The organism is Lysinibacillus sp. NPDC093197 (genome assembly GCF_044754025.1).
Lineage (GTDB): Bacteria > Bacillota > Bacilli > Bacillales_A > Planococcaceae > Lysinibacillus.
The window spans coordinates 58,663-116,333 of record NZ_JBIVOH010000007.1; the positions used below are offsets into that span (position 1 = coordinate 58,663).

Annotated in this window: 50 protein-coding genes and 2 pseudogenes (1 of these 52 running past the window's edge); 20 read left to right on the top strand and 32 right to left on the bottom strand. The window is 35.6% G+C overall.

Going from position 1 to position 57,671, the window contains the following annotated elements; all coding sequences use genetic code 11:
* The 3 genes from ACIP9G_RS17105 to ACIP9G_RS17115 all read right to left on the bottom strand — a co-directional run.
* The coding region (locus tag ACIP9G_RS17105; RefSeq protein WP_401020937.1) for a LysM peptidoglycan-binding domain-containing protein at positions 1–724 on the bottom strand (724 nt) is incomplete at its 3' end.
* A 350-nt stretch (positions 725–1,074) separates the two neighbouring features.
* Positions 1,075–5,001 (bottom strand): S8 family serine peptidase, encoded by a 3,927-nt coding sequence (locus ACIP9G_RS17110; protein ID WP_401020939.1) that lies wholly within the window; start codon positions 4,999–5,001, stop codon positions 1,075–1,077.
* 373 nt (positions 5,002–5,374) lie between these two features.
* Positions 5,375–6,295, bottom strand: coding sequence for a multicopper oxidase family protein (locus ACIP9G_RS17115; protein ID WP_401020940.1), 921 nt, complete (start codon positions 6,293–6,295; stop codon positions 5,375–5,377).
* Positions 6,296–6,756: 461 nt separating this feature from the next.
* Here ACIP9G_RS17115 and ACIP9G_RS17120 point away from each other — a divergent pair, with 461 nt between their 5' ends.
* A complete protein-coding gene (locus ACIP9G_RS17120) occupies positions 6,757–6,963 on the top strand; it encodes an NINE protein (RefSeq protein WP_340821586.1) in 207 nt (68 codons plus the stop codon).
* Between the two features lie 182 nt (positions 6,964–7,145).
* On the opposite strand, the gene ACIP9G_RS17125 is transcribed toward ACIP9G_RS17120, so the two are convergent.
* The 4 genes from ACIP9G_RS17125 to ACIP9G_RS17140 all read right to left on the bottom strand — a co-directional run bounded on the left by ACIP9G_RS17125 (position 7,146) and on the right by ACIP9G_RS17140 (position 8,992).
* Complete coding sequence (locus ACIP9G_RS17125) at positions 7,146–7,469, bottom strand: zinc-ribbon domain-containing protein (protein ID WP_340821587.1); 324 nt, start codon at positions 7,467–7,469, stop codon at positions 7,146–7,148.
* Between the two features lie 238 nt (positions 7,470–7,707).
* The gene (locus ACIP9G_RS17130) at positions 7,708–7,989 is read right to left on the bottom strand and encodes a zinc ribbon domain-containing protein (RefSeq protein ID WP_401020942.1); all 282 of its coding nucleotides are present in this window, start codon (positions 7,987–7,989) and stop codon (positions 7,708–7,710) included.
* A 21-nt stretch (positions 7,990–8,010) separates the two neighbouring features.
* On the bottom strand, positions 8,011–8,373 hold the full coding sequence (locus tag ACIP9G_RS17135; RefSeq protein WP_401020944.1) for a DUF2085 domain-containing protein: 363 nt from the start codon (positions 8,371–8,373) through the stop codon (positions 8,011–8,013).
* A 304-nt stretch (positions 8,374–8,677) separates the two neighbouring features.
* Entirely contained in the window at positions 8,678–8,992 is a 315-nt protein-coding gene (locus ACIP9G_RS17140; protein ID WP_401020945.1) for a MazG nucleotide pyrophosphohydrolase domain-containing protein, read from the bottom strand.
* Positions 8,993–9,044: 52 nt separating this feature from the next.
* Between ACIP9G_RS17140 and ACIP9G_RS17145 the strand changes: the two genes are divergently transcribed.
* The 7 genes and pseudogenes from ACIP9G_RS17145 to ACIP9G_RS17175 all read left to right on the top strand — a co-directional run bounded on the left by ACIP9G_RS17145 (position 9,045) and on the right by ACIP9G_RS17175 (position 16,160).
* A complete protein-coding gene (locus tag ACIP9G_RS17145) occupies positions 9,045–9,605 on the top strand; it encodes an LOG family protein (protein WP_401020947.1) in 561 nt (186 codons plus the stop codon).
* Positions 9,606–9,666: 61 nt separating this feature from the next.
* On the top strand, positions 9,667–10,194 hold the full coding sequence (locus ACIP9G_RS17150) for a dihydrofolate reductase family protein (protein WP_401020948.1): 528 nt from the start codon (positions 9,667–9,669) through the stop codon (positions 10,192–10,194).
* A gap of 308 nt (positions 10,195–10,502) precedes the next feature.
* Positions 10,503–11,330, top strand: a pseudogene (locus ACIP9G_RS17155) (DUF4822 domain-containing protein); the annotation flags it as partial.
* Between the two features lie 69 nt (positions 11,331–11,399).
* The gene (locus ACIP9G_RS17160; RefSeq protein WP_401020951.1) at positions 11,400–12,851 is read left to right on the top strand and encodes a sensor histidine kinase; all 1,452 of its coding nucleotides are present in this window, start codon (positions 11,400–11,402) and stop codon (positions 12,849–12,851) included.
* A gap of 18 nt (positions 12,852–12,869) precedes the next feature.
* Positions 12,870–13,562, top strand: coding sequence for a response regulator transcription factor (locus tag ACIP9G_RS17165; protein ID WP_340821596.1), 693 nt, complete (start codon positions 12,870–12,872; stop codon positions 13,560–13,562).
* Positions 13,563–13,668: 106 nt separating this feature from the next.
* The gene (locus ACIP9G_RS17170; protein ID WP_401020954.1) at positions 13,669–14,265 is read left to right on the top strand and encodes an ankyrin repeat domain-containing protein; all 597 of its coding nucleotides are present in this window, start codon (positions 13,669–13,671) and stop codon (positions 14,263–14,265) included.
* 629 nt (positions 14,266–14,894) lie between these two features.
* A complete protein-coding gene (locus ACIP9G_RS17175) occupies positions 14,895–16,160 on the top strand; it encodes an MFS transporter (RefSeq protein WP_401020957.1) in 1,266 nt (421 codons plus the stop codon).
* Positions 16,161–16,326: 166 nt separating this feature from the next.
* Here the strand turns inward: ACIP9G_RS17175 and ACIP9G_RS17180 are convergent, their stop codons facing one another.
* Both ACIP9G_RS17180 and ACIP9G_RS17185 read right to left on the bottom strand, forming a co-directional pair.
* The gene (locus ACIP9G_RS17180; protein WP_401020960.1) at positions 16,327–16,644 is read right to left on the bottom strand and encodes an MGMT family protein; all 318 of its coding nucleotides are present in this window, start codon (positions 16,642–16,644) and stop codon (positions 16,327–16,329) included.
* A gap of 86 nt (positions 16,645–16,730) precedes the next feature.
* Positions 16,731–18,200: a LuxR C-terminal-related transcriptional regulator gene (locus tag ACIP9G_RS17185; protein WP_401020962.1), complete on the bottom strand. Its 1,470-nt coding sequence runs from the start codon at positions 18,198–18,200 to the stop codon at positions 16,731–16,733.
* A 457-nt stretch (positions 18,201–18,657) separates the two neighbouring features.
* On the opposite strand from ACIP9G_RS17185, the gene ACIP9G_RS17190 reads away from it, so the two are divergent.
* On the top strand, positions 18,658–19,941 hold the full coding sequence (locus tag ACIP9G_RS17190) for an MFS transporter (protein WP_401020964.1): 1,284 nt from the start codon (positions 18,658–18,660) through the stop codon (positions 19,939–19,941).
* Between the two features lie 47 nt (positions 19,942–19,988).
* Positions 19,989–20,741 (top strand): SDR family NAD(P)-dependent oxidoreductase, encoded by a 753-nt coding sequence (locus tag ACIP9G_RS17195; RefSeq protein ID WP_340821604.1) that lies wholly within the window; start codon positions 19,989–19,991, stop codon positions 20,739–20,741.
* Positions 20,742–20,817: 76 nt separating this feature from the next.
* Here ACIP9G_RS17195 and ACIP9G_RS17200 read toward each other — a convergent pair whose 3' ends face one another.
* From ACIP9G_RS17200 to ACIP9G_RS17220, 5 genes are all read right to left on the bottom strand, one after another.
* Positions 20,818–21,585: a sulfite exporter TauE/SafE family protein gene (locus tag ACIP9G_RS17200; RefSeq protein ID WP_401020967.1), complete on the bottom strand. Its 768-nt coding sequence runs from the start codon at positions 21,583–21,585 to the stop codon at positions 20,818–20,820.
* A 275-nt stretch (positions 21,586–21,860) separates the two neighbouring features.
* Positions 21,861–23,861 (bottom strand): catalase, encoded by a 2,001-nt coding sequence (locus ACIP9G_RS17205; RefSeq protein WP_401020969.1) that lies wholly within the window; start codon positions 23,859–23,861, stop codon positions 21,861–21,863.
* A gap of 171 nt (positions 23,862–24,032) precedes the next feature.
* Positions 24,033–24,767, bottom strand: coding sequence for a glucose 1-dehydrogenase (locus ACIP9G_RS17210; protein WP_340821611.1), 735 nt, complete (start codon positions 24,765–24,767; stop codon positions 24,033–24,035).
* 103 nt (positions 24,768–24,870) lie between these two features.
* Positions 24,871–25,503 (bottom strand): TetR/AcrR family transcriptional regulator, encoded by a 633-nt coding sequence (locus tag ACIP9G_RS17215; protein ID WP_340821612.1) that lies wholly within the window; start codon positions 25,501–25,503, stop codon positions 24,871–24,873.
* A 93-nt stretch (positions 25,504–25,596) separates the two neighbouring features.
* The gene (locus tag ACIP9G_RS17220; RefSeq protein WP_340821613.1) at positions 25,597–26,136 is read right to left on the bottom strand and encodes a TetR-like C-terminal domain-containing protein; all 540 of its coding nucleotides are present in this window, start codon (positions 26,134–26,136) and stop codon (positions 25,597–25,599) included.
* A 168-nt stretch (positions 26,137–26,304) separates the two neighbouring features.
* On the opposite strand from ACIP9G_RS17220, the gene ACIP9G_RS17225 reads away from it, so the two are divergent.
* Both ACIP9G_RS17225 and helD read left to right on the top strand, forming a co-directional pair.
* Positions 26,305–27,699, top strand: a complete 1,395-nt coding sequence (locus ACIP9G_RS17225; RefSeq protein WP_401020971.1) for a DHA2 family efflux MFS transporter permease subunit — start codon at positions 26,305–26,307, stop codon at positions 27,697–27,699.
* Between the two features lie 306 nt (positions 27,700–28,005).
* Entirely contained in the window at positions 28,006–30,342 is a 2,337-nt protein-coding gene (helD, locus tag ACIP9G_RS17230; protein WP_401020972.1) for an RNA polymerase recycling motor HelD, read from the top strand.
* Between the two features lie 78 nt (positions 30,343–30,420).
* Here the strand turns inward: helD and ACIP9G_RS17235 are convergent, their stop codons facing one another.
* The 3 genes from ACIP9G_RS17235 to ACIP9G_RS17245 form a co-directional block, all read right to left on the bottom strand.
* Positions 30,421–31,737 (bottom strand): DUF4179 domain-containing protein, encoded by a 1,317-nt coding sequence (locus ACIP9G_RS17235; RefSeq protein WP_401020974.1) that lies wholly within the window; start codon positions 31,735–31,737, stop codon positions 30,421–30,423.
* A complete protein-coding gene (locus ACIP9G_RS17240; protein ID WP_401020975.1) occupies positions 31,734–32,240 on the bottom strand; it encodes a sigma-70 family RNA polymerase sigma factor in 507 nt (168 codons plus the stop codon). The genes ACIP9G_RS17235 and ACIP9G_RS17240 overlap by 4 nt, the downstream gene beginning before the upstream one ends.
* Positions 32,241–32,473: 233 nt before the next feature.
* Positions 32,474–34,477: a YhgE/Pip family protein gene (locus tag ACIP9G_RS17245; protein WP_401020977.1), complete on the bottom strand. Its 2,004-nt coding sequence runs from the start codon at positions 34,475–34,477 to the stop codon at positions 32,474–32,476.
* A gap of 122 nt (positions 34,478–34,599) precedes the next feature.
* Between ACIP9G_RS17245 and ACIP9G_RS17250 the strand changes: the two genes are divergently transcribed.
* Positions 34,600–35,481, top strand: a complete 882-nt coding sequence (locus ACIP9G_RS17250; protein ID WP_401020980.1) for a LysR family transcriptional regulator — start codon at positions 34,600–34,602, stop codon at positions 35,479–35,481.
* Positions 35,482–35,540: 59 nt separating this feature from the next.
* Here the strand turns inward: ACIP9G_RS17250 and ACIP9G_RS17255 are convergent, their stop codons facing one another.
* Entirely contained in the window at positions 35,541–36,416 is an 876-nt protein-coding gene (locus ACIP9G_RS17255; RefSeq protein WP_401020981.1) for a LysR family transcriptional regulator, read from the bottom strand.
* 319 nt (positions 36,417–36,735) lie between these two features.
* Between ACIP9G_RS17255 and ACIP9G_RS17260 the strand changes: the two genes are divergently transcribed.
* On the top strand, positions 36,736–38,163 hold the full coding sequence (locus ACIP9G_RS17260) for a YfcC family protein (protein ID WP_401012377.1): 1,428 nt from the start codon (positions 36,736–36,738) through the stop codon (positions 38,161–38,163).
* 156 nt (positions 38,164–38,319) lie between these two features.
* Complete coding sequence (locus ACIP9G_RS17265) at positions 38,320–39,732, top strand: M20 family metallopeptidase (protein WP_401020983.1); 1,413 nt, start codon at positions 38,320–38,322, stop codon at positions 39,730–39,732.
* A 100-nt stretch (positions 39,733–39,832) separates the two neighbouring features.
* Here the strand turns inward: ACIP9G_RS17265 and ACIP9G_RS17270 are convergent, their stop codons facing one another.
* On the bottom strand, positions 39,833–40,324 hold the full coding sequence (locus tag ACIP9G_RS17270) for a hypothetical protein (RefSeq protein WP_340821629.1): 492 nt from the start codon (positions 40,322–40,324) through the stop codon (positions 39,833–39,835).
* Positions 40,325–40,551: 227 nt separating this feature from the next.
* On the opposite strand from ACIP9G_RS17270, the gene ACIP9G_RS17275 reads away from it, so the two are divergent.
* Together ACIP9G_RS17275 and ACIP9G_RS17280 are read left to right on the top strand one after the other, a co-directional pair.
* Positions 40,552–40,701, top strand: coding sequence for a hypothetical protein (locus ACIP9G_RS17275; protein ID WP_173479196.1), 150 nt, complete (start codon positions 40,552–40,554; stop codon positions 40,699–40,701).
* Between the two features lie 129 nt (positions 40,702–40,830).
* Positions 40,831–41,049, top strand: a complete 219-nt coding sequence (locus tag ACIP9G_RS17280; RefSeq protein WP_340821630.1) for a hypothetical protein — start codon at positions 40,831–40,833, stop codon at positions 41,047–41,049.
* Positions 41,050–41,263: 214 nt separating this feature from the next.
* Here ACIP9G_RS17280 and ACIP9G_RS17285 read toward each other — a convergent pair whose 3' ends face one another.
* The 5 genes and pseudogenes from ACIP9G_RS17285 to ACIP9G_RS17305 form a co-directional block, all read right to left on the bottom strand.
* The gene (locus ACIP9G_RS17285; protein WP_401020988.1) at positions 41,264–42,994 is read right to left on the bottom strand and encodes a cache domain-containing sensor histidine kinase; all 1,731 of its coding nucleotides are present in this window, start codon (positions 42,992–42,994) and stop codon (positions 41,264–41,266) included.
* Between the two features lie 2 nt (positions 42,995–42,996).
* Positions 42,997–43,764, bottom strand: coding sequence for a response regulator transcription factor (locus ACIP9G_RS17290; protein ID WP_401020991.1), 768 nt, complete (start codon positions 43,762–43,764; stop codon positions 42,997–42,999).
* A 278-nt stretch (positions 43,765–44,042) separates the two neighbouring features.
* Positions 44,043–44,999: pseudogene (msrB, locus tag ACIP9G_RS17295) on the bottom strand (peptide-methionine (R)-S-oxide reductase MsrB); the annotation flags it as partial.
* Between the two features lie 177 nt (positions 45,000–45,176).
* Positions 45,177–45,704 (bottom strand): redoxin family protein, encoded by a 528-nt coding sequence (locus tag ACIP9G_RS17300; protein WP_340821635.1) that lies wholly within the window; start codon positions 45,702–45,704, stop codon positions 45,177–45,179.
* A 15-nt stretch (positions 45,705–45,719) separates the two neighbouring features.
* Positions 45,720–46,436: a cytochrome c biogenesis CcdA family protein gene (locus tag ACIP9G_RS17305; protein WP_401020994.1), complete on the bottom strand. Its 717-nt coding sequence runs from the start codon at positions 46,434–46,436 to the stop codon at positions 45,720–45,722.
* A gap of 218 nt (positions 46,437–46,654) precedes the next feature.
* On the opposite strand from ACIP9G_RS17305, the gene ACIP9G_RS17310 reads away from it, so the two are divergent.
* Positions 46,655–47,860: an MFS transporter gene (locus ACIP9G_RS17310; RefSeq protein WP_401021129.1), complete on the top strand. Its 1,206-nt coding sequence runs from the start codon at positions 46,655–46,657 to the stop codon at positions 47,858–47,860.
* An 80-nt stretch (positions 47,861–47,940) separates the two neighbouring features.
* Here the strand turns inward: ACIP9G_RS17310 and ACIP9G_RS17315 are convergent, their stop codons facing one another.
* The 8 genes from ACIP9G_RS17315 to ACIP9G_RS17350 all read right to left on the bottom strand — a co-directional run bounded on the left by ACIP9G_RS17315 (position 47,941) and on the right by ACIP9G_RS17350 (position 53,851).
* Positions 47,941–48,213 (bottom strand): hypothetical protein, encoded by a 273-nt coding sequence (locus ACIP9G_RS17315; protein ID WP_401020997.1) that lies wholly within the window; start codon positions 48,211–48,213, stop codon positions 47,941–47,943.
* A complete protein-coding gene (locus tag ACIP9G_RS17320; RefSeq protein WP_401020999.1) occupies positions 48,210–48,878 on the bottom strand; it encodes a hypothetical protein in 669 nt (222 codons plus the stop codon). The genes ACIP9G_RS17315 and ACIP9G_RS17320 overlap by 4 nt, the downstream gene beginning before the upstream one ends.
* Before the next feature lie 162 nt (positions 48,879–49,040).
* A complete protein-coding gene (locus ACIP9G_RS17325) occupies positions 49,041–49,454 on the bottom strand; it encodes a MarR family winged helix-turn-helix transcriptional regulator (protein ID WP_340821642.1) in 414 nt (137 codons plus the stop codon).
* Between the two features lie 81 nt (positions 49,455–49,535).
* The gene (locus tag ACIP9G_RS17330) at positions 49,536–51,020 is read right to left on the bottom strand and encodes a serine hydrolase domain-containing protein (protein ID WP_401021001.1); all 1,485 of its coding nucleotides are present in this window, start codon (positions 51,018–51,020) and stop codon (positions 49,536–49,538) included.
* A gap of 76 nt (positions 51,021–51,096) precedes the next feature.
* Positions 51,097–51,744 carry a hypothetical protein gene (locus tag ACIP9G_RS17335; protein WP_401021003.1) on the bottom strand — a complete coding sequence of 216 codons (648 nt, stop codon included), beginning with the start codon at positions 51,742–51,744 and terminating at the stop codon, positions 51,097–51,099.
* 1 nt (position 51,745) lies between these two features.
* A complete protein-coding gene (locus ACIP9G_RS17340; RefSeq protein WP_401021006.1) occupies positions 51,746–52,156 on the bottom strand; it encodes a permease prefix domain 1-containing protein in 411 nt (136 codons plus the stop codon).
* The gene (locus tag ACIP9G_RS17345; protein ID WP_401021008.1) at positions 52,153–52,482 is read right to left on the bottom strand and encodes a PadR family transcriptional regulator; all 330 of its coding nucleotides are present in this window, start codon (positions 52,480–52,482) and stop codon (positions 52,153–52,155) included. The genes ACIP9G_RS17340 and ACIP9G_RS17345 overlap by 4 nt, the downstream gene beginning before the upstream one ends.
* Positions 52,483–52,660: 178 nt before the next feature.
* Positions 52,661–53,851, bottom strand: a complete 1,191-nt coding sequence (locus ACIP9G_RS17350) for a M14 family metallopeptidase (RefSeq protein ID WP_401021011.1) — start codon at positions 53,849–53,851, stop codon at positions 52,661–52,663.
* A gap of 285 nt (positions 53,852–54,136) precedes the next feature.
* Between ACIP9G_RS17350 and ACIP9G_RS17355 the strand changes: the two genes are divergently transcribed.
* Together ACIP9G_RS17355 and ACIP9G_RS17360 are read left to right on the top strand one after the other, a co-directional pair.
* Positions 54,137–56,884, top strand: coding sequence for an ATP-binding protein (locus ACIP9G_RS17355; protein WP_401021012.1), 2,748 nt, complete (start codon positions 54,137–54,139; stop codon positions 56,882–56,884).
* Between the two features lie 7 nt (positions 56,885–56,891).
* Positions 56,892–57,671, top strand: partial view of a CheR family methyltransferase gene (locus ACIP9G_RS17360; protein ID WP_340821651.1) — the 5' portion only. Its footprint extends 78 nt past the window's final position; the window shows 780 of its 858 coding nt (coding positions 1–780); it begins with the start codon at positions 56,892–56,894; the stop codon falls past the right edge of the window.

Consider the following 57,671-nt stretch of genomic DNA (forward strand, 5'->3'; position numbering starts at 1 on the left):
TACTCTCCACTGAAGTAGAATTACTTGTTGATGGAGCGGTTGCTTCAGGTGTACTTTCCACTGAAGTAGAATTACTTGTTGATGGAGCGGTTGCTTCAGGTGTACTCTCCACTGAAGTAGAATTACTTGTTGATGGAGCGGTTGCTTCAGGTGTACTTTCCACTGAAGTAGAATTACTTGTTGATGGAGCGGTTGCTTTAGGTGTACTTTCCTCTGAAGCTGAATTACTTGTTGATGGAACAGTTGCTTCAGGTTTATTCTCCGTTGAAGTAGAATTACTTGATGGAGAGGTTACTGAAGTTGTCGTTTCTTTTGCTTCATGAGTTGCAGGCATTATTGGTTTTTCAGTTACAGCCGTGTTAGTTTCCAAACCAACAAAGATAGATAGATTTAAACCTGGATGAATGAGATCAGTTTGTAATTGGTTCCATTCTTTAATTTGTGAAACGGTTACTTGATGATTTAGAGCTATGTCCCATAATGTATCACCTTGCTTAACGATATATTGTTTTTGCTGTGCAATGGTAAGAACATCCCCAGGGTGAATAAGGTTAGTATTAATATGATTTAACTTTTGGATATTTTCTACAGATGTATTATTTGCACGTGATAAATCCCAAAGGGTATCACCTTTTTGTACTGTAATCGTTGCAGCTTGAGCATTAGCACCTAAAGTAGCAGAGAGCATTGCAACTGGTACAATTGCTATAATTTTTTTAAGCATTCATGTATCCTCCATGTTCGTTCTTAGTTGTCAATATAAAATAATCGTAACATAGTTTTTTCTGAGAAAAAGAACAAGGAGGTGTTAATTTGTTTACGTACATGGCATTTATATTGCAATAATATTTCTAATATTAAACGATACCATCTCCTTGGAAATTTAATGTGAAAACAAGCAGAAGATTTCTTTTTTGAGTTCCTTTATTTGTATAGATCGTGTTTAGTGAGATTAACGAGGAATTATACATTTTGGCGATATAATAAGAGATTAATTGCAAGTCATTACTTTATAATAAATAGCAAAAAGAGAAATTGCGCTGTGCAATTTCTCTTTTTGCTTGAACTGAAATATTATAACTGTACCTCGGTAACTTCATTATTATTTTTATTGCCGTTACCGTTACCATTACCATTACCGTTGCCATTACCATTACCATTACCGTTGCCATTGCCATTACCATTGCCATTACCATTACCATTACCATTACCGTTGCCATTACCATTACCGTTGCCATTACCATTGCCGTTACCATTGCCATTACCATTGCCGTTACCATTGCCGTTACCATTACCATTACCATTGCCATTGCCATTGCCATTGCCATTGCCATTGCCATTGCCATTGCCATTGCCGTTACCGTTACCGTTGCCATTACCATTACCATTGCCAGGCTTTACAACCACCACGTCAAATGTTAGTGTGTGCTCACCATACGTTACCGTAATTGTAGTATTACCTTGACCTTTTCCTTTTACAACCCCTGCTTTTACAGTAGCTATTTTATCATTCGCTACTTCGTAGGTTGCAAGTCGTGTAACATCTTTTTCTGTTGTTTTACCATCAAAAGTAGTTACTTCAGTAATCTTAACTGTAACTTCTTTACCTATTCTAGTTTCAACTTGAGCTTGGTCGATTTCTAGTGTTACTATTGGTTCTTCTATAACAGGTGCTTTAACTGTAACATTTATAGTAACCTTATTATCACCATATGAAATAGTAATAGTAGTCGTGCCTGCACCTACAGCAGTTACTAATCCATTTACGACTGTTGCAACATTTTCATCTCCAACAACATAAGTAGCTTTTGAAGTTACGTCTTCCTCTGTTACATCACCTTCTGCAGGTGTTGACGTTTCGGTTACCGTAAGTTGTGCAGTTTCTCCAGCTGTTAGGTTCAACTCAGTTGGATTTACAGAAAGTGTTACTTCTGGTTCTACTACATCTTTTTCATATATTATTGCTTCACCAACATTACCGGCAGCGTCATTAATTATTACAGATACAGCATTCGTTTCTGCTGTTACTGGGAATGTGAAGCTACCGTCTTGATTTAATTCAAAAGCAACTGGTGTTTGTACTTCGCCATTTACCGTCGAAATATAGGAAGCTTTTAATTTATCATTTAAATTATAATTTAAACCGTATAAATATAACTCTTCATTGTAGTCGATATACTTATCTGTTACCTGTCCTGTAGCGACACCTTCAGCTACTGAACCAGTAATTTCGGGTTTAGTCGTTTTCACGATAATTGGTCCAACATAATCGGAAACTACCCCTGATGCTGCGAGACCAGTGAAGTCAATTGTATACAGACCGTCAGGAATCGTTGTTGCAGGTGCTGATCCCCATGGTTTGTACTGCCCGCCAACGTTCAGCGTATAAGAGCCTTTTCCTAGCGCAGTCCCTGCATGCAGATAACCAATGTAGCCGTCTCCGTATTCTCCACCTTCAGGGTTCATAATATCCCAAAGCTCGATATAGTTAGTTGTGACATCTCCAGTTAATGTGAATGAAAGTACAGCCGAATCTTTCACGCCATCTCCATTAAAGGATAGGTCTGTTTCTGTAATCTTATAATCTTTAATTTCAGTTACTGCCGCGCCGCTAAAGTCAGCTGCGAATGGCAATGAAATTTTTGTAGCTCCATCACTGATGTAAATATACCCTAGTATTTCAGAGCCGTTTGGTGCTGTAGCTTGTGAAGCAGTTAATGTAATATTTAAAACTTGCTCACCAACTAGATTAAATGTCGGTTGATCGACTGTAACAGTTGCATCACCAAATGTTTTTGTCACATCAATAGATACATTGTAATTGCCGCCGTTTCCATTAATATCTTTTACTAAAACTTGTTTTGTTACAGAGATATCCCGATCTTTAAGCGATTGTGGACCGAAAGTGACTGTACCCTTCAAGTTTTCTGCAACTGCACCAGTTCCATCTATAATTGCGCTATCAAGTGCATAGGCAAGGATTTCAGGATGAGCTGCTGCATAAGCATTTACACGCCCTGCCCCCTGAGAAAACACATCGTATTTTGTTGTATCTAAAACCTGTGCTGTATTAGAAATTGCTACTTTTACATCGAACGCGTTCCAATCAGGATTTGCTTGTTTAACTAATGCAACAATACCCGCAATATGCGGTGTTGCCATAGAAGTTCCTGTTTTACGAGCATATGCTTCCGCATAATCAGCATCAGGGAAATCTTTTTTATACATTGGAATCGATGACATAATGTTTGTTCCAGGTGCACTTACATCTGGTTTAATATCAAAGTTTGGTGTAGATGGTCCACGTGAACTTGAAGTGTTTACATCATCCCCAAGTGTCTTTGTGGAAGCAAATTTACTAAAGCTTACTTTTCCAGTTCCGCCTGCTAATGCAGCGCGAATTGCATCGCCATCTGTTTGGGACATATCAAATGTCGGCAGAAACTCAAATGAATCACCAAGGAATGTGCCTGAAATGTTCGGTGCATTCGTTCCACCAGCGAAGTTATGAATAATTGTTGCGATTGCTCCATTTGCCTTTGCATTCGCAATTTTATCAACGAATGCGATACCGCCACGAGCAATCAATGCCACTTTACCCTCTACATTAATTCCTTCAAAATCTTTTATTTCCCCGTTTCCAGGAACAGCAACTAGATCAAATTCTCCTTGAAGCTGGGTTGATAAATTTTTTCCAAAAGTCGTCCCCATTAATGGAAGCTGCTTTGTTAAGTTGTAGTTGCCAACTGCAACATTCACTTCCCCGTTATACATTGTTTCAGGATATGATGTGTTACCAACAGCAATTCCTAAACGAGCGGTTGCAGGCGTGCCCATTGTTCCGCGATTTGGACCAGAGTTCCCTGTTGCTATTACGCCAATTGTTCCAGCCATCATTGCATTATTAATAGCGAATGAACCAGCATCCGTTTCAGAGTTAGCTCCACCGCCAAGTGAAAGGTTGATAATGTCCATTTTTTCTATTACAGCAGTTTCAATTGCTTTAACGATACCGGATGTAGCGCCACTTCCGTATGCCCCAAGAACACGATAAGCATAAAGGTCTACTTTTGGAGCAATTCCTTTAATACCGAATTCGTTAGCGCCGATTGCCGCAATTGTTCCTGCAACATGTGTACCGTGGGAAGTATAGAACGAGCTTCCCTTTTCATTAAATTCAGGTGTCCCCGCTGGACGCTCCGAAGGCAAAGTTTCCGATGCATCGTCATCTGCACGAGGTTTCGTGTAAGTTGATGAATTTGGAATGAAATTTTTTCCGCCCTTGTAAACACCAGCAAACTCAGGGTGATCTGCATCAATACCAGTATCTAATACTGCTACTTTTATTCCTTGCCCTTCTAAACCTTCCTGCCAAAGCTGTTCAATGCCAAGGAAAGAATTACTTGTATTCATTTGAGCTTCTAATTGTTCTTCCTTAGTAAGTTCCGATGATTTCATCGAATTATCTTCGGATGCATAAACAATTGCATCAGGTTCGATTAATGTAATTCCTTCTACTGTAAGCAGTTTCGGAAGATCATTTGCTTTCACAGTTGCCGCAAAACCATTTAAAACAGTATCAAAAGTGAATCCTTGAGTCATCTGTACTTTTTTAATAGCTAACTCTTTTTTAACTTTTGTTTGTTGTGCTTTTACATTTGAGCGAACTTCATTTGCACGGGCATTTGAGAATCTTTGACCTTTGACTTGGCTCATTCCTTGCTCTAGTGCTACAGGCAATTCTGATAAATGAATAATGACCGCAACATCTTGATTGCCTGATACATTTTGTAAGCTTTCGTGAAGAGTTGGACCATCTTTAGACAAGCTTTGCTGTTCAGCGATAGCCGCCTTTAGTTGAATAATACTTTCACTTTGGCTATCTTGCTTGAATGGTTTCGACTCTTCAGCACGAGCACTCGATAATGGAACAAATAGAGAAAGCACCATAACGAAAGCTAGAATACTACTTAGAAACTTCGTAAACTTAAACTTTTTCAAATCACATTTCCCCCTTCAGCTTTTATTGTCACACTTTTCAGTTTAGTGTGATATTTCCAATTTATCATAAAGGGAGTAATTAGAATATCTGGATATTAAAATATTGATAATTAGTATTAGTTTATTAATTACAAATTAAATCTATCTTCCTGGTAATTTAATGAAAAAGTAGGACTTTCGAGTGTGAAATGACATACTATAAGTCATTAATTTTTTCATTGCACCTTATCAAGACAGTAGTTGTAGATACATCAGTGGAAAATAAAAATAGCTGGCGTTTATTTAAAAATAACGCCAGCTATCTTATATAGTAGAAACAAAATATCCAATCAATTGATTTTTATAAAAATACTTATTTTCCATGAATTTCACACTAAAAAGAAGGTGAATTATTCATTTCTTCATATTTAACTGTAGTAAACATACCACCTAAGCCAACTACACCGTTGTTTGTAACGTGATGAGGCATGTGGCAGTGCATTGGCCAAATACCTGGGTTATTCGCTTGGAAGCTAATATCCCAAGTTTCACCAGATGCGACGAGTATAGTGTTTTTATAAATTTGTGTATGAGGGACAATTGGAAAACCATCAGCACCAACTACTTTAAACTGATGTCCATGTAAATGGATGGGGTGGTGGTTCATTTGAATATTACCAAATCGTACTTTAACCGTATCTCCGTATTTTACTAGTAAAGGTTCAGTTAATGGGTAGCAACGGCCGTTGATTGTAAAAAAATTAAAATCAGGTTTAATAAATGTTAAATCATACGTACCTTTTGTTAGATCGCCCCATGGTAAAGCATTTATTGCCCATTCTTGAAGTAAACATAGGTAATCTTTATGGTTTGGTATGTTTACCTCTGACGGATTTTCAACAATAAAGCCACCTAATAACCCCGCATTGTCTTGTATAGAAACATCAACATGGGAATGATACATATACGTGCCTGGGGGATTGACTATTGTAAAATGATAATCAAAATAATATCCAGGTTCTATAAATGGGGAGGGCTCAATGGGGGGGACACCATCCATAGAATTGGGTACGATTAATCCATGCCAATGTACGCTTGTATGGACAGGTAATTGATTAATGACCCTAATACATACTTTATCTCCAGGAAAAACTCGAATTGTTGGTCCTGGTGTAGAGCCGTTATATCCCCATGCTTTGATAAAGATACCATCTACCAATTCCCACGTTATTTCCTCAGCAACTAAAGTAAAAAACTTTACCCCACTTTTTTGAAGTACGTAAGGTAGATCCTCAATACCCGGTGTGATAACCATGATAAAACCCCCTATAAATTCACTTCTTAAAAAAATATATGTTTCGAAGGGGGACTTATTCTTTGGTAACGTAATACAAATCTATTCATATATATAATTACTACACTAGAAGAAAGAAAAACATTATTTACAAAGATAGTGGAAATAGCTTTAGGTTTAGTATAAGTAATGAGCACGATTATGAGTTATGAATTATAGAAAGCACATAGACTTTATATTAAAGACGTATTAAGGAAACTAAATGTACTGGATGCTTCTTTCTTTAATTCTAAAAAAGGGACAATACGATTTAGGTGGTTTTGATAATTTTATATATAATCAAATGTCCGTTTTATAGGAAGTAAAATATCAATAATGTAGTATTATATAAAAGGAAATAAATGTTGTAAAATACTTTATTTGTAATATATAATTATTGAGTGATCTAATAAAGTATTTATAAATTTATCGGAGGTATTTACATGTCGGACAAAAATTTCGTAGCAACATTATTACTTTGTTTCTTTTTAGGAGGTCTAGGAATTCACCGTTTTTATGTTGGTAAAATCGGTACAGGTATTTTAATGATTTTCACATTAGGTGGGTTCGGAATTTGGACAATAGTTGATTTAGTTATGATTATCGTTGGTAAATTTACTGATAAAGATGGTCATTTAATAAAATCGTAATTGATCTTAATAAGCAAAATTATTGAAATAAAAAAACGATAGGCTCATACATATTATTTTTTAAGCTTGTTGCTTTTATTTATAGCAATACGATAAAAAGAAGGGGGACTTTTCTAAATGTCTACCCTTCTTTATTGTTTATGATGAAGTGAATGGAAACCAAAGCACTGTAGTCATATTGATTAGTAATAATAGCTATCATCCATCATTTCTGTTGCAATCCCTATTACAAATGTAATAATTGCGAAAATAATTGAAATAGCTAAACCAAACAAAGCAAATATTAAAGCAGACTTTGCAGCTTTTGGTTGAGTGTCTTTCCATACAAAATAGATGATAATGCCAAGCAGAGGGAAACAGCATAAGCTGAGTACATTAACCCAAATATTAGGTTTATCATTTTTAGCTACAGTTATTTGGTTGTTAAATTTTAATACGTTGACACCACAATGTATACAAATTTCGGCATTCTCGTTAATGGTAGAACCACAATTAGGACAATACATAATAAAACCCCCTACATACTAAAAATTTCCCTTTTATCATCTTGTTCACCGTGCTGTTTGTTTAGCAATTAGTAAAAGCGTCCGTAGTTAAACCTTAATTATCGGATTACTATTTATACTAGAGCCACATGTGACAGAAGATTTATGACGTAAGGGCGTACGCCACATTTAGGGCGAATTTTTACTAAATCAGAAATATGTTCAATTCAATTCACAATACATTATGTAATCCTTCGTTTTAGTAACTTGAAAATCCAATAATGAACATTGCAATATAGAATAATACGATAATTGCTATGTTAATAAAGAAGAACATTAAAGCTGATTTAGCCGCAACTGGCTTTTCGTTTTTCCAAACAAAGAACATAATTAATCCAACAAGTGGCACACAGCAAAGTGTAATTATGTTAACGCCCCAGTTTGGTTTGTCTTCACCACCTGCATTTTTTACGCGGACACCACAGTGGATACAAATTTCTGCATGTTCAGAAATATGTTCGCCACAGTTTTTACAATACATAATAGTACCTCCAATATTTTGTTATAGATTTCTCCCAACATATTGACCAAATAAAAAAAATTGGTAACCAATAATGTAGAAAATATAAATAATACCGATTCCACCAGTTAATCCAGTAAGGAACCGTCTACTATTATTACTTGTCCATTTACCAAATAATTGACCTGTACCGTCTATAGCCATTGGTAAAATTAATAAAGCTATAATCCATAAATCAAATATGCCTAAAAGTATGACTAATAGTATGGATAAAAGATAACCTACTGCCATACCAGTGCATCTGGCACATAGAGGGAATTTCTTCCCTTTATAATGGAATGAACGGTCCGGTCTTTGATGGCAAAAGAAAAAAACTCGCAATACAAAATTAAAAGTATTTGCCAAATTTGTAAACTCCCTTTGTTATTCTAGCGTATAGTATATAACATAAATAGATTTTTTGGAATATACTTCATAATTTAGATTTTAATATAAAAATTCAATAAATAGCGATAGTATGAGATTTTAGCTGTTTTTGAGTAATGTGCAGAAGTGCATACAATAGGGGGCTTATAGAACTTTTTTGAGCTAGATGATTTACATTTGAATGCCTTGTAACTTGTTACGGAATAACTGAGGATTATGAGAAAAAACCCCTAATTCGTTAATATGACAACGAATTAGGGGTGGATGTTTAAAACTTTTAATATTATTGATATCTTTTTATTAGTTTATCTTTATGGCTTATCATAATTTCAGTTAAATCAATTTCGTACTTATCAGCTAAAATAAATAAATTATCAAGAACATCGCCTAGTTCTTCTTTTAAATTCTCAATTTGTTGTTCTTTTGGTAGAGCTTTTTCATCTGGACGATCACGCCCAATTTCAATTGTTCGTATGGCCTTTGAAACTTCACCAACCTCTTCCGTTAAAAAATTGACACGAATAAAAGGGTTTAAGTCGTACCAGCCTCGCTTTTTGTAAAATTCAGTTATCCACTTTTGATATTCAAAAATATTCAATGAAAATCACTCCTTATACTTCTATAATGATAGCATAAAGGAGGAATCGAATTTGAATATTTCAGTTTATTGCGGTGCAAGTCTAGGTAACAATGATTTATACGAAGAGGCAGCAAAAGCACTTGGTAAATGGATTGCCGAAAATGGTCATACTCTAGTATATGGCGGAGGAAAAGCTGGTCTAATGGGTGTCATTGCAGATGAAGTTTTATTACATAACGGTAAAGTAATCGGCATTATTCCGACATTTTTAGTTGATCGAGAGCTAAGTCATCCTAATTTAACTCGTTTAGAAGTTGTGCAGTCCATGTCTGAACGAAAAAATAAGATGATTGAATTAGGGAACTGCTATATTGCACTGCCTGGGGGACCTGGAACGTTAGAAGAAATTTCAGAGGTAATTTCATGGGCAAGAATTGGACAACACCAAAATCCATGTGTTTTATTCAATGTAGGTGGCTATTATGATAAATTAAAAGAATTTTATGATGATATGGTAACAAACGGTTTTTTAACTGAAGCAGATAAAAAGGCAATGTTATTTTCCAACTCATTTATCGAAATCGAACAATTTATTGCAAAATATACACCACCATTGGTACGAACATATTAATTTTAGATAACAGTTACTGATATACTTAATGTTATCTTGTGAAACAGGAATGGGGATTTATATGGAAAAAAGACGTAATGTTATTTTGTATATAGGTACTTCTATTGATGGTTTTATTGCAAATGATGATGGTACATTAGAGTGGTTGGAGTCTACGGAAGTAGAAGGCGATTCGGGTTACAATTCCCTTCTAAATAAAATTGATACGGTTGTGATGGGTAAGGGAACATATGATACCATTCGAGGATTTGACATGGCCTATCCTTATAGTGATTATAAAAACTATGTGTTTTCTAAATCTGTCAGCGGTTCAGATGAATATGCTTCATTTATTAATGAAGATGTTGAAGCTTTCATTAACAATTTAAAGCAACAGCCTGGTAGAGATATATGGCTAATTGGTGGGGGGAATTTAGCACGTGAATTTTTTAAAGAAAATTTAATTGATGAATTCCAAATAGCCATTGCCCCAATTATTTTAGGTAAGGGAATCTCTCTTTATAACGGCGATGATATTACCCAAAAATATAGTTTAAGCAAAGTTGAAAAGTTAGGTCAACTTGCGATGCTTCATTATAAAAAAATTTAATAAGTTACAAACAAACTCGCCAATATCTGTGGCGAGTTTTACTTTTTTATAAGATCTTACAACGAATAAGATTTTTTTCTCGAATTTATATTTTGTTTATATTTGCGATATATGCAGTTTAGAACTGGACTTCATAATTAAGCATAAGCAAATGAAAAGGGAGAGAATAATATATGAACAACAAATTAAAATTCGCAACACTCGCTATTTTTAGTTCAGTCACAATATTAACGGCATGTACAGATTCAGGGAAAACTGAGGCAGACAATTCAGTCGTGCAAAATGAACAGGCGGAGGCCAATCAAGCTGAGCAGCAACTGACAAAGGGCCAAACATTAGCGAATATTTTAAGCAGTACAAATTGGCAAGGTACGCGTGTTTACGACAAAGATAACAATGATTTAACTGAGGAGAATGCTGGATTTATCGGTTTAGCAAAATACGATTCTGAAACAGGTCGATATGAATTTTTTGACGCGAAAACAGGGGAGACTCGTGGCGATGAGGGTACATTCTTTATTACGAATGACGGTATGAAGCGTATTTTAATTTCTGATACGATGAAATATCAAGCAGTAGTTGAAATAACTACATTAGATGAAGAAGTCTTTACTTACAAACGTATGGGGAAAGATATGAACGGTAATGATATAGAAGTGTTTGTGGAGCATATACCATATGAAAATGATTTAGCCTTCACTAACGAAGACAAAACGTTAACAACTTCTACAGGAGATATTAATACTAGTGTAGATGGAGATGAAATCCTAGGTAAAACATTATGGCATGGAACAAAGGTACTTGATGAAAAAGGTAATGATGTCTCAGAGTTTAATGGGAATTTTTTAAGTGTTGCAAAGTTTGAAGAGGACACAAATAAATATGAATTCTTTAATAGAGAAACAGGAGAAAGTCGCGGAGATTATGGTTACTTTGATGTCATTCATGACAATAAAATTCGCGCACATGTATCAATAGGCGATAATAAATATGGTGCAGCATTGGAACTTACGGAATTAAATGATGATAAGTTTACTTATAAGCGTGTAGGTAAGGATGCAGATGGCAATGATATCACAATCTTCGTAGAGCATGAGCCGTATAAGGGAGATTTAAAACCAACATTTAGTTTTTAAAATTACCACAAAGTCCATCACTTGAAAAAGTAAGGAATCTCCTTTATAAATTGAGGAAAGGAGATCAATATGACAATCAAGAATAGATTTTTAACTTCTTATATCGGCGGTATTGTAATTGCAAGTGTCTCTATTCTATCAATTTTATGTATTGTTTTTTATGTGACAACAGGGTCTGTTCCGACACCTAAAACATTGTATCAAACTTTTACAAAGCAACGCTCTTTGAGCCCGGAAGAGGAGCTTGCTTATGTAAAGCTACGTAATATTGCCAAAGAGGATCCAGACAGGCTTTTAGTGCAAGATATGCAAAAAAGTTTTCAACAGATTGAGAACAGGTCACTTGGAGTTGTCATTCGTCATGAAGAGGAAATTGTTTATTATTCGCAGGGATTAGTAGAACGGTCACTTGCCGTGCATTTTCCAACTTTCAATACAAATAATATTGAAACGAAGGGCACAATAGATAATGCAGGGGGACTGTACCGTTATATTAAGTTCGACTTTTATTATAGCGACAAATCTAAGGGTAGTGTCTTAGTGCTGAAAAAAGAAAACAGCTTTTTAGATTTCCTTACTAAATGGGGAATTATTATTATTTTCATAATCCTTTTAGTATCGTTTGCCGCAATGCTATTTTTAAATCAATTTTTACACAAGACAATTATTAAACCTCTAGAAAATTTAGGACAGACTATGTCCGAAATACGAGAGGGCGATTTAATGATAGAGGCAACGACATTACCTGCTAATACAGCAAGGGAAGTACAAGAGCTGACAGCTAATTTTGAGAGTATGCGATCAGCACTTTTAGATTCTATTCAGGAGCAACGAAACCTTGAAAAAAACCGTAAAGACCTAATCGCAAGTATTTCTCATGATTTAAAAACACCAATTACAACGATTATTGGATATGTGGAAGGTTTACAGGAGGGAGTTGCCGAAACGCCTGAAAAGCGGGAAAAGTATTTGAAGACCATCCACTCTAAATCACTTGCATTGAACAGATTAATTGAAGAACTTTTTCTTTACTCTAAGTTTGATGCAGAGGCAGTTCAGCTTCATTTTGAGCGTATACAGATCGGCAAGTTCCTTACACATATAGTGGAGGAGTTTCAATTATACAATCGAGATGTACAGCTGGTGTTGAATGTAGTGGAGGATGTCTATGTTCATATTGATCGTATGCAGATGAATCGGGCAATCTCTAATTTAATTGAAAATAGTATGAAGTTTAAAAAGGCAAATGAACCTTTATGTATGATTTTAGAAGTAGTAGTAGTTGAGCAGCTTGTTGAAATTGTTATTAAGGATAACGGACAAGGAATTTCGGAGCTCCAACTCCCATATGTATTCGATCATTTTTATCGTGGTGAGGAAGCGCGTACGTCGACGACAGGTGGTAGCGGCTTGGGGCTTGCAATTGTGAAGCAAATCGTTGAAAAGCATAATGGACAAGTAAAAATTCAAAGTAAGCTACATTTTGGTACAACGGTGACAATAATCTTGGAAAAGGCTTAAAGGAAGTGTCAATGACTGATGCCATCACGAATATTAATCATTGAAGATGATATTAGCATTGCAGAATTACAAAGAGATTATTTAGAAATTCATGATATAGAGGCAGAAATCATAACGGACGGTTCTGAAGGATTGAGTCGAGCATTAAATGAGCCTTTTGATTTAATTGTCGTTGATTTAATGCTCCCTTCAATGAACGGTTTTGAAATTTGTCGACGTATTCGTGAAAAGAAAAATATTCCGCTTATAATTGTTTCTGCAAAAAAAGAGGATATTGATAAGATAAGAGGACTTGGCTTAGGTGCGGATGATTATATAACAAAGCCATTTAGTCCGAGTGAGTTCGTCGCTCGTGTACAAGCGCATAGTAAACGTTACAAGCAGCTGACAGGTACTGAACAAACAAAGGATTATTTAGAGATGAATAATATTATTGTTGATAAAGCCGCACGCAAAGTATTTGTTTTAGGTCAGGAAGTTATTTTTACAACAAAGGAATTTGACCTGCTCGTCTTTTTTATGGAGCATCCAAATCGTGTTTGGACAAAGGAGCAACTTTTCCGTCAACTATGGTATATGGATGACTTAGATGGCGATGTTTTTACAGTTGTTGTTCATGTAGGGCGCATTCGAGATAAATTAAAAAAAGGAAAACTATCAGAGCTGCCAATCGAGACAATTTGGGGCAGTGGATATCGCTTTAATGACTGAAAATCTCCTTGTGAAAGGAAGGTTTTACATGAAATATTTTATAAGCATTGTAGTAAGCGCGTTATTCATACTCACAGGGTGTAATGACAAGGGGGAGGAAAAGCATATGAAGCCACAATCAGGTGATCTTATTCAAGCAGTTGAAAAAAATGATGTAGAAATGGTGCTAGAAATTATACAGGATTCATCATATCCACTTAATGAAACAAATAATAAAGGGGAATCGCCTTTATTAATTGCTACACATGAAAATTATATTGAAGTTGCGAAGCGATTAATTGATGCGGGTGCTGATATTAATCAACAAGATCATATTCAGGATAGCGCCTATTTATATGCAGGCGCACAAGGAAAAACAGAGATTTTAAAGTATATGTTGGAGCATGCGGAACCAAATCAAAAAATTGTGAATCGCTATGGTGGCAATGCCTTAATACCTGCAGCTGAAAAAGGGCATTTAAACAATGTGAAGCTACTATTAGAAGATGGTAAAGTAGATATCGATCATCAAAATAAATTTGGCTATACGGCATTAATTGAAGCGGTAGCATTAACGGACGGTTCAGTGGTGTATCAGCAAATTGTACAAGAATTATTAGCCTACAATGCCAATAAAGAACTTCGTGATAATTCGGGTAAGACTGCGCTTGATTATGCTAAAGAGATGGGCTATTCAAAAATGGTAGAAATGTTAGAAGATTAGTAGGAAGATGAATATAATGTGTTAAAAATGAGCACCTAGAACGTTGTTGATATAACAATGTTTTAGGTGTTTTTAATTGTGCGAAAATTGTTTGAGTGACTGGCACACTTTTCTGCAACTAATTTTAGCTCCTGTAAGTATTGTAAAAATAGAACCACCTAAAGTGTTGGGCAAAGACAACGCTTTAGGTGGTTCTTTTGTAAGGTAATATTTTAAAAATATAAGGATAAAAAACTTGTATTTTGATGGCTCATAAGTTACACGGGAGCCAGTGTAAACAGGCTTGTAGCATGGTGTGTGCGTAAGTTCAACAAATATAGGGCTTATTTTTGGAGTAAAATAACAAAGTTCATATATTTGACACATTATAAATAACGAGTTACTATTGCGAAGGTTGTTTATTATTAAACTAAATTACGTATGTAAAGAACTAGGAGGAAGATGGGAACAAACATAGGCAGTATTCATTAAAGAAATTTTTGATATATCAATATAATAAATTCTATTTAATTAATAGCATATTAATATTTACTTTTTTCTCAAACTGTAACCAAGCCATAAACAGTTATTAAAAATGGAATGATATTTAATATAAAAAATAAAATCAACATGCGAATCGGGGACAACATATGAGTCAGTCAAAGAAAAAAATCCACTACGCTTGGTGGGTATTGTTAGGTTTAGTTGTAATGGTTGGAGCTGCAAAAGGAGGCATTGCGACTACAGGTGGTCTATTTTTAACTCCAGTTACAGAAGATTTGGGTATTGGAATGGGAAGTTTAACATTGTACTTTAGCATAGCATCAATTGTCACAATGCTATCTTTACCAGTTGCAGGTAAGATGATAGCCAAATATAATATTAGAATTCTTTTAGTGGTAGCTGTTATGTTGGAGGCAGGAGCCTATGCAATGTTTGGATTCATGAACTCTGTATGGGGTTGGTATCTGTTTGCTATTCCAATGGCAATGGGATCTGTAATCGTAACACAATTAGCAGGACCTGTGCTTATTAACAATTGGTTTAAAAAGCACAAGGGCTTAGCCTTAGGTATTATGGTTGGAGCTGGTGGTTTAATAGGTGCTTTCCTTCAACCAGTAGCGGGTAACTTAATTGCTAGTGCAGGTTGGAGAAATACGTATATTTTCTTAGGTGTCGGCGTAATGGCGATTGTTATTCCTATTGTGTTATTAACGATTAGAAAAGCCCCACAACAAATAGGGTTACAGCCATATGGTATGGAAGAAGTGAAAGAAGATACAACGGTTAATGCTCAAACGGCAACAAATGGTGGTGTCGCTGCTACTATAGCGAAAAAATCGAGTGCCTTTTATTTTTTAGTATTTTTCTTTTTCTGTGAAACATCAGTAGCTGCTTTTAACCAACATGTTGCACCATTCGCAATGGGATTGGGCTATGATGTTAAGTTTGCAGGTAATGCTATGGGTTCATGGTCTGTAGGTGTTGTTATTGGAGCGTTATTTTTCGGCTTCCTCAGTGATAAAATAGGCGTGAAAAATACAGCAATTACCGCTATGCTTTTAGGATTAGTGCCAGTAGGAATGCTTTTATTAGTACCAGAAAATCCGATGATATTTAAATTAGCTACTGGTCTATATGGATTCGTTGTTGCATCTCTTGGAACACTAGGGCCTCTTTTAACAACAGCACTATTTGGTAATAAAGAGTTCAGTCAAATTTATGGACTTGCTATAACAGGATTAGCAGTTGCAGGTATTGTTGCTTTACCTATTTATGGCTTTATCTTTGAATTTACAGGTAGTTATACTTATGTTCTTTATACTATTTTTATCATGTTGCTTTTAAATGTGGGAGCTATTATCTTAGCATTTAAAGGTAAAAAGAAATTAGAAAAAGCTGGGCATTGGAATTAATTTTGAAAAAAGTATTTTATGTTTAAGCCATACTGTGATTATCTAAGTCATAATACTCGATGATGCAAATACAGGCGACATGCCCCTAAATCGTTAGACATTAAATCTAACAATTTAGGGGTATTTTTTTTATTTGTGCCTATTTATATAAAGGTATTAGAAAGTTTTAAAATTCAAAATCCATAGGGTCTATTTTATATTGATACTCCTCTAAGCTGAGTGTAAGGACTTGTGTGACAATAACCCCTTCACCTTCTAATAATGCTTTTTGGTGCGCCGCATTTTTAATAGTGATTTCTCCCTTGATATTTACAATACGATGCCAAGGGAGATTATATTTTTCACTCATTGTATGAAGTATTCTTACAACCTGTCTGGCTCCTCTAGGACTGCCCGCACATGCTGCAACTTGGCTATAGGTCATTACTTTACCAGTCGGTATATTTTTTATTACAGTTATCACATTTTTAGTAAATGGTTGCATATGTTTCGGCTCCTTTTTGACATAGGTAGTAGTATGCATTGTAGGATAAAAAAATTAGTCGTACGACAAATGATATTGCTTCGACATTAGGTTAATAATCCAAGACGGAAACCAGCAGACACTACTTGGGTACGATTTTTAGCTTTTAATTTTAACATAAGACTACTTATGTAATCCCTAATTGTATGCTCGCTTAGATGGAGAAACTCACCCATTTTTTTGTTATCGTATCCGTCGGCTAGGAGAGTTAATACACTTAACTCGCGATCAGTTAATTCGAAATTATTAGTAGGTGAAACATTGTGATCGAAATTTTTAAGAAATAACCCAATTCTATTGCAAACTTCCTCAATAAGTTGTAAATCCTCTTGCGTACAATCAAACTCTAGTCCTACCTGATCTAAAGTCACCCAACCGAGAACTTCCTCGTAATAACATATTGGTGCAACAATTAGTGAAGATAGACTAAATAACTCAATTGTCTCACGTTTTACAGAATGGATAGGATTTTTAATAAATACTGGCTTTCTAGTAATTAGCATGGAATGAAAAAGCTGATTCGGATATACGTATCCTTGTGTTTTTTGAACCTTTGATAATTCCTCACCTATAACCCCTTTAAACTCGCTTGACCAAGGGATATATGCATAGAACACACATCTTTTAAAATTAAGTAGTTCTTCACAGCCTTTAATTATTTTGATGAAGTCATTTCTTCCAGAGTAGCTTATAAGAACCTTATTAAGCTCATCAAGAACTTTCAGTTTATTTAACTGCGTTTTTTCATATTGAGCATTATAGCTAGCGAAGTCGTTAAAACGTAATAAATAATTTTGGATTGTTGCTTCTTGTTCCATTTCTAATGATGTTTTTGGATAAAGATATAAGCTAGTTTCGCCAACTGTTAAAGATAGTGAATGATTGGCAATCTCGTTGAATTGAGCATTATTAGTTACTTCAAGTGGGTATAAAGGTGTTCTTTGAATCGTTTCTTGATCTGTTCTTCCCCAACCGAATATGACAGGGCTTGTTTTACTGTGATTTTGAACAAGAAAAATTTGTTTAATCGGAAATAATTCTAAATATGAAAGTAACAAACTCTGCGAAGAATGGGAATGAAAATGATCTAAAGTATGAACGGCATTCTTCCAATTAGAAAATAAACTAGAAATTTTAGAAGCGATAGTAGGTAAGTAAAACATATACGCATATGCCTTTGCGTCTGCTAAATTTACTAACAAACTTGCAAAAGCCTTTTCCAAAATAACATGGAATAGGTGTAAGTAATGATAATCCAAAATCATTGAATATGTTTGTATCCAAATAGTTAAAAGAGGGTCGAGGTCGGTTTGAACTTTATTGTCATCCTGTCCAGTTAAAATTTCTAAAAATGAGCTTGCTAGAAACTCAATAATAGATTGTTCCTCTTTTGATAGGCTAGCTTCTAATCTTATTTGCACATTAATATTCATTTGAAGTTTCGTTTTATGTTGTTTTAGAAAGATTTTAAACTCCTCAAATGATATATCACTATAGGGAAGTGAATCAGATTGCATTTTTTAGTCTCTCCTTTTAAATTCCCTATAGATTGAGGGGGTGAAATAAAAATTTACCCTTAATTTATAGGATAGTTCTAGTTGGTTGTGACATTGTAAAATATTATTTGTGAACAAATTGTGACTACTTTTAATTCAAGGAATCACTCTTCGGTATAATTTCAACAATTAGAGACGTTCGTCAAAGTGTTTTTAATATAGAGAATATGGATATCAATCCTAATTATGTTTATAAAATATCACATAACTATTAGTGAGTGGTAAAGATGCACTATTTTCAGTATAGCCAAATCGCTTGGGCATGTAAAAATATGTGATGGTACTAAATTAAAAACGCTTTATTAAACGACTATAAATAGAAGAAATTTATGTCCGAATCCTAATTAAAAGAATTGTTACTGTTTTCTAATATGAGGTTAACTTCATGAATAATGTTTTTGGGGAGATGGACATCTAGATGAACAAAACATTGGAATCGAGCAGGAAATATAACTGGGTTCTTTGGGGTATTATTGCATTTTTATTTTTTGGAAATTTAATTAATTTCTCTGGAAAAAATATTATCGGTCTTTCAGCAGATTTAATTATGAAAGATATTGGTTTGAATTCTAACCAATGGGGCGTAGTGGGAAGTGCTTATTATTGGTTATTTCCGATAGCTGGTATTATCGGTGCAGCAATTTCTGACCGTTTTGGAACAAAAAAGGTACTTTCCGTACTTATATTATCGTGGGGTATTATCCAATTTGGTGCGCTTGCGATTAATGGATTCAGTGCACTGATTTTCTATAGAGTACTACTAGGAATATTCCAAGGGCCATTTGGACCAGTGGCGATGAGCCATATTAATAAGTGGTTCCCAGCTGAAAAACGTGGAGTCGCAAGCTCTTTGTTTACTTTAGGGGCTACAGCAGGAGGACTAGTTTTAGCGCCTGTCATTATTGGACTGACAACATTCGGATGGAAGGTAGCCTTTGCCGTGTTTGGCGGAGTAAGTATATTATGGGTTCTCCTATTTATATTTACTACAAAAGAGAGCCCTTCTAGTACAAATACAGAGCAAAAGGCAGCAGCAAAAAATGTAGTTGAAAAAAGTCTGCAAAAGAAAAGTGGTAAAGAAGTAGTAAAGGCAATTTTCTCACCAACTTCTATTTTTACATTATTTCTAGCATTCTCATCTTTCATATTTGTCGTATGGACTGCAATATGGATGCCAAACTATTTAACTAAAGTAATAGGCATGACTGCTAATCAAATGGGTGTTGCTGTTTCAATAATTGGAATAAGTTCTGCTGCCATAATTTTTTTAGTGTCAATGATTTCAGATAAAGTGTTAGCAAAAACTCAAAATTGGCGTTTCTCTCGCGTATTTGTGACGGGCACTTCAGCTATTATTGGCAGTTTGATGCTTGTTTCAGTGGTATTTATACAAAATCCCGTATGGAGTGTCATAGCATTCGGTACAGCATATGGTTTAACAGGCGCAAACTTCGCAATCGGTCCACAAATTATGATGAAATTAGTTCCGGAGCGAAGCGGGCTTATGGCAAGTATATTAATGTCATTTCAAAATGTAGGTGGAATGATAGCCCCTGTAGCTACTGGATTCCTTATCGGTTTATCAAAAGATAATATTATTCAAGGATATAATAACTCCGTTTTAGTAGTGTCAGGTGCAATCCTATTGTGTGCAATATTATTCTTGCTGTTTGTTAATCCAGATGGAAAAAAGACAGCGTAGTTATAATTTAAATCAATATATTTAATTAAAGAAGGGAAGAGTTTAGTATGAGATTACAAAACAAAGTTGCAATTATTACTGGTGGGGGAACAGGAATTGGTAAGGAAACAGCATTAAAATTTGCGAAAGAAGGGGCAAAGGTAGTCGTTACGGATATTAATAAAGAGGCCGCTATGAGCACTGCTCAAGAAATTCAAGCAATGGGTGCTGAAGCTATTTTCGTGCAACATAACGTAAGCAGCGAAGATGATTGGAAATTGGTTGTTAGTGAAACAAGAAGCCATTTTAATAAAATTGATGTCTTATTTAATAATGCAGGAATCTATATTATTAAACCACTTACTGAAATAGAATTAGATGAATGGAATCGTTTAATGTCTATTAATGTAACAGGTGTTTTTCTAGGCATGAAGCATGTCATCCCTGTGATGGCAGAACAAAATAAAGGTTCTATCATCAATGCTTCATCGATTGCTGGTTTATTTGGAGCTCCAGGACATGCACTTTATGGGGCAAGTAAAGGTGCTGTGCGTATTATGACAAAAGATGCAGCTATTGAATTTGCTAGTAAAGGTATTCGTGTTAACTCTATTCATCCAGGATTTATTGAAACTGCTATGACAGACTACGCTTCAGAAGCGACTGGTCGTACAACAGAAGAATTAAATAACGCATATCCACTTGGTAGAATGGGGAATACGACAGAAGTTGCACATACAGTTGTATTCCTTGCATCTGATGAATCTTCTTTCACAACAGGAACAGAGTTCGTTATTGATGGTGGAGCTACAGCAAGATAATTCAAGACCAATACAAAAAAGTGTTAGATTGACATTTAGTCAATCTAACACTTTTCTTGTTTACTCCAATTTGCGCCTACTTTAACGTAAAGAGCATATAAAGTGAAGACAATATAGTGATAACACCAATCATTATTTTTAACAAGTGCATAGGTACTTTATTGGCAAGGCGGGTACCCGTGAGAATTCCAATCGTTACGCCGATTAAACTAGCAATTACTAAACTATAAATACTTTCTACATTGGCATATGCAAAGTATCCAAATATAGATGGTATAGCGATAAATACGGAATTTAAAAGACTAACACCTACAGCCACACGAATATTGACACCAAGATTAACTAGTAATGGTACTAATAAAATAGGGCCACCAGCGCCTGTTAATGCACAAATAGTTGCTGTTAAAAAACCGATAATCACGACAATAAAAGGATGATTCAAAGCTTTCGATTTTTTTATAAGTGCATTTTCATTGTTTTTCTTAAAAATAATCGACAATCCAGCGACAAGAATAAATAAGTACAGAAGCAGTTTTGCTAGAAAATCAGAAATTAGCACATTGATTTGAACACCTAAAAACGCGCCAGGAAGGCTACCGATGCTTAAAAATAGCGCTAATTTTAAATCCATGTTTTTAGATTCCCAATAGGAATAAGCGCCAAGTACACCTGAAACAGCAAAAGCTAAAAAGCTCAATGCAAGTGCATCATGGACAGGTATTTCTAAAAAACCTACATAGATTAACGGGAGAAGAAATCCTGCAATTCCGGACATCCCTAATAGAATGCCAATCACTAAATTGGAACATAAAACAATACTTAATAGAAGTGTGTTTGTTAACATATTTTAGACCTCAATTATTGTTAACCCTCTAAATAAAGGGTTAAATGTTTGCACGAATAGCAAGTTCCTTCATTGCGAGCTTACTTTCGTATTTTATTTTCTCTTCATCCAACGTCAAAACTTCTCTGTTTTTCATTAATATTTTACCATTAACAATTGAATCTGTTACATCGTTGCTGTTAACCGATTCAATTATCCCAGCTGTTTTCCTTACAAATGAATAAAGCCTATCCAAACTACTGAGTTTTGGATAGGCTTTATTTTGTTTTTTCGTTTTATCGATCCCAGAATCGACCTTGGGCTATGCCTTCAATAAAGGATTCAATTGTAGAGTCTTTTAAATTGTAGACTCCCGATCCCTCAAGTTTTATCCTGCAAGAATTTAATGCTTGAGGATCATTAAGGTCAAAGGCTAAAGGTTTATTATGTTTAAAGGTTGTTTCCATAAACTCTAGCACAGGTGTTTGAATAGGAGATTCACTACTGATGACTAAAACAGCATCAAAAAGGCTTGGGTCTGTTGTGTCATAAGTGTCGGTTACTTTAAGGGAATCGTCGAATTGAGATACCTTTTCATCGACGATACTATAATTTAAATGTTGTTTAGCCAAAGTCTGAACCCATTCTGTTAGAAGGGATTCCTGAGGCTTCCCATTCAATAAAATCGCGACATTTTTCGTATCTGGTTTAAAGATCGTATTAACCATGCTGAGTGCAGGCGATTTTTTATCTGATTGTACTTCAAGATTTGTCTTAGGCAATGCCACTCCAATATTGTTGGCTACTTCTTGAGCTAATTGATGGTCTATATGATTTATAAGGTCGATTGCATTTGTTTTCACTGCATTCGATTTACATTTGCCAAGCTCGAAACTAAATGCATTTTTAATATGTTGTTTCTCAAAAGGAGCCATACTGTTATAGAAGAGCTTCGCTTGTGAATAAAAGTCTAAAAAGCTTTCGCTACGACCTCTAATCTTATTGCCATCAATTTTTTCTTGATAATGTTCGTAGCCACCTTCTTCGGCAGAAACAGGAGCTGGTTGATTGTCATTTAAGCCGTTGCGATGATAGCTTGTTTGTCCTCGAAAAATTGCCATTTGGTGCATACCGTCACGTTGATTGTTTTGATAAGGGCAGACTGGTTGATTAATTGGGATCTGATGGAAGTTAGGCCCACCTAATCGAGAAAGTTGTGTATCGGTATAAGAGAATAATCGTCCTTGTAAAAGAGGGTCATTTGAGAAATCGATACCAGGTACAACATGCCCAGGATGGAAAGCAACTTGTTCTGTTTCAGAAAAGAAATTATCTACATTCCGATTTAGAGTCATTTTGCCGACTATTTTTACAGGAACTTCTTCCTCTGGCCATAATTTAGTTGGATCTAATATATCAAAATCAAATGCATGCTCATCTTCTTCGGGAATTACCTGTAAACCGAGTTCCCATTCTGGAAAGTCTCCTTTTTCAATTGCTTCATACAAATCTAGTCGATGGAAATCAGGGTTTTTCCCTGCAATTTTTTGCGCCTCATCCCAAACTAATGAATGTACACCTAGAGTAGGCTTCCAGTGGAATTTCACAAAATGGGCTTGTCCTTTAGCATTAATAAGTCGGAATGTATGGACGCCGAAACCTTCCATCATTCGTAAGCTACGAGGAATGGCACGATCACTCATATGCCACATAATCATATGAGCCGTTTCAGGATTTTGCCCGATGAAATCCCAAAAAGTATCATGAGCACTAGCACCTTGTGGTATTTCATTGTGTGGCTCTGGTTTAACTGCATGGACGAAATCAGGGAACTTAATGGCATCTTGAATAAAGAAAACAGGCATATTGTTGCCGACTAAATCATAATTACCTTCGTCTGTATAAAATTTAGTGGAAAAGCCGCGCACATCCCTCACTGTGTCATTTGAGCCTCTAGATCCCTGCACTGTCGAAAAGCGTACAAAGACAGGTGTGATTTTAGAGGGATTTGTAAGGAAATCTGCCTTCGTATATACTTCTAACGATTCATAAACTTGAAAAATACCATGTGCGCCAACACCACGTGCGTGAACAATACGTTCAGGAATACGTTCATGGTCGAAATGAGTCATTTTCTCACGGAAATGAAAGTCCTCCATAAGGGTAGGACCCCTTAAACCTGCTTTTAAAGAAAATTCATCCTCTGCCATTTTTAATCCTTGATTCGTCGTTAAGGCATGTTTTCCTTGGTTATCAATGATATGTTTCTTTAATTGTTCAGTTTTTTTATTTTCCATTTGAATCCTCCTCAAAGTCATCTTACTTTAATGATTCCCTTTTAATTGGAATAAAAACATGTGGTGTTATGCCAAAGAAGCTAAATGAGGGGGAAATGGGAGATATACAGCACGCTCATAAAAAAAGCCCAATTTTCTTTAATAGAAAATCGGACTTCTTATTTTCAAGTATTATTGTGCAGTTAAGCCGCCATCGATAATGAATTCAGAACCTGTTGAGTAGCTAGAATCATCAGAAGCTAGGAATAATACCATGTTAGATACTTCTTCTGGTTGAGCTACACGTTTTAATGGAATATGTTTAGAGAATTCTTCTACTGCTGCTTTTGTATCTGCTTGTACAACCATTGGTGTTGCAATAACGCCTGGGTGTACAGAGTTTACGCGAATACCCATTGGTGCTAGATTAATTGCCGCTGCCTTAGTCATACCACGAACAGCGAATTTTGTATCTGTATAACCAATAGCGCCAGCAACTAAGCCGTTCATTGAAGAAATGTTGACGATTGAACCGCCACCAGTTTTCGCCATTGAACCGGCTACAGTTTTCATACCTAAAAATACAGACACTTGGTTAATGTCTACAATGCGTCGGTATTCTTCTAATGTCACTTCTAGCATATTTTTCGCCATAGTAATACCAGCATTGTTTACTAATACGTTTACTGGACCGAAAGTTTCTTCTGCTTTCGCGATAACTGTAGCCCAATCTTCTTCAGAAGTAACGTTTTGTTTAACGAAAATAGCATTTTCACCTAATTCAGCTGCGAATGCATTTCCTTTTTCCTCATTTAAATCTGTTAAAATAACTTTTGCTCCGTTTTCTACGAATAATTTTGCGTGTGCAGCACCCATACCTTGTGCAGCACCTGTAATGATTGCTACTTTACCTGCTAAACGACTCATTTAGAAAGCCCCCTAAAAATTAAAATTTGATAGTTAACTATCACTTTTCTACTTCCTAGTTAACAACTTTCACGATCGAATGTCAATTCAAAACGTTCGTCATTTATTGTGGTCGAATAAAAGATAAAAATACATCTTTCATCAACTCCAGTTGCTTGTCCGTAGATAACAACTCGGAGAGGTTTGGATCGTGGGTTGTTAGGCTTGATTTAAATGTAAATAAACTAAAATTTTGCACCATCGTCATAATAAATAAATCTAAATCAATATCATGTCTTAATGAGCTGTCTTGTTTTCCCTGGTCAGCCAATGTGAATAAAATACTTGCCAATTTGTTTCGTGCAAAAAAATACTCTGCATATTGCTCAGACGATTCTGTAGCAATTTTTTCATGTAAATCAAAGGACTCGAAAAACTTTGCGAGCCGTAGCTTAGGGTCCTTTGTTCCACTTATATAATAATCCAAAATTTGTTTGATTTTTTCATACGCAGGTATTGTCTGCTCAACAATTTGTCCTATATGCGTCGCCATATCATTAGTAATAGTATTTGAGGCTGCAATCACTAAATACTCTTTTTTAGGGAAATAACGAAAAATTGTCGCAATCCCAACACCAGAAGCGTCTGCGACATCTTGCATTTGTATGTTTTGAACGCCATGTTCCAAAAATAAATCCTTTGCAATTTGGATAATATTTTGACGGCGTTGTTGTTTTTGTTGTTCTCGTTTACTCATTTTCGTCACTCCAACTGTTCTTCATATATTAATTGTAGCATGCGTAACACATACCAACTTGTATTCATAATTATTGCTATTTTTGTATATTTATTAAGATTTATACATAAGATGAATTTGTTCTGCTATGTAATCAGAACTTAAATGTAGCCCATTTTTTAACCACCACATTATAACGCCAACTATCGAAGCTGTTTTGATTTGAGAATCGACATAGACTTTTTTAGTTGTTTTTGTATTTTTATTTCTGCGAATTTCGATTAACTTTTTTAATAATTGGAATAAATGATTTTCAAATTGTTCCAGTTGAAAAAGAATGAGTAGATGATGTCTTTGTGTATAAAGATAATCTAGTAATTGAATCAATTGTTTTTTTTCGTCGATGTCCTGAACTTGAATAAGTGCTTCAATTTTTTCAGTTAGTTCCTGTAAAATTTCCTGTGTTAATTGTGTAATTAGGCCATCAATATCTTGATAATGTAAATAAAATGTTGTTCGATTTAACAATGCCTTTTGTGTCACCTTTTGCACAGATAATTGATTAATGGATAGTCCATCATTTAAGAGGGTTAAGGCAGCACTTTTAAGCATTTCCTGTGTTCTTATGGCACGTGGATCCTCTTTTTTAGTCATTTTTCTCATTCCTGTCTATCATAGTAGATTTTATATACAGTTTGTTTCAAATTGTCTAGTAGTCGACAGTGAATCCTATATTGTTCATGGTCAACTTAGCAAATTTCTTGTTAAGATATTTTTTAGACAATGTGTCGATAAAATTATGATAGCGTTAGGAGTTCTATTATGCAAAATGAAATATCTGCTCGAACGAAAAAGCTTTTGCTTTTTGTAATGATTGCAGGTTGCTTCTTTTCTACATTAAATCAAACATTACTAAATGTGGCACTTAGCGATTTAATGGTTATTTTTGATGTAACCCCTACAACCATTCAGTGGTTAGCGACAGGCTTTATGTTAGTGAATGGCGTGCTAGTCCCAATCACTGCCTTTTTAATGAAACGATATTCAACTCGCCAGTTGTTTATCAGTTCTATGCTTTTTTTATTAATAGGTTCTATTGTTGCAGCAAGTGCAATGAACTTCGGAATGTTACTGACAGGACGTATGATCCAGGCAGTTGGGGCAGGAATCATTATTCCATTAATGATGACAGTCATTGTTTTTTTGTATCCAATGGAAGAGCGTGGAGCTGTTATGGGGAAAGTTGGATTCGCCATTATATTCGCTCCAGCAATTGCACCAACTGTTTCAGGCTTTTTTGTTGAATATTTGTCTTGGAGATGGCTATTTATTGGTTTAATTCCATTTGTTTTGCTAATTATTTTGTTTGCTTATAAATATTTATTTAATGTTGTTGAGGGGACAAAAGTAAAATTAGATGGATTAAGTGTTGCGTATTCAACAATCGGGTTTGGATTTTTACTTTTTGGGTTCAGTATTGCAGGAAGTAGAGGTTGGGCTGATTGGCTAGTTATTACATCCCTTCTTTTAGGGATCATTGTGACGTTTTTATTTTGTCAGCGTCAAATGTCTTCAGCTGAACCATTATTAAATTTGACGGTATTTAAATATAAAATGTTTTCAATGACAACGCTTGTTAATATAGCCATTACCATATTAATGTATGCGGATTTAATTTTACTACCAATTTATTTACAAGATGGTCGTGGTTTTACTGCTTTTGAAGCAGGTCTTTTATTGTTACCAGGGGCATTAATAAATGCATGTTTATCTCCGGTAACTGGGAAAATGTATGACAAATATGGTGCAAAGCCATTATTTATAGTGGGCATGAGTTTAATCGTTTTGTCGATGTGGGCAGTGATTGATTTATCTGCCTCTACTTCATATATGTATTTACTTGTCCGCACAATTATATTACGAATTGGGCTAGCCTTTATTACAATGCCTTTAAATACAGCTGCCTTAAATGCACTTCCAAAAGAATTAGCTTCACATGGCTCAGCCGTTAATAATACGATTCGTCAATTAGCAGGAGCAATTGGCACAGCAGTTATTGTGACTATTTATACAATACAATTAACAAAGGTTTCAATTGGTACAAGTGAAGGTTATGCTACCGCAGCTAATACGACTTATTGCACAATGCTTATCGTAGCCATTATTGCATTTATTGTTGTTTGGTTTGTGCCAAAAACTAAAAAAGTGAGTAACTAAACATCGATTGCTTGCAGTGAGCGATACAATAAAGAAAAGCACCGTTCTAGATTATAGATCGGTGCTTTTTTGCAAATAAAAAAACACTCCTAAATACAGATTTCGAAGTGTTGTTACGCTATTTTAAATGTTTATTTATATAGAAATAGATATCATGGTTAATCCATTGATAAAAACAAGAACATGTGTTAAATTTATATAGATAGGCACTTTATTATTAAAAGGATATATTATCCCTATCTTAATTATAAAGCATTGTTTTTTATAAGTCAACCCCTATACTTACATTTTTAAGGAGTGAATGCGATGAAATCGGAGTTTCAGCAGGAGCAAAAACGATTAGACAATGTAATGGAGACTATTTCAGAGCAACTGAATAGGTTGGAGAAAGAAACTTTACAGCGTAAGAACGAAGTTGTAAATATTCGCAAACATTTTTGGGATGAAATAAAGGTCAATATGGATACTTTCGACGATTATCTTGAGACGATTATCGGCTTAAGACAAGAAACGCAAGCACTATCCGTTAGCCAAAGTACCCACAAACATGCGTCTAAAAGATTGTCTACGTTACGCCGTATGCAGAAGGTTCCTTATTTTGGCCGAATTGATTTCTTAGAGGAAGGTATGTCAGCTCAGGAACAGGTCTATATAGGTATCTCTTCTCTTATGGATAAGAGTGGGGAAGATTTCCTTATCTATGACTGGCGATCTCCTATCTCAAGTGTTTACTACGATTACTCGCCTGGTCCAGCCCAGTACACGACACCTGAAGGCATTATCCAAGGGGAGTTGGAGAAAAAGTGGCAATATCTAATTCGCGATGGTGTTCTTCAATCGATGTTTGATACAAGTCTCACTATCGGAGATGAGATTTTACAGCAAGTTTTGGGGCAAGGTACAAATAAACATATGCATAGTATAGTTGCGACGATTCAACAGGAGCAAAACCGAATTATTCGTCATGATCATGGGAGATTGCTTATAGTTCATGGTGCCGCCGGTAGTGGCAAGACATCAGCAGCTTTACAGCGAATAGCTTATTTGCTTTATAAATATCGGGATAGATTAAATGCGGATCAAATTATTTTATTTTCACCTAATGCAATGTTCAATAGCTATGTGTCCAACGTGCTACCTGAACTTGGTGAAGAAAATATGCAGCAAGTTACATTTCAGGAGTACTTGCATCACCGATTGAGTAAGGAGTTTTATGTTGAAAATCCTTACGAGCAATTGGAATATGTTTTAACTGCAGCAAATAGCCCCGCATATAAATCAAGAGTGGCGAGCATCCAATTCAAAGCATCTACTCGTTTTTTTGAAGTCATTAAAGCATACAGAAAGTCGCTGGAGTACTCCGGCATGATATTTAAGGGCATTAACTTCAGAGGGCAGCCGATTATTACCGCGCAACAAATCGCTGAGCAATTTTATAGTAGCGATGCTTCACTTAAGTTCCATAATCGATTGGAAAAGTTAAAGGAATGGATTCTGAAGGAAATAAAAGAAATAGAAAAAGTCGAATGGAAGAAGGAATGGGTACAAGAAGAAATTGAGCTGCTTAGCAACGAGGAATACCATAAGGCACGTGTTTATTTAGCTAAAAGAAAGGGCTTTGCAAGAGAGACAGTAGCCGATTATGAGATGGAGCCTGCTAAACTTGCGCGGTTGATTGTATCCAAGAAATTGAAGACATTGCGGAAACGAATTCGGGCGTTACAGTTTATCGACATTAAGGAAATTTACAAACAATTGTTTATAGATCCTATGCAAATTAAACAGTGGATTGAAGGAGAAACACCAGTGGAGTGGGAGGCCATTTGCCAAGCGACACTGGAAATGCTAGACGAAGATAAACTTTTTTACGAAGACGCTACTCCGTTTTTATTTATAAAAGAGTTAATTCAAGGTTTTCAAACAAATAGCTCGATTAAGCACATACTCGTTGACGAGGCACAGGACTATTCGCCATTCCAATTCGAGTTTTTAAAGCGATTGTTTCCTTTTGCGAAAATGACAGTATTAGGTGATTTTAATCAGGCAATTTTCGCGCATGCGAGTGAAATGATTGATTTTAATATTCTTAGTAACTTATATGGACCAGATGAAACAGAAGTTATCAATATGACTCGTAGCTATCGCTCTACAAAACAGATTGTCGAGTTTACCCGCAAACTAGTACCTAATGGCGAACGGATTATCCCGTTTGAACGCGATGGGGAGCTACCTGCGCTGACACAATTAGCTGATCGCACAGCTTTGCACCACTGTATTACGACTAAAGTCGAAGCTTTGCGAAGTGATGGCTATAACAGTATCGCCATCATATGTAAATCTGCGGAGGAGAGCAAGCGTGCATTTGAAGCTTTGTCTACTATTGAGGGTATTAAGCTTATAAAAAATGGCTCACCCGAGTACGAGCAAGGGGTTGTCATCATACCTTCTTATTTATCCAAAGGAATTGAATTTGAAGCTGTCATTATCTATGATGCATCGGAGCAAATATATGGCGATGAGAGTTTACGCCGAGTTTTCTACACGGCCTGTACGAGAGCAATGCATAATTTACAGCTTTACAGCGTAGGTGAACCAAGTCCACTTCTGCGCACGGCCTTACAGGAAAATGAAATTAAAATTTAAATGAGAGTAATGAACGAGAATAATGTGAAGAGCCGATTCTAGGTATTATTAGAATCGGCTTTTCTTTAGGATGACAATTTATTTAAGTTCCACTTGGATACGTCCAACACCATTTAAATATTGGTCATAACGTGCAATTTCAAGCTTCACAGGATTAACTGGGAGATTTTTAACATTCTCCATATCAAATTTTTGTGTAATTAATAAATAGTTGTCGTGCTCAGAAAACGTTGCACTATTTGAATAGTAAGTTTCACCATTAGCGTCAATTAAATGATTAAACATGCTTCTAAGTTCATTTTTATTGGAGGATAATATTTTATATTGAATTTCAAAGTTATCTTTTATTTCAAGCTCGGTATTAATATTCTTAGGCTGAGTCATAATTTCCTTTTTATCAAAATCAATTACTACTGATTCATCAGCTTTTTCAATAGCCTCGATGTCTCGAAATTCAATCGTCATACTTTTTGGGATACGGAAGAAATTGCTCTCTAGCATGATACTAAATTGCTTATCTTCGTAATTACCAAATCCAGAATAACCGTTTCGAATTTTGCCCCATTCCTCTTGATGTTCATCATAGATGCGAATATCTCCAAAGTTTAATATTTTCTTTGAATTTGATGAATCAATCGACATTGTCAACTCAGATCTAATTGGAGAAATAATAAGCTCATGAATGGTAAAGTCTTGCCCATCGACAGTTATTTGTTTATTAATAGTGTATTTTTTCGATGCTTTAATATCATTTTTTAATGTAAATGGTATGTCAAAGACTATTTCTGGACGATCATGAAGCGATAATGTAATTTCAAAATCTTGTGATGAATAGTTCATACCTTGGCTTGCGGCCACTTCAATTGTATTTTCAACTTCAAATGTTCCTTCTGGCTGTGCTGACAAACTACTCCCTACAGATGCATAGATTTGTTCACCTTGCTGTTTGACCTCTGTAGAGACGCCAGTGAAATTCGCTAAGTCTTCGTCTGATTGAAGCTTATAGGAAATGATCATACCTGATTCATCTGCCACAACACTTGTAATCGTAAGGGTTTTCCCATCAATCGTTTGACTCACATTAATAGGCTCGTAATATTCGTTGTTAATAATATCTTTAATGCCTTTATCTAACGCAATCATTTCCACAAGTGGTTTTAATACTGGAATTTGTGCCATCGTATAAGCAAGAGCAGGCGATACCCTAATGGAACTAATAAGGGCAATCATGATAATAGCAGCAGTAACCGTAAATTGTAAAAGGCGTTTATGGCGAGTTCTCTTTTTTAATTGCTTGTATGCCATGAACTGTTTATTTGACTGCAATGTTTCCATAGGCACTGATTCAAGTAATTCTATATATCTTTGTTGTTGGTCATTGTCCAACTGACTCATGAAATGCCCCCCTCTCCTAATAAATGACGAAGCTTCTTTAATGTTTTATGTAATCTTGATTTAACAGTCCCTTCAGGTATTTTTTGTAACGTGGCAATTTCGCTGTTTTTTAAATCTTTAAAGTACTTCAAATGAATGAGCTCCTGTTGCTCAATAGGTAGCTTTGTAATGACATCATTGAGTTCAAATAGTTCTGCCATTTGCTCGGGCTGATCCACTATATCATCTGTGATGACAATACGTTTTTGCTGTCGTTTCATCATTAAACATGTATTGATAACAATGCGTACGAGCCACGTTTTAAAATACTGAGGCGTCTGCACTTTATGAATATTTTTTAAGCATTGATACGTCATTTCTTGTAGTGCATCATTTGCATCATGTTCATTTTGCATATAGCTATAGGCAACACGATACATAGCTTCTTTATATATTTGTAAAAGCAGTAGCTGTGCCGCTTCATCTCCATTAATCGCTTGTTTGGCAAGTTCGATTTCGTCCATCTCCATGCCTCCTTTAATGATTAGATGCACCGAATAAAACATTCGTTCATATTATTTTATAAAATTTTAAAAGTAATTTATAACTTTTTTAGGAAATTACAGAAGTAGACAGTTCGTTGGATGTAGTGGGAGGTTTAGCTGTTATTTGGTTATATGGAGAACCGTATTCCAATTAAATAAAGGAGCCTTTCTATTGAGGAAGGCTCCTTTTATTTCTATATAGAGGTACCGCTTTAGTTAGCGAGTTCTACAGTAGGTTGTTCTTTATGCTGGATGTGGCTTGAAATCCAAGCGATGATGAAAGCGAGTAAAAGATAGATGAGTAAAAGTGATCCTTGTGTAACTAAGTTTGACCAGCCACCAAGGGTAATTACTTCTTGGAAACCTTTTAGTGAATGCGCCATTGGCAAAAATTCGCCGATTTTAGCTAGTATAGGATTTCCAAGCTCACCAGGGAATGTTCCGCCACATGTTGCTAATTGAAATACTAATAACGTAACAGCTATAAATTTACCGACATTTCCTAATAGAATTATGAGCATTAGGATGAGGGTCATAAATGTAAGTGACACGATCATGCTTGAAAGGAAAAAGAGCGGTACACTAGCTACTTTTAAGTTAAATCCTAACAAGATAACGATATCTACAATAATTGATTGAATTAAACCAACTACGTAAACTAAACCTAATTTATTAATAAAGTGAACGGTACCAGTCACTTTTAGAAGTTCTCTGCGTCCTAGTGGCAGAATATTAGATGCCATAATGCCTCCTACAAATAAAGCGAGTGACAAGAAATAGGGTGCGATACCGACACCATAATTCGGAACGTCAGATAAATCAGATTCTACCAATTCGATTGGTTGGGCAAACATCGATGTCGTTGCATCGTCAAATTGAAGATTAGATGTTTTTGCTGCCGCACTATTTAGTTTTGATGCTAATTCATTTGATCCCACTACTAAAGAGGAAAGCCCATTTTGCAGTTTTGGAAATCCGCCTGATACTTCATTAATTCCACTAGATAGCGCTGTAATTCCAGTATTAAGTGTAGTAAAGCCTGTTGACCATTTAGCAAAGCCACTTGCAAATTCAGTCGCTCCTTGTTGAAGTTGTTTTGCCCCCGCAGTAGCCTGATTCATCTTTGTTTCAAATGTTTTCATGCTAGTTTCTAGCGTAGCTTGACCTGCCGCGATTTTTTTAGCAGCTGCGCCTACTTGTTGTTGACCATTTGTTAAAGTAGTTTCAGTTGCAGATAATGTCTCTGCTAAAGTAATCAGTTGTTGAAATTCCGAATCTTGCTTTACTTCGGGATGATCTTTTATATATTGAGCTAATTGCCCGCTTAAATTACTTGCTGCTTTTGCTGCTTGTTGTTGACCTTGAGCTAGCTCTGTATTTTTAGAGGACCAGTCTGTCATACTTTCGCTCATTTGCCCCATTCCTGATTGAAGGGCTTGTTCAGCTCCAGTTAGTTGCTGTAGTCCACTATATAGAGAGTCAGAACCGTTTATGAGTCCTTGAGCGCCATTTGATAGGCTTTCCTGCCCTGTTGAGAGGCTTGAACTTCCTGTTTGAAGCTTTTGAGCTCCTGCATCTAAACTATGAATGCCATCCGCTAGCTTGTCGGTTCCGCTCTGTATATCAGTCGCTCCCTTAGAAAGCTTTTCCGCCCCAACGCCTGCTGTTGCAAAACCAGTCGAAGCATCCTGGAATTTAGTGAGAATAGATTCAGAGTAAAACTTCGTTATGCTGGCGTTAATTTTTGTTTTCATTTTTTCCACGGCTGTTGTCGTAATTTGTGAAGCTACAAAGTTTTTCCCTGGATTAATTTCATACGAAAGTTTTGCTGTTTTTGGAGTTTCTTCCATTAAAGTCGTTACGTTCTTAGAGAAATCCTTTGGAATTGTGATGACCATATAATAGTCGCCTGCTTTAAGCCCTTTTTGTGCGGTCTTGGCAGAGACGAAATGGAAGTTTAATTCTTTACCTTCCTTTAGTTCGGTAATAAAGTCATCACCAACATGCAAAGATTCTTTATCTATATTTGCTCCCTCGTCGAGATTAACGACAGCTACGGGAAGTTTGTCCAACTGCCCGTATGGATCCCAATATCCTGCTAAAAAGAACCCAACGTAAATTAAAGGAACAAGAATAAGAAAAATAAAGGCCGTTCGCCCATGCTTATGTTTCCAAATAGCTACTAAGTCTTGCAATATTAATTGAAATCCTTTCATGAAATAATCCTACCTTCCTATTTTTAAAAGATTATTTCATAATAATCTATTACATTAATGTTGTATAATACATAAATCGTTATTACATAATAGATTTAAATCTATACAAGAGGGGGACCAATATGGAACTTTTGCAGTTAAAGTATTTTCAAACAGTTGCCCGTCTCGAACATATGACGAAGGCAGCAGAGCAACTTCAAATTGCACAGCCATCGCTTAGTAAAACGATTTCCCGCTTGGAGGAAGATTTGGGCGTGGTGTTGTTTGACAGAGAACATCGGAAAATTAGCTTAAATGAAGCTGGCAGAATTTTTTTAAACCGTGTGGAAAGGGCTTTTGCAGAATTGAATGAAGGACAAAGGGAGCTAGCTCAATTTACTGAGCAAGATCAAAAGAGTATTACATTGGCAGTAACGATTCCAAGAGTATTGCCTGCTTTATTAGGTTCATTTTTATCGAAATATCCAGATGCCCGTTTTCAACAGTTTCTAAAGTCTGTTACATCTATGAAAAAATTGTTGATGGAAGGGGAGTTGGATTATTGTATTTCCTCAGTTCCTATTGAAGGCGAGGGTATTAGATGGGAACCACTTATTACTGAAGAAATATTTTTAATCGTGCCACCTAATCATCGGTTAGCAGACAGGGAGAGTATTCAACTCGCAGAGGTGAAGGATGAAGCGTTTATTAGTATGAATACAGGGTTTGGCTTCCGAAGCTTAACAGATCAATTTTGCCGGGAGGCGGGGTTTGTCCAAAATATTGCCTTTGAGGGGGATGAGCCTTCCGTTATTTCTGATTTAGTTAGACAAGGACTAGGTGTCGCTTTCGTTTCTGAATTATCTTGGGTTCCGAAATCAGAGGAGTTTCCTCATAAACTGCGAATTGTTGAACCATCTTGTCAACGTACAATTGGGCTAGCGTGGTCAGAAAAACGCTATTTTACACCGATGGCTAAGAAATTTCGTCTATTTGTTTTAGATTATTTTTTATCAATTGCTTAATTTAATAGATGACCCATCTAATACGTAGGGTCATCTAATATTAGGCATTTGTTTACGATCTAGTTATTACTTAGCGGACGATACATTTTACTCATTGAGCTATAAAAGTCTTGTAAAATTGGATTGCTTAAATTTTTTGTTAAAGCAATGAGTTTGACCGGAATGTTAGAAGTATAAGTTTCTAAAATAGTAGCCGACCCATCCTCGATTTCCTTTTTTATTCTGCTTGTCCCAATTACTCCGAGATACGGGTGATTGAGGACGGCATTTTTTATGCTCTCATCACTATTGCAGTGAATAGTATTTGGAAAGTGAATTCCTTTGTTCAATATTTCAAATTTTATAAAGGGAGCTCTAAGATCAACCAATACAGGGTATTTTTCTAATTTGCTCTCCATTTGAGAAGTGTCATTAGCAACTTTACTCGAAGCGAACAGCACTAAACTTTCATAGTCAATGCATTGATTGGAAATGTCAGAGTTTAAAGTTCTACCATTTACAATAGCAAAGTCCATCTCATTTTGTATTATCTTTTTTAAAGCCTCATCGCTACTATCTACAGAATAAACTTCTATTAAAATATCTTGGTTCCTTTTCTGGAAATTTACTATATGTGGTAGAAAAAAACGGTCGCAATGTTCATCTAATGCACAAACCCGAATAACTTGCTTTTCTCCTTGGAATTCTTCGATTCTCCTTTGCATCGTAAACATCTCATTTAAGATATTTTTTGCATGCTCATAAAGAATTTCTCCAGCTTTAGTTAGCTTCCTTTTATTATCCACTTTTTCAAAGAGAGGTAAGCCAATCTCATCTTCTAAGTGCTGTAGATGCTTTGTAACAGTAGGTTGTGAATAATTAAGGCGCATTGCTGCTTGGATTAGTCTTTTTTCTTCTGCTACGATTTGAAAAGTCTGAAGGTGTCTAATTTCCAATTACATAACAACCTTTCCTGTTAATTTCTGAAGCTATAAAGTAAATAAAAATGATTATATAATGCTGATTTAATTTTTGAAATATAATTATAACCCTAAATATTTAAAATAGTAATATTGAATATTCACTATTAGAATATCAATGACCTGTAATGCATTATAAAATGAAACCTATGAAAGCGTTAGCAATATTGGGTATTTTCTAAATTTTTCTAATCTTATTTTTTAGCCGAGAGGATGATTAAAACTCGACTGTTTTTTGAGTTAATTCATAGTATGACAGATTGCTTTTTACACAAATCACAAAGGGGTGTTATGTTTGAGTACTGCCAAACCAATAAAGATAGAAGAAGGTACTGAAAAGAGGAAGAAGAAAAAGGGCGGCTTGAATGCTTATGTTCTAATGTTTTTAATCATTGTTGTTCTTACACTTTTAACCTATGTTATACCTGCTGGTCAATACGCTAGATATGAGGAAAATGGTAGAACGATTATTGACCCTACGAAATTTGAATACATCACAAATACGCCTGTAGGTTTGCTAGACATGTTTAATGCATTTCATCAAGGGATGGTCAAAGGTGCACCAATTATATTATTTGTTCTACTAATTGGTGGTGCTCTTGGAATTATGCAAGCTACAGGATCTATTGATGCGTTAATTCGATTTACTGCACAAAAGTTTGGTAAAAGAAAAAAATTAATTATTCCAGTGATGGTACTTCTGTTCTCGTTACTCGGTACCCTTATTGGAGCGGCTGAAGACTCGTTAGTTTATATTACAATAGTTGCTCCAATGACCATTGCCTTAGGCTTTGATGCACTAACAGGTGTTGCAATAGTATTTCTCGGCATGATAGGTGCTGGATTTACTGCAGGTATTACGAATCCTTTTACAATTGGTGTCGCTCAAACAGTTGCTGAGCTTCCAATGTACTCGGGTATGGGCTTACGTATCGCTATTTACGTAATCTTCTACATTTTATCGGTTGCCTTTATTTTAAGACACGTAAATAAAATCGAGAAAAATCCTGAACTAGCTGAATACGGGAAGTTTAACCCGAATGAAAGAATTACGTTTGATGACGATTTTAAGTTAAGTAAAAGACATGCACTTTCTCTTTTAGTGTTCTTAGGCTGCTTTATCGCGTTGATTTATGGCGTTATTAGTCTTGGCTGGTACATTAGTGAAATTGTAGGGATTTTCTTATTAGGTGCAATTATTATGGGTCTTATCGGAAGACTTTCTGGCAATGAGATGACGGATGCATTTTTAAAAGGATGTTCTGAAATGATTTCAGGTGCGATGATTATTGGGATTGCTAATACAATTCTTGTCGTACTTACTTCAGGCAACTTATTAGATACGATATTACATATTACTTCTAATTTACTGAATGGCCTTTCACCAAGTGTAACAGCGGTAGGGATGGCAGTTGTCAATTTCTTTATTCATTTCTTAGTGCCGTCTGGAAGTGGACATGCATCATTAGTCATGCCAATTATGGCACCATTAGCAGACTTAGTGGGAGTAACAAGACAAACAGCTGCGTTTGCTACTGTAATGGGTGGCGGTGTCTCAAGTTTAATTATTCCGACTGGTGGCTTATTGTTAGCAGCTCTAGGTATGATGGGCATTCCTTATTCAAAATGGGCTAAATGGGTATTCCCTTATGTTGCTATTCAAATTGTCATAGTTGTGATCTTTTTAATTATTGCCCAGGCAATTAATTATGGACCGTTTTAAAAGCAAAGATAGATTGGTATGTAGCATTGACTCTTTTCTATATTCGCCATTTTACTGAGGTAAGATGGCGAATAAATAGGAAAGTTTATTGCATTTGCTAGGATTTTGGCTTAAATAATTTTTTAGCAAAAATATTATTCTAACGGGGTGAATGAAATGGATTATCGTAATACATTATCAAAGGTTATTGAAGAAAAACGACAAAAATTAATTTCTGTAAGTGATCAAATTTGGGGTTATGCAGAAACAGGATTTGAAGAGTTCCAATCAGCAGAATTATTATGCAACACTTTAGAAGAAGAAGGTTTTACTGTAGAAAAGGGAGTAGGCAATATTGATACTGCCTTTATTGGTAGTTATGGGACAGGAAAGCCGATTATTGCTGTTTTAGGTGAATTCGATGCACTAACTGGATTAAGTCAGGTTGGTGGAGATATTCAATATAACCCAGAAGTAACGAATGGCAACGGACATGGCTGTGGCCATAATTTACTTGGTACAGGGGCATTAGCTGCTGCCATCGCAATCCGTTCATATTTAAAAGAAAACAATTTTGAAGGTACTGTTCGTTACTATGGATGCCCTGGTGAGGAAATCGGTAGTGGTAAAACCTTTATGGTAAGAGAGGGGCTATTTGATGATGTAGACTTTGCAGTATGCTGGCATCCTTGGTCTCGAAATTCAGTTTGGTCCATGTCATCACTTGCCTGTTATGAAGTTTCATTTAGATTTAAAGGAAAAAGCTCTCATGCTGCTAGTACGCCTCATCTTGGTAGAAGTGCACTCGATGCAGTTGAACTAATGAATGTCGGCGTTAACTATTTACGAGAACATATTATTCCTGAAGCAAGGGTGCATTACGCTGTAACAAATACAGGCGGTGTTTCACCAAATGTTGTACAAGAAAAGGCAGATGTATTGTATTTTATTCGCGCACCACGTGTAGCTCAAGCAGAAGAAATTTATCAACGCATCTGTGACGTTGCAAGAGGAGCGGCTCTTATGACTGGTACACAAGTGGAAATTGATTTTGCTTCCGCTGCTTCCGATATATTGCCGAATAACACATTAGAGAAAGTCATGCATGATAACTTTGTTGCTTTAGGTGTTCCACAGTATGATGAAAAGGAACAACAATTCGCGAAGGACATTCGTGCAACTTTATCTGAGGCCGATAAAAAAGAAGATATTAAGGCTAATAAAGAACTAGAAGGCAAAGATTTAGCGCATGTTATCGATCCATTTATCCCATCAAACGGAATATTGCCAGGTACGAGCGATGTTGGCGATGTGAGCTGGGTTGTCCCAACCGTACAATGCATGGTAGCATGTGAACCAATTGGAACACCTCTTCATACATGGCAGGTCGTTTCAACAGGAAAAACTTCAATTGCACATAAAGGTATGCTACATGCTGGTAAAGTGATGGCGGCAACTGCTATTGCAGTGCTACAAAACCCTGAAGTTCTGGAAAAAGCGAAGTTAGAATTAATTGAACAACGAAATGGTGAGGAATATGTATGTCCGATTCCTCCTGAAGTGAAAAAGTATAAACTTCAAACTGTTTAAAATAGCTAAAATCCACTGTGCTCATAGGCAGCGCAGTGGATTTTGTGCCAGGCACTCAAACAATTTTGAATATTTTTTACGATATAGGTTGGTAGGTGGGTTAACACCAAACAATTACTTCATGAGGCGTAGTTTGTGCGGGAATGCTTCTTGTCGTAGGTCCATAAACTACAATGAGAGTGCGATTTGCAGGACTTTTTGAAAAAGGCTGCCCATTTCTAAGCAAAATAGGCGTGTATGGTGCAAGATTTAATTGTAATTGACCATCACTACTCAACAATTGAGAATTAAAAAAGTCTACTTTTACATTTTGATAGCTGTTTTCTTTAACAATAATAAGTGCTTGATATTGAGGAGGGTAGATTAAAGGTACAGGTGCATTCGCATCATAATAGCCAACAATGCGATCACCACGGCTTACAACTTCGTGATTTACAAAATAAGTAGAAGGTGAAATAACAAAATTAACAATGCCGCCTGCACCATTTTCTACCGTCATTAACGTATAACATCCTTCACTTTCCCCATTTTGCCCGACTGCAAAATCATTTATCTGTGTAACGGTACCCTGAAAAAAATTAAAATTGACCATAGCCATTCCTCTCTTAAAAAAAGTTTAATCAACTGTTTCCCGTCTACAAATACGAAATTCACCATCTTTTAATACATGTCATTTTAATCTATGTCACAAGTCATTTATGGGTGACAAGGGTTTGTTTCGCTTAATTTTTTATTAAAAAGGAATAATATATTTTTTTCACAAATCACTATATACTTAACTTGGACTTTAAACGTAATTTATCTAAGGAGGGGAGCCTTTTGAATTGGATTTCTAAAAATAAGAAACCCTTTTTAGCATTCATCGTTATTATCATAATTATTGCGGGTCTGCTCGATATTAAATATGAGGGACTATTCTTTCAAATGTTACCTAAATCTTTGCAATCTTATTTAGCTAACATGTTTTAAAAACGTTTCAGCTTATATGAAATCTTTTTATAAATAAAAACGCATTAGCTTGGCCAAACTTTAAAATGAAAAGCAGTTGAACAGATTATCTGTTTTATTACTTTTCAATAAAATCAATGGGGGATGGCTATGTCAAATATAAACACAAATTGTAACAATGCAAAAGTTAGGGACAAGCATAGTGCGAAAAAACGAGAAGTAAATCAAAATGGCAAAAAGCTCTATAAAGAGGAGTTTGGCTCTGATTTCGATTTTGATGCAGCGTCAGCTCAAGCAAGTAACTTTACCGAAGCACAAGGGCAAAAAAATACCCAGCAACCGGTAAGTGAGCGGACTGCATGGCACTAGTTTTTATTTGACAACTATTCAATTCATTGAGTTAAGGACTAAGGTGTAAGCCTTAGTTCTTTTTTATTTAATATAAATAAAGATAACTACTGCTTGAAATTTCCTGTAGGAGTCGTCGACTGATAATAGGCATCAAGCATGACTTGTTGATGCCTATTAATAACAATTCGGTCTTTTATTGTAGATTTAAATGATTCATCTATAATGTTTTTCTTTAATTCATTTCTTGTGGAATTTTAATTGTGACAGTCGTCCCAATTGTTAAGCTTGAATTGATTGTAATTCCATAGTTAGGGCCGTAGTATAATTTAATGCGTTGATCTACATTTTTAATGCCAACGCCACCAAGCTTTGTTCGCTTCTCTGTAGATTCTCTATTTAGTTGTTTGATGTCAAAGCCCTGTCCATTGTCTCGAACAATAAGCTCCACATCATCTCCACTAGCTATTGCACTTATATGAATATGACCATTGCGAGGGACACTTCGAATACCGTGATATAAAGCATTTTCAACAATTGGTTGTAGAAGGATTTTTGGCATTCGTACGTTTCGTATCGATTGATTGCAGACAATCTTGTAATTTAATTTATCACCGTAACGTTCTTTTTGAATAAACAAATATTGACGAACATGATCTAATTCATTTTCTACAGTTGTCATTTCATTTCCCCCACTAAGCGATAAGCGGAAAAATTGAGCAAGTGCTTTTGTTATTTCAATTACTTTCTCACTGTCATTAAACTCCGCCATCCATACAATTGTATCTAATGTATTGTATAAGAAATGAGGATTAATTTGACTGTGGAGCGCACTAATTTCAGTTGCTCTTAAGTGTTTTTCCTTTTCAGTAATTTCCTGCATTAGTTTTTCAATTTGCCCAATCATACGATTGAAATATTTTGCTAAACTTTGTGCCTCAAAGCATCCTTTTTCATCAATAGGTATTTCTTTTAAGCCATGTTCGATATTTTGCATCGCTTTTTCTAAACGTTGGAATGGTACCGTAATTCGTCCAGCAAATAAAGCAACACTTACCGCAGCTATAATAAAAAGAATCATGCCTACTAATAAAAAGATTTCGAGCAGTTGTCTTTTTATCATTAAAAGTCCATCTTGTGAGGAGACTCCAACAAATGTCCAGTCGGCATTATTTAGCTTATAGGTGTGCGTTAACGTATTTTTTTCTTTATCATAGCCCGCTTGATTGGCGATAATTTGCTGTAATTGTTGTTGTTTTAAGTAATTTTCGAAATACGCGGTATCCTTATGATAAACGACTTCTCCGTTGTCATTTATAATGAAAGAAAAGCCATCCTTTCCTAAATCCAAGTTAGCTAAAAAGTCTTCGATAACTTTATATTGGATATCGATAAGCAATACACCAATATTTTGACCTTCGGCATTTTTTATTTCGCGGCTAATTGAGATTACCCAGTTATCTTTATCCATTGAAAAGTGCTGCATGCGAGCAGATGTCAGTACAGGCTTGCTGCCATTATTAACAGCTGCCACATACCATTGTTCCTTCATCATATTGCTCGACATACTCATAATTAATCCCTTTTCATTAGACAGTACTTGTCCGTCTTTACTAACAATTACCACCGATTGAATGAATCGATCCGTTGCCATCGTTGTTTCAATCATAGACAGTAAACTATGCTTAATAGTAGGGTCTCGCTCTGCACTCGAAAAATAGGTTACGAGCTGGGCGTTTTCAGCGAGCAAACCTGATACGGCTTTGAGACGATCGATATAGAGATCAATATACATACCGCTTTTTTCAACTGCCGTTTTTGTGCTAGAGGTTGCTTCACTTAACACAACAGATGCAATACTGTAATACAAAATAACGCACATTAATAATAAAATAAGACCACTCGCTTTTAAATAATGAAGGGCAATTTGCATGCGTAAAGTTTTCAATATATTTGATTTCTTCATCGCTATTCTCTCATTTTTTCTCTAAATTGATTGGGAGAAATATCAAATTTTCGTTTGAATGTAGCGCTGAAATAATTGGGATCATCAAAGCCTACAGCAGCTGCAATTTCGTACACTTTCATATCTGTGCTGAGCAAAAAAATTTTCGCTCTATCTAAGCGGATGGATAGCATATAATCTTGAAAGTTTTTACCGTATAGGCTCTTAAACAAGCTACTTAAATAGGAATTACTAAGTGCCATTTGTTTTGCTAAATAGCTTAAAGAAAAATCGACATTTGCAATGTTACGGTCTATTTCTTTTTGTATTCTCGCTTTATAGCCTGTGTCATTATTTATGTTTGTTTCACTCAAAATGCCTTCCACAAGCCGAGATAGCTCATGCTGACTTTGTGTTGCTTGAATTTTTGCTATCAGATTTTTTAACGTTTCTTGAATATCATGTTTAGAAACGGGTTTTAAGACGTAATCATCAATGCCTGCCTTTAATGCAGTTACGGCATAATCAAAATAGTCATAGCCTGTAATAATAGCAATTTTTACATTAGGTTTAATTGTTTTTGCTGTAATGGCAAAATCGAGGCCGTTCATTTTCGGCATATTGATGTCAGCTAAAACGAGGTCAGGACTATGGTTTTTAAAGATTTCAAGTGCGGTCTCTCCATTCGATGCTTCAAATACTTCAGAAATGGAAAGCTCCTCAAAGTTAACAAATGAGCGAATTCCTTTTATGATGATTGCTTCATCATCGACCACTAATAATTTGTACATCACATCACCTCTTTGAGAAAATACATAAAGGGCTGTCCTATCAGTAGCTCCACGTATGCAAAATGATATTCTAAATTGTAAAAATCCACTACACTTCCGGTGGGCACAAGGTAAGCCGCAACCGACGCTAATGCGCCGCGTGTTGCGGCTTATGATGCGTGCGCTCCCACAGGGGTCTTCGTGGATTTTTACTTAGCTAGTAATAAATATGACTACTTACAGTGCTAGGAGGATTCCAAATTGTTTTGGTGACTGGCACTGATTTCAGGAGCGTACTATTATTTAGTTAGCGGTATTAAGTAACCATAACCAGCTGATTCCATTTCAGCTTGTGGAATAAATTTAATCGCAGCACTATTTATACAGTAACGCAAACCACCACGATCGATAGGTCCATCGTTAAACACATGTCCTAAGTGACTATCACCCGTACGGCTTCTCACTTCGGTTCTAATCATATTAAAGCTCGTATCTTTAAACTCAAGCACCACGGCTGGATCAATCGGCTTAGTAAAGCTTGGCCAACCGCATCTAGAATCATATTTGTCGGCAGATGAAAATAGTGGCTCACCTGTTACAATATCAACGTAAATACCAGGATCATAGTTGTCCCAGTATTCATTTGAGTAAGCCATTTCTGTACCATTCCCTTGTGTTACTCGATATTGCTCTTTTGTTAACATTTTTTTAATTTCCTCATCACTTGGCTTTGGATATAAAGCTGGGTCAATAAGGGATGGCATTTCTTGATTTTTCAATGAATCAAACTCTACATGACAATAGCCATTTGGATTTTTTTCAAGATAATCTTGGTGGTATTCTTCTGCAAGTGTAAAGTTTTTAAGTGGTTCCACTTCAGTAACAATCGGGTCATCGTAGCGTTCTTGTTCTTTCGCCACTACCTGATCAATGATTCGTTTATCTGCTTCATCTGTATAGTAAATACCCGTACGATATTGTGTGCCACGGTCATTTCCTTGCTGATTTAATAAGGTAGGGTCAATAATTTGGAAGAAATGTGTTAATAGCTTTTCTAAATTAACTCGTTCGGGATCATAACGAACATGAACCGTTTCCGCATGCCCTGTATTTCTCCAAATAACATCTTCATAAGTTGGATTTTCTGTATTTCCATTGGCGTAACCTGACTCTGCATCATAAACACCGTAAACACGTGCCATATATGCTTCTACACCCCAGAAACAACCACCTGCAAGCCAAATATCTTTTAAATTATTTGTATCAAAGTTTAAGTTGACGTTTGGGTTGGGTGGATACTACTTAGATTCTGCTTGGGCTGTACTTACACTACTAGTTAACAAAGAAGTATCGACTGAGCAAGCTGATAAAAATAATAAAACACTAAACAATACACCAAATAGTTTTATATTCATTAGATGTACCTCCCTTTATTATTGGATACTTTTAAATTTCTCAATAATTTGTGGATTACTTACATGGCCAGGCAGTGTTTGAATGAGTTGACCATCTGAGCCGATATAGGACGATGTTGGATAGGCTCGTATATTGTATTGTTTCGCAATTGCACCATCTTCATCTAATAGCACTTTAATATTGGATGTTCCTTCAACACCGTTAAACCATTTAATAAATGCATCACTCTTTTTTTCATTATTGAAATTGGGTGATACGATGCTTAAGACAACAAAATCCTGCTCTTCCCCAGCTAGTGTATTTAATTCTTCTAAGCCTGCTAAGCAAATGGAGCACCAAGAGGCCCAAAATTTCACATACACTTTTTTGCCTTTATAGTCAGCAAGATTGTAGGTATCGCCCTTCGTATCAACTAATTCGAAGTTTGGAGCGATAGTCCCTTCATTTTTAGCTGCTGCTTTCGTTGAGGATGTCGAATCCCCCGTGCATGCCCCTAAAAGAAACACTGCTGCTAACATGACAAGGAGCAGTTTAAAATTGTACATGTTAAGTCTCCTTTCTTATTGTGGAATGAACGTAAGTAACAGGTTTAAATTATTTGTCATTAAGACAATTCCCATAAAAATAATGATAATCCCACCGGCAATTTTAATTTTCCCTATATGCTTATTCATTTTTTTAACATGTTGTAATAGTAAATCAGAGAAAATAGCAAGAAGTAAAAAGGGGATTAATAGCCCGAGCGCATAAAAAAACATCATAAGTGCCCCATAAGTGGCCTGTCCCTCGCTAGCTGATATTCCTAATACCGCCCCTAAAATAGGCCCGATACAAGGTGTCCAGCCCATACTAAACGTAAGACCCAATAAATAGGTACCAAGTAAATCACGTTTATTGCTTCTTTTCAGTTTTACTTTTGTTTCTTTATGGAGCACTGCTAACTTCAAAAGACCTATTTGATGGAGGCCGAGCAACACGACTACTACACCGCATACGGCGATAAACCAGTCTTTATTAATAAACGCACCAAGAAAACCGGCGCCAAATCCAAAGATGACAAAGCTTGTAGAGAGACCAAAAACAAAAATAACCGTCTTGAAAATTAAATGTGGGTTCACTTGCCATTTACCTAAAGCCCAGCTGTGTTGTATAGCGACACCACGCTCATTGGTTGAAAGTACTGAAAAGTAAACAGGTAGTAAAGGGACTATGCAGGGGGAAAGGAAGGATAGTATCCCTGCAATAAAAACTGTACTGAATAAAAGCTGTTCGCCCACGATTGAAGCACCACCTTTCGTATAGTTTTATAGTAAGAAAAGTGAATGAAAAGCAACATAGAATGATTTCATGAAACTCTTAGATATGATCTTGTAATGAATTTCACGTGTGTAATGCAGCGATTTTGCAAGGATAAATAAAAAAGTGCAATGTAATTTACTTAATACCAAGTTAGAAAGAAATGGTAAAATATTAAAAAGGAGGGATTGCTGTGGCGATGATTCGAAAATATGGGCTGTTATTAGGGGGATTCGGCTTTTCATATCTTGGCAATTGGATTTACCTTGTCGCTTTAAATTTAATGGTTTGGCATTTAACTTATTCTGCGACAGCAGTTGCGGGTATCTTTATTGTTGGTCCGATTGCCCGTATACTGACCAATTTTGTGGCAGGCTCAATTATTGATCGGTCGAACAAAAGAAAGATAATGATCGCAATGGATGTTATACGTGGAATTATTGTTTTCCTTATGCCATTTATAACGTCTATTTGGCTCATCTATAGCTTGTTATTTTTAGCGAATATAGCGAGTAGTTTTTTCGGGCCAAGTAGTACATATTATATTGCGAAATACGTACGCGATGAAGATAAGCAACGTTTTAACGCATTATTAGGCACATTAAATTCAGGTTCTTTTATGTTAGGTCCTGCCATCGCAGGTGTCCTTATTGCTGTTTTTAATATAAGTATCGCCATATGGATTAATAGCGTGACATTTTTTGTTTGTGCGTGGGTCATTTCGCGTTTACCGAATTTAGAAGAGCAAGTAGAAGAGAAGCGTGTAGTGCTTACAATGAGTGTAATAATAAATGATTTTAAAGTGGTTTGGACTTTTATAAAGCAGCAACGGAATTTCTTGAAATTTTTTATGTCCTATCAAATTGCACTAATGGTTGCTTTTGCATTAGATTCACAAGAAATGACTTTTATAAAGAAAGTTTTATCTGCTTCGGATAGTCTTTACGGTGTGCTAGTAAGTATTGCTGGCGTTGGGGCTATTGTTGGTGGTTTATTGGCAATGATTTTAGTACATAAATTTTCAATTGCTACCTATGTAGGGGTTGGGCTTACGTGTACGATGTTTTCCTATACCGCCTTTTATGCATCAAGCAATATTTGGTTTGCTACGTGTTGTTTTATCACGTTAGGAATTTTTATGGCATTCAGCAATACTGGATACGATACTATCTATCAAAAAAATATTCCGCCAAATTTAATGGGACGATTCGGTAGTTCTGTTAGCCTTGTTCAAAGTGTTATACAAATTGTACTTACGTTTAGTTTAGGTATATTGGCAGACTGGTTTTCACTACAGCTCGTAGCAGTCATTTTTGGTGCAGTCGGACTTGTGTTTGCATTCTTTATGTCTATCTATATAGCAACAAATAAGCAAGCACTACAAATTAAAGAAAATAATAATTAGTATTTAAAAGTGTAAGTATAGCGGAAGAAGAGGTTCGAGCAAAATTATGGACGATTTGAACCTCTTTAACATGCATAGTTCTAGATTTTTAGCTTCGAAAAACAAAATGTAATGGAACGTTTTACATAAAGTGAACAATAGAACAGTATGCCAGAAACAACAAGTGCTAAAGGTATACTGAAAACGATCGGGAGATCTACGCCTTGCCAAATACTCATTTTAATTTGGTCAATGCCTACAGTTCGTAAAATACCAGCAAGTATTGTTATTAAGGCACTTACAACAAGCCCCACATATAAGACGGTTAGGACAACTAGTGCTAACGAGCAAAAAAATCCACGTATCATATTCATAGTTGCACCCTCTGTATAATTTGTTGTACTTTCGCATTAGGAGAAATAGTATAGCTTTTTGTGTAATAAAGCGTTTGTATTGTACAATGACTGCCCACTATAACAACATCTCCTTCAACGACCTCCGCATTTGTATAGGAAAGATGCAAATGTTTTCCTGTTATCGATTTACACTGAAGTTTTTTTCTAACAATTGAAATCGATAATTTATCTTTCTCTATCGTTATATCTTCGGCAATTAGCCGATCAATCTCACTTGCTCCTGATAATTTTAAGTGAAAATGTGCTGCATGTATTTCTTGTGCCTTAACAAAGCCAATCGCGTGAAACTGTTGTGCTTGTAAATTTTGCTCAATTGTTAATTTCCCTGAGCTATTAATAGTCGCTATTTGTCCATTGCGTATCTTTAAATTCCCCGCAGTCGTCACTTCCGAAATTTCACAATAATCCTTTATAATACAAGACCCTGTATTTTTTAAAACATGCGCCATAACACATGAATGGAACGAGCTATGACCATGGGTGGAGATTGTTTTTAAGCGAACGTCTTGAAGAAAAGTGACAGCACCGCGAATCTTTAATTGTTCACAGTCAGGTGCTAAATCATTAATAGTGCCACTCGTAAGCGTAATACTACGTTGCCTCTGTATCCCTTCATTTGACATAGTAATCACCTCTTTAATTTAGTTTATATATATTTTAATTATTAAAACATATATTAATTAAAGTATATGTCACTTTACTTTGTCAAGAACAAAAATTGCCTAGCCTCTTGTGCATGTAAATAACGAGGGCAATAAAAAAAGGATTTCAAATTTATTGAAATCCTAAAAAATTTTTTGCATTAATTTATTCACTTCAATTAACACTTTTGCTATCTCGGCTAGTTTTTCTTGTGGAAACTTCAAAAATATTTCATGTACTTTTGTCTCTCCATCATTTGTTAATATCATGTTTACGACGCGTCGATCTTCATTTTCTCTCACTCGTTGTAATAAATTTAATTTTTCTAGTTTATCGCACATGGACGTAACAGCACCAGGGGTTACGCTAAAGAAATCCGCAATTTCAGTTGCTTTCATACCACCATTAATTTTTAGCTGAAGAAGTAGAATTAGTTGGTTTTGTGATAATGATTCACCTTCTGATAGCAGGTTAACAAACATCATCGATTTTTGTTGTATTTCAAGCATTTCTCGCATTATCACTTCTACGTTTTGCATTGGGTTATTATTTAACATTTGATCACAGCCTATTAAAATATTTACTAATTAAATTATATAGCAAGTATAGGATTTATGTTAAGTGAATAACTCTCAAATTCAAAGTGAGGTTTTTGCACTTACGTTCGATTTCTTTAACAATAGTTTTCCTACTATAAGGACACCAACCATTAATAGCATTATAGGTATTAGAAATAACAAATGTCCAATGCCTGGAGCAAATATTGTTACCGTAGAAAGTGGCCCGAATAATTTGGGGAATCCAATTAAAATAAATAAAGGGAGTAGAATATTAAATATCATTAGCGACAACCAATTAAGAACTGTACGGAAGGTTGATATTTTCTGTTTGTTACGTTTGAAATTTTTATAGACCGTGCGAGCAATTAGCAGAATGATTATTACGAATATCAAATCAAATATTATATATTTCATAAAAGGGTTACTATTAGATATAGTAGGTTGTTCATGATGGACAAGTTTGTTAAGGCCACTAACTATGGCATCATATTCATTTAAATTAAAATAATCCATAGCATTGATTTGAAGACTAATACCGTATTGCCTATCTAACAGCACTTTTGCATAAGTGTTTTCTGTCCATCCATTATGGGAGATGACGTCATTATTTACTTCCCAGCCCATGGCATAATAAGTATTATGCGAAATGAACGAGGATGGTTGGTGCAGAGTATGCATTGCGTTTGCTGACAAAATGCTTTTTCCATTAAATTTACCTTCATTCAATTGTGCCATCATGTAATTAGCCATATCTTCTGCGCTAGAAATAATGTAACCAGAAGGAACGGTGCCATCATGGATTAATTGCTCTGTTGGTACCTTCATGCCGAATACAGTTTGATAGCCGTGTGCGATAGTATTGTTGATATCATCTTTTGGATCAGCATAGCTATTGTTCATTTCAAGCGGTTTAAATATAAATTCATCTATATACGCTTTATAAGGGGTATTTGTAACTTCCTCTATGATTGCACCTAAAATGCTATAATTTAAATTCGAATATTCGTAGTGTTTACCAACAGGTGATGACAATTTTATATTTGCTAAGCTTTGTACATGTTCTTTTAATGTTTTATCTCCTTGCGATATCGCTACTTGACCATCATATGTAGAAAGACCGCTCGTTTGGTTTAGTAAGTGTTGAATGGTTATTTTTTTAGATTGCTCTTTATCTGCAAGTTGGAATCCTGGTAGCACATTGTATACTAAATCATCTAAATGAATTTTCCCCTGTTCTACAAGCTGCATAATGGCAAGAGCTGTAAATGATTTACTAACTGATCCAATAACAATAGGTGTTTGTGGTGTCATATTTGTGCCATTTGGGCTAGAGACACCATACCCTTGCAAATATTCAACATGATTTTCTTTAACGATAGCAAGTGAAGCACCTGGAATGTTCAGCCTATCGATTTCTTTTGCCATAAACGCATTAATAGCAGCAATATCTAGAGTTTTATCTGTAACATCACCGTTTGCAAAGACAACACCGTTAACAGTCGTGAATAGCATGAGCAAGGTCATGGCGAAAATTTTTAGAATGGCTAATTGTTTTTTATACATAACGTATATTCCCTTTAAATGTATTTTGCCTTACTGAATTAGGGGCTGGCTACTATGTGAGCACTTGCACGATGCCTTACATTGTAGAGCTTTTATATAGTCTTCTTTTATAAACATAAAAATACATACTTAGTGGCCACCAAAGAACTAAGAAGATTGGATAGATAGCCCAAATTACGCCTGGTGAGGAAATGATGTTGACGATAATAAAAAAGATACTGATGTGAATGCTAGCATACACCGAGAAGGCAACAAATGTTTTCTTCTTAGCGTGATATAGAGATAAGGGCCACCATATAACTAAAAATGCAGGGTAGATTGCCCAAGGATATTGGGGGGACATGATGAAATTTGTTATTGAATAATAAATGATTGTACTTGCGCAGCCAATAAGTGCTATGTTCATGGATTTAGCTTTTTCCTCTAAAAACATAAGAATAGGCCACCAGACAATCGGATATATGGCGTATATGAACCATAAATGCTGCGGTGAATACAAAAGATTTTCAATGATAAGGAAAGCAATGACCATAGCGCTGCAAATTACAGCGTACTGTTTGTATAGTTTTTTTGACATGAAATATAAAGTGATCGGCCATAGCAACAACAATAAGCAAGGGTAAATAAACCATATCGTGTTTGGCGTTGTTGAATAATTGACAATTCCTAAAAACAGCATAGTCATCAAACTACCGACAACAGAAAAACTAATGTAATGCTTCATTTTACTCACTCCATTTCTTACGTGACCATACGAAATACATTGAAAGCGGCCACCATAGTATGGCGAAAATCGGATAGATAGCCCAAATTGTATTTGGTGTGTAGTATAGATTGATAAAAATAAAGAAAGCTGTTATTAAGCCACTTCCCCATAAGGAAAATTCTAAATTTAACTTTGCCATACTTTTCTTTACTGGCGGCGCTTTTACGCCTAATTCTTTTTTTAGATCGTCAATATCTCCAAACTCAACGATTGCTTTATTGATTGCATCCTCTTCTTCTTTTCCTTGCTCCATTAAATAAAATACTTTTTCTTCAAGATTTTCGATGATTTCCTGTTTCACCATTTCTGTTTCATTATTGCGTGGCATGTCTTTAAATAGCTCATCAATATGATGTTTGATTTTTTTCATTCTAAGCCCTCCATAAATAAGTCGATAATTTCCTTCACTTCTGTCCACTCTTTAACAAGCTCGCTTAAATAAGCTTTGCCTAACGAGGTGATGCGGTAATACTTCCTTTTGCCCCCATGTGATACATCACCATAATAGGCTTCAATTACTTCTTTTTTTTCTAAACGTTGAAATACTGCGTATAAAGTTGCTTCTTTAATTTGAAAACGATTATTTGTACGGACGCTTATTTCTTGGGAAATTTCATAGCCATAACGATCCTTCTCTAAAAATAGCCGTAAAATAATTGAATCCAAATGTCCGCGGATAATGTCACTTCGAACCATAAGTCACCTACTTAGCCTTTATTGCTCTATCTGATGGAGTAATATTAACAAAGATTACTCTATCTGTCAAAGTAATATTTGGAACTTTATAGAAAAAATTTATTCCATAATTTAAATATAAAAACCGATAATGCAGGATGAGCATCCTGCATTATCGGTTTTTTAGAAGTATGGATTATTACAAATATAATCCTGCTAGAAAAATCCCTAAAGCTTCTTGGTAAATGTCATCAAACTGACTGATTGGTAGCGGGTTCGTACCGCTACCTAGCTCCACAGTGAACCCTGGTCTGCGCCAGTCTTGTATGAACCAATCTTTATAGCCAGCATAGCTATTTGCTGATTTAACAGGCTCATAACCACTTACACGGCTAAATTCCTCCACCATCGTTTGTGATTCAGGTGGCTCAAGATTTTCAAATCCCCAATAGATTACTTTGCCTTGTGTATGAAACGCTAAAACCCAAGCAAAATTACTTCTCCGCGTTAAATCGGCCATGGCGATAGCTTCAGGTTGAGTCAACGGTGCTTCTCCTCCATAATCTCGCGGTCCTGGTGATTGAGGGTTACGAGCGCTTTCTAGCTCCCATTTTGCTGGGAATTGGTCATTTAAATCGACACCATTGATATTCGCCTTCCATCCAGAAAAATCGGTACTATCATTGTTCCAAGTAATGAGCTTATTTTTTAATGCTTCATTATCTGGTGGGCCATGGAGTACTAAATTAACACCATCAGGGTTAACCATTGGTACGATCGAAAGTGTTGTTTGCTCGTAAAGAGGCAATGTGGAAAGCCCTCGAATAGTCGTTTGATTTGTTAGTGAGAGTAGGTAGTCGTTTAGAAATGTCATGATGATCGGCGTAGTAATCCATTCATTGGCATGAAAAGAACCGTTATAATGAATGCGCTTTGAGCCTTTACCAATAAGAATCTCAGGCATTTGCCGCTGTAAAACGGAGTTGCCAATGGAGGCGTTTTGAAGAAATGGATAGGCAGCTTGTAGCTGTTTAATATCATTTATCATAATGTTGTAGTCGTAATTTTGTTTACCGTTTACGAGGCGCCAAGTGAGCCTTTGGGGGACTTGAATTGTTTGGCCAATGTACAGTCGATTTGGATGAACATCGGGATTGGCAAGCAAAATGGCATTGAGCTGTACATTTTGACTTTGAGCAATTTGCCACAAAGTGTCTCCTTGTTTGATTGAATAACTTGTTGTAACAAATCCAGGAATTTGAACGCGTTGTCCAACTTGAAGTCGTTGAGGGTTGATGTTTTGGTTGGAGTCTATAATTAGTTGAAGAGGTATCTTATATAACTCGCTGAAATACCACAGTGAATCACCGGGTCTTACAAATATGTCCACAGTTTTTCTCCCCTTATTTCAAAATCGTTCATTATAAGATGTATATGAAATTATATAAAGCTTATTAATAAATAAGTGCCAGGCACTGAAACAATTCTGAATTTGAACGCTGTAGAAAAATTTTAAAATAAGGAGATTTGATGAATTCGCTGCTCTGTGTGTTTTAGCTATAGGTATCCAAGGGAAATTAACTAGAGTTGAACAAAGTAAAGTCAACCTGTCAATTTCAATTCCACCATTATACTGTTAATATAACTATAGGACAGTAAAAGGTAGGGGGATTAAATGTATAAAAAGATAAAAATGGGTATACGTACAAAGATTACCCTCGGCTATGTAGTTATTATTCTTTGTTTACTTGCATCAGTGATTATATTAAACAATCAAATTACTTCCCTACAACAGGAAAGGAATCACATTATTAAATATGATGCTCAAGTTCAAACACTTACCAATCGTATTGAAAAATATATTTTAGATATGGAATCGAGCCAACGAGGTTATATGATTACCGGTGATTCGAGCTACTTAGAACCGTACAATAACGCCGAAGAAAATTGGAAGATCGATTTTAATGAATTGTATCAGCTATTAGAAGATAGGGGAAACCAACAAGAGAAGTTAGATGCTATTAAAGTGACGATTGATCATTGGATTGCAACTTCAGGCGAACCGACAATAAGATTTAAAAAAGAAAATAATACGGAAGCATTAAATGAATTTTTCAAAGTGGACATTGGTCGTAAAGATATGGAAACGATGCGAAATCAGTTTGATGCTTTCCGTTCAGATGAGAATGTGTTCACACAAAATAAGGCCAAGCTATTGGACAAAAAAAATAGTAATTTAACATCAGGCTTGTTTGGTATTCTAGTGCTCGTATCTCTCATCTCAATCGCCATTGCTAGTGGGATTTCGCGGTCAATTGTTAAAACAATGAAAGAAGTCACACAAACAATTAAAGAAATGGCGGCTTCAAAGGGTAACTATCGAACAAGAATTCATGTCAAAACAAACGACGAAATAAATGATCTTGCAGTTGCTACAAATGAGTTGTTAGATACATTTGAGCGAAGAGAATGGTTGCAAGCTAATATCGCTGAAATTGTCACTAAATATCAAGGGATTTCAGCTATTACGAAATTGGCTGAAACTTTCCTTTCAGAAATGTCGCACAAGACAGGGTCTTCATTCGGTGCTTTTTATGTTCGGGAAATGCATAATAGCGATGTCTATTTTGTAAAAAAAGCAGCCTTTGCAGATGCTGGAGATAATATTGGGATTGAAAAATTTAAAATTGGACAAGGTTTAATTGGCCAATGTGCGCAGGAAAAACGAGTTTTCATTAACGATGATATTTCGAAAGATTATCGTTTAATAGGAACAGGCTTAGGTGAGGCGCCACCGAAGAGCATTTTTATCTTCCCAATCATATTTGAGGATGATGTAATAGCTGTCGTTGAATTAGCAACAATGACTAGCTACACAGCGCTACAGAAAGAATTAGTGAATCAAATAATTGAAACATTTGGGTTAACGGTTAATAGTATTTTAGGTCGTATGGAAATTGTACGTTTACTAAACGAATCTAGAGCTATGACAGAGGAATTACAAGTTCAATCTGAAGAGCTACAAACGCAATCGGAAGAATTGCAAATGCAAACAGAAGAACTAACAATGATTAATGAGCAGCTAGAGGAAAGAACAAAAGATGCTGAAATTAAAACACAAGAATTAGAAAAAGCTAAAAAAGAATTGGAAGACAGTTCTGAGCAACTTGTATTACATTCTAATTATAAATCTCAATTTTTAGCTAATATGTCTCATGAATTACGAACACCGTTAAATAGCATTTTAATTTTATCTGAAATGTTATCGGAAAATGGCAACAATAATTTAACTGAAGAAGAGATGGAATTTGCAAGAGTCATTCATTCATCTGGTGAAGACTTACTCGTATTAATTAATGATATTTTAGATATATCAAAAGTTGAAGCTGGCAAAATTGAAATAATTTTCGATGAAGTGAACATGAGTGAAATGCCGATACAAATTGAGCAAATCTTTGCTCCAGTAGCGAAGAAAAAAAATCTAGAGTTGCAAATAGTGAAGGCAGAAAATGTTGCTGATATTTTCTATACAGATGAGAAGAGATTCCAGCAAGTTTTAAAAAATTTATTATCAAATGCACTAAAATTTACGGAACAGGGTTATGTGCGTGTAGATATTAAACAGCTTGACCTTGAACAGTTAACAACTAATATGCAAGATGTAAGCTCAGAATGGCTCGAAATTACAGTGTCTGACACAGGAATAGGTATTCCAAAAGACAAACACCAGCTAATCTTTGAATCATTCCAGCAAGCAGATGGTGCTACTGTAAGAAAATATGGTGGAACAGGGTTAGGTTTATCCATTTGTAGAGAATTTTCAAAATTACTTGGTGGCTGGGTTTCATTACAAAGTGAAGAAGGAAAGGGCAGTAGCTTCTCTCTTACTATTCCAAGTTTACCTAATGGCTTAAATGAGGCGACGACTATTGATTCTGCTGTTGTTGAAGTAGTGGCTACTCTTGAAGCTCCTGAGGTAGTTGAGGTGCGGGAGCAAGTGGATGAAAGCGACATTGTCTCTCTAAACGAAGTAGAAGTGTTCCAAGGGAAAAATATATTAATCGTAGATGATGATTATCGAAATATTTATGCATTGAAAGCAGCACTTGAAAATAGAGGTATGAATATTCTCGTTGCAAAAGATGGATTAGAATGTTTAAAGATTATGGAGACGAATAACAAAATAGATCTTATTCTTATGGATATCATGATGCCGAATATGGATGGATACGAAACGATGTCTATTATTCGAACAAAAATGAAGCTTACAGATTTGCCAATTATCGCTTTGACTGCTAAAGCGATGAAAACAGATCGTGATAAATCTTTAGAAGCTGGTGCTTCGGATTATATTAGTAAGCCATTAAATTTAGATCAATTAGTATCGGTGTTACGCGTATGGCTAGTTTCTAAAGGGAGATAAAATAAGTATGGATAATCAATTCCAGAATTTTGAGCTAAAGCAACAATTGAATAAGCATTCGAATATGGAAATTGAGTTACTACTCGAAGCAGTCTATCGTTTATCAGGTTTTGATTTTCGACAATATAATCAATCTTCTATTTCTCGTAGAATATACAATCGAATGAGGGTTAATAATATTCCAACGATTTCTCGTGTATTGGAAAAAGTAATACATGAAGAAGATTTTTTAGAGCAGCTTTTAAATGATTTTTCAATTAATGTCACGGAAATGTTTCGAAACCCTAGCTTTTTTAAAGCTTTCCGTAAAGAAGTCGTTCCTTATTTAAAACAGTACCCCGAGATCCGAATATGGCATGCAGGATGTGCAACAGGTGAGGAAGTATATTCAATGGCGATTTTACTACAGGAAGAGGGACTAATAGATAGAGCGGTGATTTACGCAACGGATATGAATGAGCATGTGCTAGAGAAGGCAAAAAAAGGCGCTTTCTCAATCAAAAAAATGCAAGCATATACAACGAATTATATGCTTGCAGGCGGAAGCCATGCTTTTTCAGAATACTATAAAACAGACTATCAATATGCCTATTTCCATCCTGAACTATTGAAAAACATTATTTTTGCACAGCATAATTTAGTGACAGATCAATCGTTTAATGAATTCCATGTAATTATATGCCGAAATGTATTAATTTACTTTTCACCTGTATTACAAAGCCAAGTACATCATTTATTTTATGAAAGCCTAAGTCAAAATGGCTTTTTATGCTTAGGAGATAAGGAA

Excerpts from the sequence above, each read along its gene's own strand:
- ACIP9G_RS17115 (WP_401020940.1), bottom strand. The coding sequence starts at position 6,295 with ATGGTTATCACACCGGGTATTGAGGATCTACCTTACGTACTTCAAAAA.
- ACIP9G_RS17120 (WP_340821586.1), top strand. The coding sequence starts at position 6,757 with ATGTCGGACAAAAATTTCGTAGCAACATTATTACTTTGTTTCTTTTTA.
- ACIP9G_RS17125 (WP_340821587.1), bottom strand. The coding sequence starts at position 7,469 with ATGTATTGTCCTAATTGTGGTTCTACCATTAACGAGAATGCCGAAATT.
- ACIP9G_RS17130 (WP_401020942.1), bottom strand. The coding sequence starts at position 7,989 with ATGTATTGTAAAAACTGTGGCGAACATATTTCTGAACATGCAGAAATT.
- ACIP9G_RS17150 (WP_401020948.1), top strand. The coding sequence starts at position 9,667 with ATGGAAAAAAGACGTAATGTTATTTTGTATATAGGTACTTCTATTGAT.
- ACIP9G_RS17160 (WP_401020951.1), top strand. The coding sequence starts at position 11,400 with ATGACAATCAAGAATAGATTTTTAACTTCTTATATCGGCGGTATTGTA.
- ACIP9G_RS17165 (WP_340821596.1), top strand. The coding sequence starts at position 12,870 with ATGCCATCACGAATATTAATCATTGAAGATGATATTAGCATTGCAGAA.
- ACIP9G_RS17170 (WP_401020954.1), top strand. The coding sequence starts at position 13,669 with ATGAAGCCACAATCAGGTGATCTTATTCAAGCAGTTGAAAAAAATGAT.
- ACIP9G_RS17175 (WP_401020957.1), top strand. The coding sequence starts at position 14,895 with ATGAGTCAGTCAAAGAAAAAAATCCACTACGCTTGGTGGGTATTGTTA.
- ACIP9G_RS17180 (WP_401020960.1), bottom strand. The coding sequence starts at position 16,644 with ATGCAACCATTTACTAAAAATGTGATAACTGTAATAAAAAATATACCG.
- ACIP9G_RS17185 (WP_401020962.1), bottom strand. The coding sequence starts at position 18,200 with ATGCAATCTGATTCACTTCCCTATAGTGATATATCATTTGAGGAGTTT.
- ACIP9G_RS17190 (WP_401020964.1), top strand. The coding sequence starts at position 18,658 with ATGAACAAAACATTGGAATCGAGCAGGAAATATAACTGGGTTCTTTGG.
- ACIP9G_RS17195 (WP_340821604.1), top strand. The coding sequence starts at position 19,989 with ATGAGATTACAAAACAAAGTTGCAATTATTACTGGTGGGGGAACAGGA.
- ACIP9G_RS17200 (WP_401020967.1), bottom strand. The coding sequence starts at position 21,585 with ATGTTAACAAACACACTTCTATTAAGTATTGTTTTATGTTCCAATTTA.
- ACIP9G_RS17205 (WP_401020969.1), bottom strand. The coding sequence starts at position 23,861 with ATGGAAAATAAAAAAACTGAACAATTAAAGAAACATATCATTGATAAC.
- ACIP9G_RS17210 (WP_340821611.1), bottom strand. The coding sequence starts at position 24,767 with ATGAGTCGTTTAGCAGGTAAAGTAGCAATCATTACAGGTGCTGCACAA.
- ACIP9G_RS17215 (WP_340821612.1), bottom strand. The coding sequence starts at position 25,503 with ATGAGTAAACGAGAACAACAAAAACAACAACGCCGTCAAAATATTATC.
- ACIP9G_RS17220 (WP_340821613.1), bottom strand. The coding sequence starts at position 26,136 with ATGACTAAAAAAGAGGATCCACGTGCCATAAGAACACAGGAAATGCTT.
- ACIP9G_RS17225 (WP_401020971.1), top strand. The coding sequence starts at position 26,305 with ATGCAAAATGAAATATCTGCTCGAACGAAAAAGCTTTTGCTTTTTGTA.
- helD (WP_401020972.1), top strand. The coding sequence starts at position 28,006 with ATGAAATCGGAGTTTCAGCAGGAGCAAAAACGATTAGACAATGTAATG.
- ACIP9G_RS17235 (WP_401020974.1), bottom strand. The coding sequence starts at position 31,737 with ATGAGTCAGTTGGACAATGACCAACAACAAAGATATATAGAATTACTT.
- ACIP9G_RS17240 (WP_401020975.1), bottom strand. The coding sequence starts at position 32,240 with ATGGACGAAATCGAACTTGCCAAACAAGCGATTAATGGAGATGAAGCG.
- ACIP9G_RS17245 (WP_401020977.1), bottom strand. The coding sequence starts at position 34,477 with ATGAAAGGATTTCAATTAATATTGCAAGACTTAGTAGCTATTTGGAAA.
- ACIP9G_RS17250 (WP_401020980.1), top strand. The coding sequence starts at position 34,600 with ATGGAACTTTTGCAGTTAAAGTATTTTCAAACAGTTGCCCGTCTCGAA.
- ACIP9G_RS17265 (WP_401020983.1), top strand. The coding sequence starts at position 38,320 with ATGGATTATCGTAATACATTATCAAAGGTTATTGAAGAAAAACGACAA.
- ACIP9G_RS17270 (WP_340821629.1), bottom strand. The coding sequence starts at position 40,324 with ATGGTCAATTTTAATTTTTTTCAGGGTACCGTTACACAGATAAATGAT.
- ACIP9G_RS17280 (WP_340821630.1), top strand. The coding sequence starts at position 40,831 with ATGTCAAATATAAACACAAATTGTAACAATGCAAAAGTTAGGGACAAG.
- ACIP9G_RS17285 (WP_401020988.1), bottom strand. The coding sequence starts at position 42,994 with ATGAAGAAATCAAATATATTGAAAACTTTACGCATGCAAATTGCCCTT.
- ACIP9G_RS17290 (WP_401020991.1), bottom strand. The coding sequence starts at position 43,764 with ATGTACAAATTATTAGTGGTCGATGATGAAGCAATCATCATAAAAGGA.
- ACIP9G_RS17300 (WP_340821635.1), bottom strand. The coding sequence starts at position 45,704 with ATGTACAATTTTAAACTGCTCCTTGTCATGTTAGCAGCAGTGTTTCTT.
- ACIP9G_RS17310 (WP_401021129.1), top strand. The coding sequence starts at position 46,655 with ATGATTCGAAAATATGGGCTGTTATTAGGGGGATTCGGCTTTTCATAT.
- ACIP9G_RS17315 (WP_401020997.1), bottom strand. The coding sequence starts at position 48,213 with ATGAATATGATACGTGGATTTTTTTGCTCGTTAGCACTAGTTGTCCTA.
- ACIP9G_RS17320 (WP_401020999.1), bottom strand. The coding sequence starts at position 48,878 with ATGTCAAATGAAGGGATACAGAGGCAACGTAGTATTACGCTTACGAGT.
- ACIP9G_RS17325 (WP_340821642.1), bottom strand. The coding sequence starts at position 49,454 with ATGTTAAATAATAACCCAATGCAAAACGTAGAAGTGATAATGCGAGAA.
- ACIP9G_RS17330 (WP_401021001.1), bottom strand. The coding sequence starts at position 51,020 with ATGTATAAAAAACAATTAGCCATTCTAAAAATTTTCGCCATGACCTTG.
- ACIP9G_RS17335 (WP_401021003.1), bottom strand. The coding sequence starts at position 51,744 with ATGAAGCATTACATTAGTTTTTCTGTTGTCGGTAGTTTGATGACTATG.
- ACIP9G_RS17340 (WP_401021006.1), bottom strand. The coding sequence starts at position 52,156 with ATGAAAAAAATCAAACATCATATTGATGAGCTATTTAAAGACATGCCA.
- ACIP9G_RS17345 (WP_401021008.1), bottom strand. The coding sequence starts at position 52,482 with ATGGTTCGAAGTGACATTATCCGCGGACATTTGGATTCAATTATTTTA.
- ACIP9G_RS17355 (WP_401021012.1), top strand. The coding sequence starts at position 54,137 with ATGTATAAAAAGATAAAAATGGGTATACGTACAAAGATTACCCTCGGC.